This window comes from Pseudoxanthomonas winnipegensis, assembly GCF_030322905.1.
In the GTDB taxonomy this organism is placed as follows: Bacteria; Pseudomonadota; Gammaproteobacteria; order Xanthomonadales; family Xanthomonadaceae; genus Pseudoxanthomonas_A; species Pseudoxanthomonas_A winnipegensis.
Genome location: NZ_CP095475.1, coordinates 970786 through 1026477, shown reverse-complemented (window position 1 = coordinate 1026477; position 55692 = coordinate 970786). Strand labels below are relative to the sequence as shown.

General features: G+C 65.2%; 55 protein-coding genes, 1 tRNA gene and 3 pseudogenes (2 of these 59 cut by a window edge). 37 read left to right on the top strand and 22 right to left on the bottom strand.

From position 1 onward, the window contains the following. The 8 genes from MWN52_RS04405 to MWN52_RS04370 all read left to right on the top strand — a co-directional run. Positions 1-77 carry the end of a helicase-related protein gene (locus MWN52_RS04405; protein WP_286576782.1) on the top strand. The gene continues 2197 nt to the left of window position 1, outside the view, so the window shows 77 of its 2274 coding nt (coding positions 2198-2274); the start codon falls outside the window, past its left edge; its stop codon occupies positions 75-77. A gap of 197 nt (positions 78-274) precedes the next feature. After that, positions 275-844, top strand: coding sequence for a PFGI-1 class ICE element type IV pilus protein PilL2 (gene pilL2 / locus MWN52_RS04400; protein WP_286576781.1), 570 nt, complete (start codon positions 275-277; stop codon positions 842-844). After that, complete coding sequence (locus tag MWN52_RS04395; RefSeq protein ID WP_062842680.1) at positions 841-1488, top strand: hypothetical protein; 648 nt, start codon at positions 841-843, stop codon at positions 1486-1488. Before pilL2 ends, MWN52_RS04395 begins: the two co-directional genes overlap by 4 nt. Positions 1489-1497: 9 nt before the next feature. After that, complete coding sequence (locus tag MWN52_RS04390; RefSeq protein WP_124189390.1) at positions 1498-2217, top strand: TIGR03759 family integrating conjugative element protein; 720 nt, start codon at positions 1498-1500, stop codon at positions 2215-2217. Next, positions 2202-2822 (top strand): lysozyme family protein, encoded by a 621-nt coding sequence (locus MWN52_RS04385; protein ID WP_286576778.1) that lies wholly within the window; start codon positions 2202-2204, stop codon positions 2820-2822. The genes MWN52_RS04390 and MWN52_RS04385 overlap by 16 nt, the downstream gene beginning before the upstream one ends. Continuing rightward, a complete protein-coding gene (locus MWN52_RS04380) occupies positions 2819-3352 on the top strand; it encodes an integrating conjugative element protein (protein ID WP_286576777.1) in 534 nt (177 codons plus the stop codon). Before MWN52_RS04385 ends, MWN52_RS04380 begins: the two co-directional genes overlap by 4 nt. 8 nt (positions 3353-3360) lie before the next feature. Next, entirely contained in the window at positions 3361-5517 is a 2157-nt protein-coding gene (gene traD, locus MWN52_RS04375; RefSeq protein ID WP_286576775.1) for a type IV conjugative transfer system coupling protein TraD, read from the top strand. Further along, complete coding sequence (locus MWN52_RS04370; RefSeq protein WP_286576773.1) at positions 5514-6263, top strand: TIGR03747 family integrating conjugative element membrane protein; 750 nt, start codon at positions 5514-5516, stop codon at positions 6261-6263. Before traD ends, MWN52_RS04370 begins: the two co-directional genes overlap by 4 nt. Positions 6264-6320: 57 nt before the next feature. Here MWN52_RS04370 and MWN52_RS04365 read toward each other — a convergent pair whose 3' ends face one another. Then, positions 6321-7190: an ImmA/IrrE family metallo-endopeptidase gene (locus tag MWN52_RS04365; protein ID WP_017462927.1), complete on the bottom strand. Its 870-nt coding sequence runs from the start codon at positions 7188-7190 to the stop codon at positions 6321-6323. A gap of 2 nt (positions 7191-7192) precedes the next feature. Beyond that, on the bottom strand, positions 7193-7585 hold the full coding sequence (locus MWN52_RS04360) for a helix-turn-helix domain-containing protein (RefSeq protein ID WP_047350994.1): 393 nt from the start codon (positions 7583-7585) through the stop codon (positions 7193-7195). 288 nt (positions 7586-7873) lie between these two features. Between MWN52_RS04360 and MWN52_RS04355 the strand changes: the two genes are divergently transcribed. The 6 genes and pseudogenes from MWN52_RS04355 to MWN52_RS04330 form a co-directional block, all read left to right on the top strand. After that, on the top strand, positions 7874-8098 hold the full coding sequence (locus MWN52_RS04355; RefSeq protein WP_047350993.1) for a DUF2188 domain-containing protein: 225 nt from the start codon (positions 7874-7876) through the stop codon (positions 8096-8098). Positions 8099-8104: 6 nt separating this feature from the next. Continuing rightward, positions 8105-9106, top strand: coding sequence for a CBASS cGAMP-activated phospholipase (locus MWN52_RS04350; protein ID WP_286576770.1), 1002 nt, complete (start codon positions 8105-8107; stop codon positions 9104-9106). Continuing rightward, positions 9100-10242, top strand: a complete 1143-nt coding sequence (locus tag MWN52_RS04345) for a CBASS cGAMP synthase (RefSeq protein WP_286576769.1) — start codon at positions 9100-9102, stop codon at positions 10240-10242. The genes MWN52_RS04350 and MWN52_RS04345 overlap by 7 nt, the downstream gene beginning before the upstream one ends. Beyond that, positions 10239-11870, top strand: coding sequence for a ThiF family adenylyltransferase (locus MWN52_RS04340; protein ID WP_121351192.1), 1632 nt, complete (start codon positions 10239-10241; stop codon positions 11868-11870). The genes MWN52_RS04345 and MWN52_RS04340 overlap by 4 nt, the downstream gene beginning before the upstream one ends. After that, complete coding sequence (locus MWN52_RS04335; protein WP_121351191.1) at positions 11858-12334, top strand: Mov34/MPN/PAD-1 family protein; 477 nt, start codon at positions 11858-11860, stop codon at positions 12332-12334. The genes MWN52_RS04340 and MWN52_RS04335 overlap by 13 nt, the downstream gene beginning before the upstream one ends. A gap of 29 nt (positions 12335-12363) precedes the next feature. Further along, positions 12364-12537: pseudogene (locus MWN52_RS04330) on the top strand (IncC plasmid conjugative DNA transfer DtrJ family protein); the annotation flags it as partial. 33 nt (positions 12538-12570) lie between these two features. On the opposite strand, the gene MWN52_RS04325 reads toward MWN52_RS04330, so the two are convergent. The 4 genes from MWN52_RS04325 to tnpA form a co-directional block, all read right to left on the bottom strand. Beyond that, a complete protein-coding gene (locus tag MWN52_RS04325; RefSeq protein ID WP_286576768.1) occupies positions 12571-13143 on the bottom strand; it encodes a plasmid pRiA4b ORF-3 family protein in 573 nt (190 codons plus the stop codon). Positions 13144-13192: 49 nt separating this feature from the next. Continuing rightward, positions 13193-14665: an IS66 family transposase gene (gene tnpC, locus MWN52_RS04320; RefSeq protein WP_425608106.1), complete on the bottom strand. Its 1473-nt coding sequence runs from the start codon at positions 14663-14665 to the stop codon at positions 13193-13195. Between the two features lie 211 nt (positions 14666-14876). Continuing rightward, positions 14877-15224, bottom strand: a complete 348-nt coding sequence (tnpB, locus tag MWN52_RS04315) for an IS66 family insertion sequence element accessory protein TnpB (RefSeq protein ID WP_250195936.1) — start codon at positions 15222-15224, stop codon at positions 14877-14879. Further along, positions 15221-15628, bottom strand: a complete 408-nt coding sequence (gene tnpA / locus MWN52_RS04310) for an IS66-like element accessory protein TnpA (protein WP_286576766.1) — start codon at positions 15626-15628, stop codon at positions 15221-15223. The genes tnpB and tnpA overlap by 4 nt, the downstream gene beginning before the upstream one ends. 110 nt (positions 15629-15738) lie before the next feature. Between tnpA and MWN52_RS04305 the strand changes: the two are divergent. Next, positions 15739-15816: pseudogene (locus tag MWN52_RS04305) on the top strand (TIGR03747 family integrating conjugative element membrane protein); the annotation flags it as partial. On the opposite strand, the gene MWN52_RS04300 reads toward MWN52_RS04305, so the two are convergent. The 6 genes from MWN52_RS04300 to MWN52_RS04275 form a co-directional block, all read right to left on the bottom strand. Next, positions 15813-17231: a UvrD-helicase domain-containing protein gene (locus tag MWN52_RS04300; protein WP_121351190.1), complete on the bottom strand. Its 1419-nt coding sequence runs from the start codon at positions 17229-17231 to the stop codon at positions 15813-15815. The pseudogene MWN52_RS04305 and the gene MWN52_RS04300 overlap by 4 nt on opposite strands. Beyond that, positions 17218-18951, bottom strand: coding sequence for an ATP-dependent nuclease (locus MWN52_RS04295; protein ID WP_121351189.1), 1734 nt, complete (start codon positions 18949-18951; stop codon positions 17218-17220). The genes MWN52_RS04300 and MWN52_RS04295 overlap by 14 nt, the downstream gene beginning before the upstream one ends. A gap of 204 nt (positions 18952-19155) precedes the next feature. Continuing rightward, positions 19156-21228: an AIPR family protein gene (locus MWN52_RS04290; RefSeq protein ID WP_121351187.1), complete on the bottom strand. Its 2073-nt coding sequence runs from the start codon at positions 21226-21228 to the stop codon at positions 19156-19158. Beyond that, positions 21228-22193, bottom strand: coding sequence for a PD-(D/E)XK motif protein (locus MWN52_RS04285; RefSeq protein ID WP_009401100.1), 966 nt, complete (start codon positions 22191-22193; stop codon positions 21228-21230). Before MWN52_RS04285 ends, MWN52_RS04290 begins: the two co-directional genes overlap by 1 nt. Continuing rightward, entirely contained in the window at positions 22186-24846 is a 2661-nt protein-coding gene (locus tag MWN52_RS04280) for a Z1 domain-containing protein (protein WP_286576763.1), read from the bottom strand. The genes MWN52_RS04285 and MWN52_RS04280 overlap by 8 nt, the downstream gene beginning before the upstream one ends. Continuing rightward, positions 24843-26321: an ATP-binding protein gene (locus MWN52_RS04275; RefSeq protein ID WP_286576761.1), complete on the bottom strand. Its 1479-nt coding sequence runs from the start codon at positions 26319-26321 to the stop codon at positions 24843-24845. Before MWN52_RS04275 ends, MWN52_RS04280 begins: the two co-directional genes overlap by 4 nt. Positions 26322-26456: 135 nt before the next feature. Here MWN52_RS04275 and MWN52_RS04270 point away from each other — a divergent pair, with 135 nt between their 5' ends. Further along, positions 26457-26915 (top strand): very short patch repair endonuclease, encoded by a 459-nt coding sequence (locus MWN52_RS04270; RefSeq protein WP_052484395.1) that lies wholly within the window; start codon positions 26457-26459, stop codon positions 26913-26915. Here the strand turns inward: MWN52_RS04270 and MWN52_RS04265 are convergent. Beyond that, entirely contained in the window at positions 26912-28531 is a 1620-nt protein-coding gene (locus MWN52_RS04265) for a DNA cytosine methyltransferase (protein WP_286576760.1), read from the bottom strand. The genes MWN52_RS04270 and MWN52_RS04265 overlap by 4 nt on opposite strands. A 61-nt stretch (positions 28532-28592) precedes the next feature. Beyond that, a complete protein-coding gene (gene mads1 / locus MWN52_RS04260) occupies positions 28593-28793 on the bottom strand; it encodes a methylation-associated defense system helix-turn-helix domain-containing protein MAD1 (protein WP_009397209.1) in 201 nt (66 codons plus the stop codon). Between the two features lie 224 nt (positions 28794-29017). On the opposite strand from mads1, the gene MWN52_RS04255 reads away from it, so the two are divergent. The 16 genes from MWN52_RS04255 to MWN52_RS04180 all read left to right on the top strand — a co-directional run bounded on the left by MWN52_RS04255 (position 29018) and on the right by MWN52_RS04180 (position 43064). Continuing rightward, a complete protein-coding gene (locus MWN52_RS04255) occupies positions 29018-29383 on the top strand; it encodes an integrative conjugative element protein, RAQPRD family (protein ID WP_286576758.1) in 366 nt (121 codons plus the stop codon). Continuing rightward, positions 29380-29619 carry a TIGR03758 family integrating conjugative element protein gene (locus tag MWN52_RS04250; RefSeq protein ID WP_003140997.1) on the top strand — a complete coding sequence of 80 codons (240 nt, stop codon included), beginning with the start codon at positions 29380-29382 and terminating at the stop codon, positions 29617-29619. The genes MWN52_RS04255 and MWN52_RS04250 overlap by 4 nt, the downstream gene beginning before the upstream one ends. A 22-nt stretch (positions 29620-29641) precedes the next feature. Then, positions 29642-30010: a TIGR03745 family integrating conjugative element membrane protein gene (locus MWN52_RS04245; protein ID WP_003294215.1), complete on the top strand. Its 369-nt coding sequence runs from the start codon at positions 29642-29644 to the stop codon at positions 30008-30010. 12 nt (positions 30011-30022) lie between these two features. Further along, positions 30023-30433 (top strand): TIGR03750 family conjugal transfer protein, encoded by a 411-nt coding sequence (locus MWN52_RS04240; protein ID WP_003294216.1) that lies wholly within the window; start codon positions 30023-30025, stop codon positions 30431-30433. Continuing rightward, the gene (locus MWN52_RS04235) at positions 30430-31122 is read left to right on the top strand and encodes a PFL_4703 family integrating conjugative element protein (RefSeq protein ID WP_286576756.1); all 693 of its coding nucleotides are present in this window, start codon (positions 30430-30432) and stop codon (positions 31120-31122) included. The genes MWN52_RS04240 and MWN52_RS04235 overlap by 4 nt, the downstream gene beginning before the upstream one ends. Next, complete coding sequence (locus MWN52_RS04230; protein WP_124082421.1) at positions 31119-32033, top strand: TIGR03749 family integrating conjugative element protein; 915 nt, start codon at positions 31119-31121, stop codon at positions 32031-32033. Before MWN52_RS04235 ends, MWN52_RS04230 begins: the two co-directional genes overlap by 4 nt. Further along, positions 32023-33456: a TIGR03752 family integrating conjugative element protein gene (locus MWN52_RS04225; RefSeq protein ID WP_025298038.1), complete on the top strand. Its 1434-nt coding sequence runs from the start codon at positions 32023-32025 to the stop codon at positions 33454-33456. The genes MWN52_RS04230 and MWN52_RS04225 overlap by 11 nt, the downstream gene beginning before the upstream one ends. Continuing rightward, positions 33437-33871 carry a TIGR03751 family conjugal transfer lipoprotein gene (locus MWN52_RS04220; RefSeq protein ID WP_286576753.1) on the top strand — a complete coding sequence of 145 codons (435 nt, stop codon included), beginning with the start codon at positions 33437-33439 and terminating at the stop codon, positions 33869-33871. The genes MWN52_RS04225 and MWN52_RS04220 overlap by 20 nt, the downstream gene beginning before the upstream one ends. Then, positions 33871-36759: a conjugative transfer ATPase gene (locus tag MWN52_RS04215; RefSeq protein ID WP_286576752.1), complete on the top strand. Its 2889-nt coding sequence runs from the start codon at positions 33871-33873 to the stop codon at positions 36757-36759. Before MWN52_RS04220 ends, MWN52_RS04215 begins: the two co-directional genes overlap by 1 nt. A gap of 13 nt (positions 36760-36772) precedes the next feature. Beyond that, the gene (locus MWN52_RS04210; protein ID WP_286576751.1) at positions 36773-37516 is read left to right on the top strand and encodes a DsbA family protein; all 744 of its coding nucleotides are present in this window, start codon (positions 36773-36775) and stop codon (positions 37514-37516) included. A gap of 195 nt (positions 37517-37711) precedes the next feature. After that, complete coding sequence (gene radC / locus MWN52_RS04205) at positions 37712-38206, top strand: RadC family protein (RefSeq protein ID WP_003292123.1); 495 nt, start codon at positions 37712-37714, stop codon at positions 38204-38206. A 152-nt stretch (positions 38207-38358) separates the two neighbouring features. Beyond that, positions 38359-38808, top strand: a complete 450-nt coding sequence (locus MWN52_RS04200; RefSeq protein ID WP_286576750.1) for a TIGR03757 family integrating conjugative element protein — start codon at positions 38359-38361, stop codon at positions 38806-38808. Continuing rightward, positions 38805-39749, top strand: coding sequence for a TIGR03756 family integrating conjugative element protein (locus tag MWN52_RS04195; protein WP_286576748.1), 945 nt, complete (start codon positions 38805-38807; stop codon positions 39747-39749). The genes MWN52_RS04200 and MWN52_RS04195 overlap by 4 nt, the downstream gene beginning before the upstream one ends. Positions 39750-39759: 10 nt before the next feature. Beyond that, a complete protein-coding gene (locus tag MWN52_RS04190; protein ID WP_286576747.1) occupies positions 39760-41166 on the top strand; it encodes an integrating conjugative element protein in 1407 nt (468 codons plus the stop codon). Next, positions 41163-41516 (top strand): hypothetical protein, encoded by a 354-nt coding sequence (locus MWN52_RS04185; protein ID WP_011237257.1) that lies wholly within the window; start codon positions 41163-41165, stop codon positions 41514-41516. The genes MWN52_RS04190 and MWN52_RS04185 overlap by 4 nt, the downstream gene beginning before the upstream one ends. A gap of 15 nt (positions 41517-41531) precedes the next feature. Next, positions 41532-43064, top strand: coding sequence for a conjugal transfer protein TraG N-terminal domain-containing protein (locus tag MWN52_RS04180; protein ID WP_286576746.1), 1533 nt, complete (start codon positions 41532-41534; stop codon positions 43062-43064). 28 nt (positions 43065-43092) lie between these two features. Here MWN52_RS04180 and MWN52_RS04175 read toward each other — a convergent pair whose 3' ends face one another. Further along, on the bottom strand, positions 43093-43455 hold the full coding sequence (locus MWN52_RS04175; protein ID WP_010792111.1) for a DUF3742 family protein: 363 nt from the start codon (positions 43453-43455) through the stop codon (positions 43093-43095). Between the two features lie 172 nt (positions 43456-43627). Here MWN52_RS04175 and MWN52_RS04170 point away from each other — a divergent pair, with 172 nt between their 5' ends. The 3 genes from MWN52_RS04170 to mobH all read left to right on the top strand — a co-directional run bounded on the left by MWN52_RS04170 (position 43628) and on the right by mobH (position 47410). Next, positions 43628-44443 carry a type IV toxin-antitoxin system AbiEi family antitoxin domain-containing protein gene (locus MWN52_RS04170; RefSeq protein WP_425608079.1) on the top strand — a complete coding sequence of 272 codons (816 nt, stop codon included), beginning with the start codon at positions 43628-43630 and terminating at the stop codon, positions 44441-44443. Continuing rightward, entirely contained in the window at positions 44436-45356 is a 921-nt protein-coding gene (locus MWN52_RS04165; RefSeq protein ID WP_013721904.1) for a nucleotidyl transferase AbiEii/AbiGii toxin family protein, read from the top strand. Before MWN52_RS04170 ends, MWN52_RS04165 begins: the two co-directional genes overlap by 8 nt. A 203-nt stretch (positions 45357-45559) precedes the next feature. Then, positions 45560-47410 (top strand): MobH family relaxase, encoded by a 1851-nt coding sequence (gene mobH, locus MWN52_RS04160; protein WP_054022056.1) that lies wholly within the window; start codon positions 45560-45562, stop codon positions 47408-47410. Between the two features lie 26 nt (positions 47411-47436). Here the strand turns inward: mobH and MWN52_RS04155 are convergent, their stop codons facing one another. Then, complete coding sequence (locus MWN52_RS04155; protein WP_003282197.1) at positions 47437-47736, bottom strand: helix-turn-helix domain-containing protein; 300 nt, start codon at positions 47734-47736, stop codon at positions 47437-47439. Between the two features lie 106 nt (positions 47737-47842). On the opposite strand from MWN52_RS04155, the gene MWN52_RS04150 reads away from it, so the two are divergent. Beyond that, a complete protein-coding gene (locus MWN52_RS04150) occupies positions 47843-48469 on the top strand; it encodes a substrate-binding domain-containing protein (RefSeq protein WP_025991876.1) in 627 nt (208 codons plus the stop codon). Positions 48470-48494: 25 nt separating this feature from the next. Here MWN52_RS04150 and MWN52_RS19595 read toward each other — a convergent pair. The 3 genes and pseudogenes from MWN52_RS19595 to MWN52_RS04135 all read right to left on the bottom strand — a co-directional run. Continuing rightward, a pseudogene (locus MWN52_RS19595) lies at positions 48495-48647 on the bottom strand (Tn3 family transposase); the annotation flags it as partial. Positions 48648-48650: 3 nt separating this feature from the next. Further along, on the bottom strand, positions 48651-49730 hold the full coding sequence (lspA, locus tag MWN52_RS04140; RefSeq protein ID WP_013721907.1) for a signal peptidase II: 1080 nt from the start codon (positions 49728-49730) through the stop codon (positions 48651-48653). Then, on the bottom strand, positions 49727-52048 hold the full coding sequence (locus MWN52_RS04135; RefSeq protein ID WP_224787484.1) for a heavy metal translocating P-type ATPase: 2322 nt from the start codon (positions 52046-52048) through the stop codon (positions 49727-49729). Before MWN52_RS04135 ends, lspA begins: the two co-directional genes overlap by 4 nt. Before the next feature lie 162 nt (positions 52049-52210). Here MWN52_RS04135 and cadR point away from each other — a divergent pair, with 162 nt between their 5' ends. Continuing rightward, the gene (cadR, locus tag MWN52_RS04130; RefSeq protein WP_013721909.1) at positions 52211-52654 is read left to right on the top strand and encodes a Cd(II)/Pb(II)-responsive transcriptional regulator; all 444 of its coding nucleotides are present in this window, start codon (positions 52211-52213) and stop codon (positions 52652-52654) included. A gap of 35 nt (positions 52655-52689) precedes the next feature. On the opposite strand, the gene MWN52_RS04125 is transcribed toward cadR, so the two are convergent. The 3 genes from MWN52_RS04125 to MWN52_RS04115 all read right to left on the bottom strand — a co-directional run. Continuing rightward, the gene (locus tag MWN52_RS04125; protein ID WP_023085019.1) at positions 52690-54543 is read right to left on the bottom strand and encodes a tyrosine-type recombinase/integrase; all 1854 of its coding nucleotides are present in this window, start codon (positions 54541-54543) and stop codon (positions 52690-52692) included. A gap of 238 nt (positions 54544-54781) precedes the next feature. After that, positions 54782-54855, bottom strand: a tRNA-Gly gene (locus MWN52_RS04120). Positions 54856-54964: 109 nt separating this feature from the next. After that, positions 54965-55692, bottom strand: partial view of an autotransporter domain-containing protein gene (locus MWN52_RS04115; RefSeq protein ID WP_286577677.1) — the 3' end only. It continues 1069 nt past the right edge of the window; only the last 728 of its 1797 coding nucleotides appear in the window; its start codon lies beyond the right edge, outside the window; the stop codon is at positions 54965-54967.

The window sequence follows — 55692 nt, the reverse complement described above, 5'->3', positions numbered from 1 at the left end:
AGTCGGGCCTGGATGTTCTGAACCAGGATGGCGATTCCGTCGAGGTCGCCCTGGCCCGGCAGCTTGTCACGGCCTGATCCATGTACCCATGCCGGTGGCCCCTCGGGGTCGCCGGCTTCTTTCCACGGCCCTTCGGGGCCGTTTTTCTTGGGCGTATGACGGTCCATGGCGCCGCCCGCCATGTATTCGGGCGGGCGTCAGTGCGTTTTGTTTGCTGCCCGCAGGCCAAGCGGCGGCGATGGTGAGCGCTCCGTGTTCCAGGGAAGCGCCCTCCATGCAACCATCCATCCGCGCTGTTCACCGCCTGGCCCTCGCCGCTGGCTTGCTGGCCGGCAGCCTGTTGGCCGCCGGCTGCGCCACGACCGCCACGCCGTCTGTGCCAGCGGTGCCGGCCGCATCGCCAACCGCCGTCGCGCCGGAGCCAGGCTTCGTTCCGGTGGCCCGCTACGGCCGCTACACCCTGGTCGAGCTGGTGCCGGAACCTGCGCAGCGTGATCTCTTGCAGCAGGCGGTGGAGGTCTCGATTCCGCCCATGCTCGATGCCAGCGTGGGCGATGCCATGCGCCATGTGCTCCTGCGCTCGGGCTACCGGCTCTGCGATGCGCCCGAGGCCGCCGCGCTCTACGCGCTGCCGCTGCCTGCCGCACACCTGCGCCTGGGCCCGCTGATGCTGCGCGATGCCTTGCTGACCCTTGCCGGCCCGGCCTGGGAGCTGTCGGTCGATGACTTGAGGCGCCAGGTCTGCTTCAGCCGGCACGGTGCTCCCACCTTCCTTTCCGCTGACCCGCCCGGCACCGCCACGCCCGTGCCGGACGCCGACCGGCCCGAGGAGATGCAGCCATGACCTTTCCCCAAGCGCCATCCGAGCGCCATTCCCGCACGCGCTGGCTCAAGATCGCCGCGGCCTTCTGGCTACTGCTCATCAGTGCCGTGGCACTCATCAACAGCGTCGGCCTGTCGCGGCTCGCCGAACAGACCCAGAGCAGCGCACAGGATGCGCAGGTCAACGCGCTGGGCCTGCGCGTGGCCGATCTCGAACAACAGGCCGATGCGGACAAGCGCCGGCCGGCGCCGATCAGCCAGGCCGAATTCGCCAACGCGCGGCAGGCGCTGGACGAACGGATGACGCGTCTCGAAGAGGCCGATGAGGCGAAGGCTCTGGCCATCGACCTGCAGACGCTGCAGGCGCGCGTGAACGCAATCGAAACCCGCCTGGAGAAGGCCCGGCAGGTGGCATCCGCCGCTCGCCCGCGCGCTCCGGTTGCGACGAAGCCCAAGGTACCGGAGCCGCCGTTCCGGGTGCTCGGCGTGGAGCTGCGGGGAGGCGAGCGCTTTCTGTCGATCACCTCCACCGCCGCGGCCTCGCTCGCGGGCGCCCGGCTGCTGCGCGAAGGCGATGCCGAGGGCGGCTGGCAACTGCAGTCCATCGAGGCGCAGGCGGGTGTGTTCCAGGTGAACGGCCAGACGCAGCGCGTCGCGGTGCCGTAGGAGGTCGCGATGATCCTGCGGTCGTTGCTCGCTGCCGTCGTCCTGTTCGCCGCTTCCGGCGCATCCGCCCAGCCGGCCCCGGTGACGAACTCCCGCATGGTGCCCGCCCAGGTGCAGCCGGGCGCTGACGCCGCGCTCGACGAGAAGCAGGCACGGGAATGGGGGCTTCAGCCCGAGGAGTGGGCACGTTACCGACAACTGATGCAGGGGCCGCTCGGGGTCTATTCGCCCCAGCTCGATCCGCTCACGGCGCTGGGCATCGAGGCCCGCAGCGAGGAGGAGCGCAGGCGCTACGCGGAGTTGCAGGTGCAGGCCGAGGCCCGGCGCGTCGGCAAGACGCTGGCCTACCAGCGGGCCTACGACGCGGCGTGGCAGCGCCTGTTTCCCGGCCAGCCACGCGTGAGCCTGCCCGGCGCCAAGGCGCAGGGTGCCGGCAACACCGGCTCCGGGCGCCTGGCGGTCTTCGTCAAGGCCGACTGCGCACCGTGCGCGCAGCGCGTGCAGCAGTTGCAGGCGGCCGGCACGGCGTTCGACCTCTACATGGTCGGCAGCCGTCAGGACGACGCGCGCATCCGGCAGTGGGCCACCCAGGCGGGCATCGACCCGGCCAGGGTGCGCGCCCGCACCATCACGCTCAACCACGATGCAGGGCGCTGGCTGTCGCTCGGCCTGCCCGGCGATCTGCCGGCCGTGGTGCGCGAGGTGAACGGCCAATGGCAGCGGCAATAGGTGCTCCGGGCCGGGAGCGTCGGCCATCCCGCGTCGCCATCCGCTGCGCCAGCGCCGCGCTGCTGCTCGCCACCGGCGGCTGGACGTTGGCCGCCCTGGCGCGGGAAGTGCCGCCGCCGGCCTATCAAATGGCGGCGCATCGTGCAGACGTGCCGGCGGCGGTGCTGTACGCGGTGGCCTTGCAGGAGAGCGGCGCCATGCTGCGCGGGCGCCTGATCCCCTGGCCGTGGACGCTCAACGTCGCCGGCACGCCACAGCGCTATGCCACCCGCGCCGAGGCCTGCGCGGGGCTGCGCCGGGCACTCGCCCGCACGCCGGCCAATCGCATCGACGCCGGCCTCGGCCAGGTCAATCTCGGCTACCACACGCATCGCTACACGCAGCCCTGCGAGCTGCTGGACCCGTACCGCAACCTCGCCATCGCTGCGGAAATCCTGCGCGAACAGCACACGCCGGGCGAGGACTGGCTGCTTGCCATCGGCCGTTACCACCGGCCCGCCGGCGGGGCACCCGCGGCGCGCTACCGGCGCAGTGTGCATCGGCACCTGACCCGCGTGCTCGACCCCAGCGTTCCCGTTCCAACCCTCCAGGCCACCACGCCATGAACCACATCGTCCTCATCGCCGCCATCGGGCTGCTGTCCACGACCACCGTCTTCGCCCAGACCGCCTCCGCGCCGTTGATCGTCGTCGAAGACCGCGGCGGCACCTCCGCGCTGCCGTACTACCAGTCGCTGAATCCTCAGCCGGACCAGGCCACGCCGCCGGCCCCGATGCCAGCCCCGCGCGTGGGCAACGCGGCCGACGCCGAAGCCGCCATGCTGCCGGTGCGCTCGACGCATCTGTCGCCGGGCGACGTGCAGCGCCGCGTCATACGGGCGCCGGGCCTGACGGCGCTGTTCCTGATCGGCGACGACGAGCGGTCGCGCGCCTGGCTGCGGCAGCGGCAGGCGGCGCTGCGAGAACTGCAGGCCGTGGGCCTGGTGGTCAACGTGGAGTCGATGGCCGCGCTGACGGCGCTGCGCAGGCTGGCTCCCGGCCTCACCCTCTCGCCGGCCTCCGGCGACGACCTGGCCCAGCGCCTGGGCCTGCGCCACTACCCGGTGCTCATCACGTCCACCGGCGTCGAGCAGTAGGTGCGTAAATGGCCCAACCGCACGCGGTCGAGGTGCTGCTGCGGCCAGCGGTGGAGTTCTATACCGTGGCGGTTTGCACCGGCGCCGCGATTCTGTGCCTGGTGGCACCGTGGTCGCTCGCGCTGAACCCGCTGCTCGGCCTGGGCTCGGCGCTGGCCTTCCTGACCTTCGGCACGATTCGCCTGCGCGATGCCTGGGCGATCCTGCGCTATCGCCGCAACATCCGCCGCCTGCCGCGCTACGTGATGACCAGCCGCGACGTGCCGGTGAGTCAGCAACGGCTGTTTGTCGGCCGCGGCTTTCGCTGGGAGCAGCGACACACGCACCGGCTGATGCAGACCTACCGGCCGGAGTTCCGCCGCTACGTCGAGCCGACGGCGATCTACCGGGCCGCCCGGCGGCTGGAGGAGCGGCTTGAGTTCGCGCCGTTTCCCGTCTCGACGCTGGCGCGCGCGCTGGCCTGGGACAGCCCGCTCAACCCGGCGCGACCGCTGCCGCCGGTCGGCGGACTGCCACGCCTGCATGGCATCGAGCCGCACGAGGTCGACGTCACCCTGCCACTGGGCGAGCGCGTCGGCCACACCCTGGTGCTGGGCACCACGCGCGTGGGCAAGACGCGGCTGGCCGAGCTGTTCATCACCCAGGACATCCGCCGCAAGGTCCGCGGCGAGCACGAGGTGGTGATCGTCTTCGACCCCAAGGGCGATGCCGACCTGTTGAAGCGCATGTACGTGGAGGCCAAGCGCGCCGGGCGCGAAGGCGAGTTCTACGTGTTCCATCTGGGCTGGCCGGACATCTCGGCGCGCTACAACGCCGTCGGCCGGTTCGGGCGGATCTCCGAGGTGGCCACGCGAATCGCCGGGCAGCTCTCGGGCGAAGGCAACAGCGCCGCGTTCCGCGAATTCGCCTGGCGCTTCGTCAACATCATCGCCCGCGCCCTGGTCGAGCTGGGGCAGCGGCCGGACTACCTGCTGATCCAGCGCCACGTCATCAACATCGACGCGCTGTTCATCGAGTACGCCCAGCACTACTTCGCCAAGAACGAGCCGAAGGCCTGGGAGGTCATCGTCCAGCTCGAAGCGAAGCTGAACGAGAAGAACATCCCGCGCAACATGATCGGGCGCGAAAAGCGCGTGGTGGCCCTCGAACAGTACCTGTCCCAGGTGCGCATCTATGACCCGGTGCTCGACGGCCTGCGCAGCGCCGTGCGCTACGACCGGACGTACTTCGACAAGATCGTCGCGTCGCTGCTGCCGCTGCTGGAGAAGCTCACCACCGGCAAGATCGCGCAACTGCTCGCACCGAACTATTCCGACCTGTCCGACCCGCGGCCGATCTTCGACTGGATGCAGGTCATCCGCAAACGTGCGGTCGTCTACGTGGGGCTGGATGCGCTGTCCGACGCCGAAGTCGCGGCGGCGGTGGGCAACTCGATGTTCAGCGATCTGGTCTCGGTCGCCGGCCACATCTACAAGTTCGGCATCGACGACGGGCTGCCCGGCGCCGCGGTGGGCGCCAAGATTCCGATCAACGTCCACGCCGACGAATTCAATGAACTCATGGGCGACGAGTTCATCCCGATGGTCAACAAGGGCGGTGGTGCCGGCGTGCAGGTGACGGCCTACACGCAGACCTTGAGCGACATCGAGGCGCGCATCGGCAACCGTGCCAAGGCCGGCCAGGTGGTCGGCAACTTCAACAACCTGTTCATGCTGCGCGTGCGCGAAACCGCCACCGCCGAACTGCTGACGCGACAACTGCCCAAGGTCGAGGTGTATGCCACGGCACTGATGAGCGGCGCCACCGACAGCTCCGACCCGCACGGCAATACCGCCTTCACGTCCAACACCCAGGACCGCATCAGCAGCAACAGTGTGCCGTTGATCGAGCCGGCGCATGTGGTGGCGCTGCCCAAGGGGCAGTGCTTCGCGCTGACCGAGGGCGGCAACCTCTGGAAAGTCCGCATGCCGCTGCCGGCGCCCGATCCCGACGAAGCCATGCCGAAGGATCTGCAGGAGCTGGCCGGCTACATGCGACAGCACTACGTCGAGGCAGGAAACTGGTGGGAGAACCAAGGCATCCCCGGCCTGCAGGACAAGGCGCTGCCCGACGACCTGCTGGACGACTTCAAGCAGATGGCCGCCGCCGAAGAGGCCGAAGCATGAGCGATCCGGCCGTCGCGGCCCAGCGCCAGCAGCAACGACAGCAGGGGCTGATCGCCGGCCTGGTCACGCTGCCGTTCCGCTTCTTCGGCGTGCTGTGCGGCGCGCTGCTGCTGTGCATCCTGATCGAGTGCGTCGGCATGCACTTCTTCTGGCCCGAGCAGGGCTGGCGCCACGCACAGGGCATGCTGCACTACGAGCTGGACCAGCTCTCCACGCATTTCACGCGCAGCGCGCTGGTTCAGGAGCCGGGGCGCACCGCGCACCGGATGGTCGAGCAGGGCTACGACTGGCTGTTCGTGAAGAGCGGCCTGCTGGACTGGATACGCGACGCCTCGACGCAGGCCAGCGCCGGCAGCCATCGCCCGACCAAGGATTTCCGCTACTGCATCGGCTTGGTCTACGTGAACGTGGAGAGCTACCTGATCGCGGCGGCCTACACGACGCTGGTCTTCCTCGTGCGGCTGCTGGTGCTGTGCCTGACCCTGCCGCTGTTCCTGATGGCCGCCTTCGTCGGGCTGGTGGACGGCCTGGTGCGCCGGGACATCCGCCGCTTCGGCGCGGGACGCGAATCGGGGTTCATCTATCACCGCGCCAGGGCCAGCCTGATCCCGCTGGCCGTACTGCCGTGGGTGACTTACCTGGCACTGCCGGTCAGCGTGAACCCGCTGCTGATCCTGCTGCCCAGCGCCGCACTGCTCGGCGTGGCGGTGTGCATTGCGGCGGCGACATTCAAGAAGTACCTGTAAGAACGCGCGAATGGCGTATAGGAGTAACCTCCTTGCGGTCGTGGCCGTGATCGCTTTTCAGCGGCGCCTGCTTCGCCCCGGCCATGGCAGTTCTCCCGTCAGTTCAGCCAAGCCTCCATCGTCTTCGACACGTGCGCCGAAGCGGTTCACCTCAACTTCCGGCAAATCGTCGCTGTCGAACCATAGCAAGGAGATGGTGGTATCGGTGCGCTGGTAATGTCTTGAAAGTTCCCAGAGGTCAAGGCCCTTTTCCCAGTTGTCGAACCAGACGTCCTGTGAAACTTCCCCCGTATCAGTGGAGCTATTCCCTGAAGAGCGGATTCGGTGAGCCACGGAGCCTGCTGGAATGACCGACCTGGGAGGTATCCAGGCCCCAGCTTGCCGCAAGGCCGTTGAGCGTGCGGCATACCGCACCGCACCGCGCTCCATGGTGACGAATGCGCACGGCATGTCACTAAGACTGGCAAACCTTGACGCCGCTGCTGGGAATGATGTGCCGAACAAGTCGGCCATGTGTTGGATGAGATCCAGGGAGGGCTCTTCCTTGGGAACAGCGGAGAGCCATTGCTGATAGGGCATCAGCAGTTCAGCGGCAAACGTGTCGCAGGCGATCTCGTTCGGATGTCGCTTTGCATAGGACCATGACGGCACCTCGTCGTGACTTGATTCCAAGCCGAGCACGATATGAGCTATTTCGTGGCAGACAGTGAAGCGCTGGCGCTCTTCTGTTTCCAGCGAATTCACCGTGATGATGTGCTTCCCGTTCGGCTTGGTAACGGTATAGCCGGACTCCCCATCGCCAAGTTCATCCTTCTTGACCTTGGCGTTAGCCGCGGTCACATACGGGGACAGGTCTTCTCGGATGTTCGAAACATCGACTCTCGCGACAAACGCGCGCGCTCTCTGCCTGACATCCGCCTCGTCCATGTTCAGTCGTCCTCGTCGTCGTCGTCGAAGGCCTTCTTGATTCGGGCGATGAGCGTCGCGGGATCAGGCCTTGCATTTCCCCGATGCCTGACTCCAGCCGCGGCCGAAAAAACATCGATGCTGATCGAGGGATCTTGTAGCACGAATTCAACAAGGCTTGGATCAGCATCTGCGTGGTCAACCAGCCACATCACGAGTGCGGAATCTCTTTCCCCCGGCTTGAGAACCTTCAATAGCTTCTCAACCAAGTCTTGGGATGGGTTTGTCTTCTCGCCTGTTTCGAGACGGTGGACATAAGCATGATCAACTGACGATAGCTGGCCGATCTCACGCAGTGAAAGGGTTCTGCGTTCGCGTAGCGTCTTGAGGGCGACGCCTAGGCCTGTTTGCGGCATGAGTTCTGATCCTTGCGGTTGCGGGAAGAAGGGCCAAGCCCTCTGTTGCCCCTCCACATCCGGTTGATGTTCAAAGGCGCACACCGCACGCCCAGTTGCACCGGCGCACGCGCTCTGATACATTGTTGTCCAGCCAGACAACAGATGTAGGTTTTACGCCTGCTTCAGGTTGGATTGGCTCGGCCCTCCTGTTGTCTGCGTGAGCAACGAATTGTGCTACAGCGGGCGGCCGTTGACAACCTAGCCGAGCGGCTGGGACTTCGATAGTTCCACTGTAGGAGAGTCATCATGGCAGGCAAGAATCAGCATGTTGTTCCTCATCAGGACGGTTGGGCCGTGAAGGGAGCCGGCAATCAGCGGGCGACCTCCGTGCACGACACGCAGCAACAGGCCATTGACGCAGCGAGGGGTATCGCACGCAACCAGCAGTCCGAACTCGTCATCCATCGTCCGGATGGCCGTATCCGTGAAAAGGACAGCCACGGCAACGACTCCTTCCCGCCGAAGGGCTGAAGTGCCATGACGGGCATCCCTACCTACCATGTGCTCGCCCTGTCAGGGGGCGGTTATCGCGGCCTGTACACCGCCACGGTTCTCGCCGAACTCGAAACCGTGCTGGGCCGTCCGATCGCTTCGCACTTTGATCTGATTTGCGGCACATCGGCAGGAGGGATGCTGGCTTTGGGGCTGGCTGCGGAAATTCCGGCCTACGAACTCAAGGCACTGTTTGAAGAACAGGGCAGCCGCATCTTTGGCTGCCGCAGCCTGCCGCGGCGGCTTCTGGGATTCTGGCTGACTGCAAAGCATGACTCAGCGGGATTGAAAGAGGTACTGACCGAGCGCTTCCAAGGGACCACGATAGGCGACCTGAAGCATCGTGTTCTTGTGCCGGCAGTCAACTACTCGACGGGACGCGGGCAGTTCTTCAAGACACCGCACCATCCGTCCTTTGAGCTGGATCACCGCATGAAGGTCGTTGATGTGGCGTTGGCGACAGCCGCCGCGCCCGTCTACTTTCCTCTGGCGCGCAACGACCGCGGTGTCTTCGCGGACGGGGGGCTGGTGGGCAATGCCCCGGGCCTCTTCGGGTTGCACGAAGTCAAGACGTTCCTGGCGCCGAAACAGGATGCGCTGGTTCGGGTCCTCGCCATCGGCACGATGACCATCGGTGCGACCGTTCGCGGCGGCGCCAGCCTCGACCGCGGATTCGGCAAGTGGCGTGGGGGACTCTTCGACCTCGTGATCTCCGCCCAGGAGTCGTCGGTGGACTACATGCTGCGGCAGGCGCTGGGCAACAACTACTTCCAGATCGACGACAAGGCGACACCGGATCAAAGCAAGGACGTGAAGGCGCTGGATCGGGTTTCCATTGGCGCCACGAACACGCTCAAGGATCGCGGCAACCACGCGGCGCAGCGTGCGCTCGGCGATCCTCATTTCCAACCGTTTCGAGCGCACCAGGCCGGCGCTCCCATCTTCTATCACGGCCCCAACAAGAATGTTCCGGAGGCCGCATGCTGAACTTGAGCCCGCTCTTCTTCACCACCCTTGATGACGAATCGTGCATGCACGACGAGTTGGATCTGACGCCTGAACAGCGCGCCTGGATCGCCAGCGCACGCACTGACGTCAGGGACTGCTTGCGCACAGGCATCCCCCGCGTGCTTAGGACAAGCGGATACACGGAAGACGTGCCGCAGCCGCGCTTCTTCACGCAAGGGTCGTGGGCATACAAGACGCTGAACTCCCCGGCACAACGCCCTCAGCAGGCGGATGTCGATGATGGCTGCTATCTGCCAATGAGCTTCGTCTCGCAGACGAGGCGTCCCAGCACTGCCGCGACGGTGTTCTTTGCAGCTGCGGAAGAAGCATTGAAGCCGCTGGTCGAGGAGAAGCGGTGGAAGCTTGTCACCGACAAGCCGACGTGCATCCGCATCGTCATTGCTGCGTACGCCCACATTGACATCCCGCTGTACGCGATCCCCGATCAAGAATTTGTCAATTTGGCAGAGGCCTCGATGAGGCGCTATGGGTTTGACTCTCTGATGGACGCTGTGATCAAAGCGGAGCGGGACGCTTGGACGGCATTGCCTCGCGAGAAGGTGCTCCTCGCCCATCGGGAATGCAACTGGATGCCCTCCGACCCCAGGCCCGTGAAGGAATGGTTCCTTGGCGAAGTGGAAGCCAAGGGGGAGCAGTTCCGGCGTGTGGTTCGTTACCTGAAAGCCTTCCGCGATTGGAGGTGGTCCAGCGGAGGACCTGCCTCGATCCTGTTGATGGCCGCCGCGGCCCCACTCTTTGAGAAACGCGATAGGCGCGACGACCTCGCTCTGCTGGAGGTCGTCGCGGCACTGCCAGCCCGGTTGCGTGGGGGAGTGAACAACCCCGTGGAAGAGTCCGAATCGCTCACGGAGCGACTTGGCCAAGCGGGTGTCGAAGATGCGGCCAAAGCATTCGAAGAGTTTGAGAAAGTGCTTCGCGGAGCAACCGGCGCCGGCAGTCCTTCACAGGCCTGCATCTGGATGCGAGGCGAGTTCGGCCCGCGTTTTCCGGACGAGCCAGATCGGGTCAAGGTGGTGTCCGTTGCCGCCACCATTGCCGCGGCTCCCGCCACTGCTGGTCCTGGCGAACTTATCGGACGAACGAAAGCGGGATGAGCAGCGCCGCAGCGGTCGCAGACGTGATCGAGGCCTTCAAGCAGCGAGGCTTCGAGTTTGTTGGCAAGACGGATGACGGCTGGTTCAGGCTGCACGGGCGGTTGACCCCGCCCCAAGCAGACAAGGGTTGTTCGTGCGAAGTCCAGCTCGACCCCACGTTCTTCGACTTGCCTCGCATCCGGCTGCTGGAAGTCCCTCCTGAGCTGCCCGCAGCGGTTCCTCATCTTGGGGCAGATGGCGGGCTTTGCTATCTCGCCAAGGGCGCCGTCGTTCTGGACATCTACGATCCTGTCGGACAGTCGCTGGCGTGCCTGCAACGCGCGGCCGTCGTGTTCGGGCAGATCATGCAGGGGGAGATGATCGAAGACCTCGCGGAAGAGTTCTTCGCCTATTGGCAGGGCTGGCATTGTTTCGTGGACATGCAAGGCGAGGATCTAGGGCGGCAGAACTGCATCGTCGCGCAGGCCAATGGGTGCCCTTTGTGGTTCATTACCGACAACGAAGATCGAACTACTGAGAAGCTGAAGTCGCTCGGCTACCAAGTCACCGATAGAACGGTGCTGACTTACCGGGTCAAGACTGGTGCTCAACCCCGTCCTCTGAGTAGGAATTGGCCTCCTGAAACAGTCGGGGATATCCTGGCGTGGCAAAGCTCTCTTGACCCCCGGTGCCGGCGCAAGATTCACGAGCGTATCAAGGAGGGGGAGAGGAAGAAGGCCAACGGAGTTCTGATCGTCATCGAGTCTCCGCTGATGACCTATGGCTTTGCGGTTCTCTACGACCGCCAAAGTCCTGTCCAAAAGAGCAAGCTCGTAGATCGCAGGGATTCGAGCTATGGGTTGAAGGTGATGCCCATCTCGGTGGTCAGAATTGACGATCGGTATCTTGCCCAGCGGAACATGCCGAATTCAAAGACGCTTGCAGGGAAGAACATCGCCGTCGTTGGGTGCGGCACGATTGGCGGCTATCTGTCGGATATGCTCGTCAAGGCTGGGGCGGGGACATGTGGCGGAAAACTCACGTTGGTGGATTTCGACTGCCTTCTCCCGCAAAACATCGGGCGTCATCGCCTGGGATTTCCCGACCTGTTGTCTAACAAAGCCGAGGCTATGGCGAAGGAACTCAAGCGCTTGACGCCAGGCGCCGAGATTCGTGCGCTGCCCGTGGATGTCAGGCAGGCCCAACTGGGAGAGCTGGACCTGCTCATAGATGCCACCGGGGAAGAATCCCTCGGGCATTGGCTGTGCGGCCACTATCCGCCTCCGACGCCCATGCTTTCGGTCTGGATCGAGGGGCCGGGAACGGCTGTCCGCACGCTTCTGAGGACGAACGCGTCTGGTGCGTGCTATCGATGTCTTTGGCACAGCAACAGGAGAGGCGAGCTCCGTTCTACCATTGATCCTCTTCCTGCCATTCTGGCGGGGCATGGATGCGAGGGCTTGTACGTGCCATTCCCCGCTTCGGTGTCGGTGCACGCTGCCAGCCTGGGCGCTGAGATGACCCTTGATTGGGTCAACGGCGTCTATACCCCCGCGTTACGAACCAGGTTGATCGACCGCGCCCAGCAGCTTGCTACGCCCGATTGCGATCCGCTGCGGGATCGGGAATGCCCCTTATGCAGTTCGTGAGTTCTTGGGCGGCCGACGACAACAGAACGCTGCTGCATTTTTCGAAGTCCACGCTGGAGACCTTCCGCCAGCATGTTCAGGCCAGTGATTCTGACTGCGAAGCTGGCGGGCTGCTGCTCGGTTCGGTCCATGGAACTCACATGCTCATTGAGCAGGCAACGGTTCCTACGGCATGGGACAAACGGTTTCGCTACCTGTTCGAGAGAATGCCATTCGGCCACGAAGCCATTGCACTGGCTCAATGGACGGCGAGCCACGGAACTATCCGATATTTGGGCGAATGGCACACCCATCCGGAAGACAACCCCAACCCGTCTGGCCTCGATAGATCGGAATGGAACCGTCTGTCGGCCAAGCGTCGGGATAAGCGACCAACGCTCGCTGTCATTGTTGGCCGACATGCCCTGTATATTGAGTTGGTGCCAAGCTCAGGCCAAGGATCAGTATTCTCCCCTGTGGAATAGCGGCACACAAACCGATGTCGTCGCAGCGTGCCACCTTCGTCGGGCTGGTGGACGGCCTGGTGCGCCGGGACATCCGCCGCTTCGGCGCGGGACGCGAGTCGGGGTTCATCTATCACCGCGCCAGGGCCAGCTTGATCCCGCTGGCCGTGCTGCCGTGGGTGACTTACCTGGCACTGCCGGTCAGCGTGAACCCGCTGCTGATCCGTAATAGTCCGACGCGCACCGTCGTTGACTGTTCACTCGCTGGCGTTTAGCCGAGCGTTGACCTCGTCGATGTCGAAGGCGCTTGGATCGAAGGAGGCGCCGATCCACTTCTTGAGATCGGCGTGCTCCGGGTGATCGGGGTCGGCCAGCGCTTCGAGGAATTCCTCATACCCCCCGGCGCCGCCGACATCCTGTGGTGGGCAGGCGTTCTCGCCGGCAATGCACCGGGCGAACTTCAGCGGCGTGTCCAGCTTGACGATCTGCTCGACTTTGCCGCTGTGCCACCAGCTGTCGCCGAAGTCGTAGAGGTACTTGAAGCTCTTGCGGCGGCCGAGCGCCTGGCTCAGGAGCACGTCTTCTTCGGGCTGCAGGTCGTCGGGGAACTCCCGTCCCGGCTCGGTCGCGCCGTAATGGTCCGCACCGAAGATGAACTCGTGGACGTGTCCGCCATCCCATCCGGTACCCCACAGCAGCGCCACGTGCAGACGGGACAGGTCTATGTCCAGACGCACCAACAAGCGGCGCCAGACCTTCGGGCGAACGTCCTCGAGTTCGACGTACAGCTGCCACGCATGCAGCTCGCTGGCATTGGAATTCGTGCCCATGCCGCCACTGTAGCGGCTGGTGCCGCCGGGGTGTCGCTGCGCTCCGGCGTCAGGCCGCCTGGGCCATGAGGGGTTGCTGCCAGGCCGTCTGGAGCTGCGGCGCCACGGCCCACGGCAGCAATTCGTCGATGCGGTTGATCGGGTGCCCGCCGATGCGCTCCAGCACGTGGGTCAGGTAGCACTGCGGATCGACGCCGTTGAGCTTGGCTGAGCCGATCAGCGTGTAGATCACCGCCGCGCTGTGGCCGCCGACATCGGATCCCAGGTGGAGGTAGTTCTTCCTGCCCAGCGCCACACAGCGCAGCGCCCGCTCGGCCGCATTGTTGTGCGCCTCGATGCGACCGTCGTCGACGAACTGCGTCAGCGCCGTCCAGTTGCTCAGCGCGTAACCCAGGGCCAGCGCCATCGGCGACTTGGCCGACACTTGGGTCAGCGTGTGGGTCATCCAGCCGTGCAGCTCCTTGAGCAGTGGCGCCGTACTCGCCTTCCTCACCCGCCGTCGCTCGTCGGGCAGCCTCCCCTGGATCCGAGCCTCGATCTTGAACAACTCGGAGATGCGCTGCAGCCCATGGTGCGCCAGCGTGCCGGCCACCTGGCGTTGCCGCACGTGGATGTCCCAGAGCTTGCGGCGTGCGTGGCTCCAGCATCCGGCCTCGATGATGCGACCGGGCTGACGATCTGCACGGTACAGCGCGTTGTAGCCGGCGAAGGCGTCGGCCTGCAGCACGCCGCTGAAGTGCTTCAGGTGAGCGGCCGGGTGCTCACCCTTGCGATCCACGGAGTACTGGAACCACACGGCCGGGTTGGCTTGCTGGCCGCTGTTGCGGTCGTCGCGGACATAGACCCACAGCCGGCCGGTGTGCACCTTGCCGCCCTTGCCACCCAGGGCTCGGATCGGCGTGTCGTCGCCGTGGACCTTGTCGGCCTGCAGCACGTAGCGGCCGATCGCCTGAGCCAGCGGGGTCAGCAGGTGTGCGGCTTGGCCCACCCAGTCGGTCAGGGTGGAGCGATGCAGGTCCAGGCCGGCGCGGGCGTAGATCTGGCTCTGGCGGTACAGCGGGGTGTGGTCGCAGTACTTGCTGACCAGCACCTGGGCCAGCAAACTGGCGCCGGCCAGGATGCGGTCGATCGGCCGGCTCGGGGCGCTGGCCTGGGCGATCGTCTTGCAGCCGCCGCACGCCAGCTTGGGACGCACGTGGCGCACGACATGGAAGCTGCCGGGCTCGTAGTCGAGCACCTCGCTGATGTCCTGGCCGATCTCGCGCAGAGCCAGTCCGCAGGCGGCGCAGCCGCAGCCGGCGTTGTGCCCCGCCGGCCAGTGCACGACGGTTCGCCGCGGCAGGTGTGCCGGCAGTTCGCGCAGGTTCGGCCGCGGCCGGAAGGAGCGCTTGCGGCGCTGTTCATCCAGTGAGGCGACCTTGCCGGTGCCAGCCGGTTCGGGCGGCTCGGCAGGCACCACCTGGCCACCGACCAGTTCGAGCTGCGGGTGCTCCAGGCGTTCGCTGGAGCGGCCGTACTTCATGCGCCGCAGGTAGGTGACCTCGACCTTGAGCTTGTCGATGGCGAGTCGCGCAACCCTGAGTTCATCCTGGAGTTGCAGCACCCGCGTGCCGAGTTCGGCGTTGCGCTGCAGGGCTTCGTCCAAGGTCATGGAGCATGACTGTGCCCAGGCGCAGACCACCGTACAACGGGGCATGCACTGTCAACGTGATGGCACCGCGCCTCGACCGAACTCAGGCCGCCGCGCGTGGCTGCCAGGTGCGCTCGGGGCGGCGCCAGTCGATGCCCTCCAACAGCATCGAGAGCTGGGCCACGCTGAGCATCACGCTGCCGCTGTCGGCCTGCGGCCAGATGAAGCGGCCGCGTTCGAGCCGCTTGGTCAGCAGGCACATGCCGTCGCCGTCGCTCCACAGTAGCTTGATGAGGTCGCCCCGCCGTCCGCGGAACGCGAACACGTGGCCGGCATAGGGGTCTTCGGCCAGTACCGTGTGCACCTTGGCGGCCAGTGAGTCGATACCGCAGCGCATGTCGGTGACGCCGGCGGCCAGCCAGACACGGGTTCCGGCACGCGGGCCGATCATGGCGTCTGGCGCAGCGCGCGCAGCACGCTGCACAGACTGGCCTCGTCGACTGGGCCGCGCAGGCGCAGTTGCACGCCAGCTACTTCCAACTCGATCACGCCGCCGCGCGGCGAGGGCCTGGCCGGCGCGGTCGGCAGCACCGGCATGGTCGCCGAGGGCATCGCGAGCGCTGCGTCCGCTGGCGCGACTTCCACCGGCAGCAGCACGGTCGCAGCCGTTCGGGGTGAAGCGGCTCGCAGATGCTCCCGGCGCCACTTGAACAGCATGTTGGCGTTGACGCCGTTGTCCAGCGCGATGGCCGATACCGACGCGCCGGGCTGCAGGCTCTGGCGGACCAACTCTTCCTTGAACCCGCGCTCGTGCTGCCGCCGCTGGCGCCTGGACGCGTCTTGCTCACTCTTCATGGTGTGCACCATCTCCACCAAGCGCACACCTCCAAGCGGGTGGCGCTTGGGTTCAGATGCTTGGCATCTGTGGGCGATCAGGCAAGGGTGGGGGTGGTCGGACTATTACGCTGATCCTGCTGCCCAGCGCCGTGCTGCTCGGCGTCGCCGTGTGCATCGCGGCGGCGACGTTCAAGAAGTATCTCTAACCGATCACTGGACTGGCGCTACACACTACGAGCTTCATCGACCCCCGGGTCATGGCGACGTAGAGGTTCTGCGCACTCATGCCCTCGATATTTAGCAGCACCGCGACTTCGGCTTCCAGCCCCTTGAGCAACAGCGTGCTGCCGACGGCGCGCTTTGGTAGCGGGCGCCCCAACAGCCGGTTTTCTTCCCGCACGCGCCGGGCCGCTTCTGTCAGAGGGACTGCCCCCGACGAGGCTTCTCGGAGCGCCTTGAGCACCCCGTAGAGGATGGCCGGCCGATGCACACGCACGTTCGGCAGTGCCCGCAGCTCCGATAACAGCGCGGCGGCCGCAGCGAGAGAGGGCGCGCGCCCGAACGCCAGTGCGCGGCTTTCTGCCTCGTTCGGAGGATTCCTTGCAGTTCCCTTTGCCAACGACTCCAGGCGCCGCGTCAACTCCGCCACGCCCACATTGGTCATGACGCTCTGCGCCAGCGCCAGTAACTGCGCGAGGGCATTCGGTGCCCCCGCATCAAAGTTGCTGGCGAAGGCGATGAGGTCTTGCAGATCGACGGCCTCGACCGTCGAAGCGCCCGGCGTCTGGCTAGCAAAGTTCTGCTGTGCTGCTCGGTTGCGGCTATCGGCGATGATGAGCACGCGCCCGTCAGCGGTTGGCGATGCCGTCCTCGCAGCGGCTAGGCGCTGGGCATGGTCGTTGGGTGGTACGGCCTGCATCCAGATCACATGCTCCGGTGGCCCACTACGCAGATCCACCGACTGCCCCGCAGCCAACAACCGGCGGGCCTCCAGCAACCATTGTCCCAGCGCTTCCGCGCCGGCGTTGCGCCATCGCCAGGGCGTTGCCAGGTCCCCGACGACAGGAAAATGCGCGCACACGTGCTGGTTCCAGTCGGCCAGCGCATTGCCCCGGAATCCGAAGATCGCCTGCATGGGGTCGCCCAGCACGCAGGTCGGCAAGATCAACGAGAGGAAATAGACGATGTAGTGCTGAGGCACCGAACAATCCTGGTACTCATCCACGATCAGATGCGCATATGAGGCTTTCAGCACCTCACTGACGTGCCCGGCTTGCAGGAGCTTCCAGGCGGCGTCGCGGATTGCCGGGTAGTCCCGCGCAGGTGCAGCCAGCCGCAGAATCTCCGGATCGTGGGCGCTGCGGCCGGGAAAGGTCGAGATGAGCCGGATGGCCCAACCATCGATGGTGCTCAATCGATAGGCGCTGGCTGGCACACCGGCGCGGTCCAGCCGGCCACGCAGGGCCGCGACCCCGGCATTCGTGTGTGTCAGCACGAGGATGGGCCTGTTGCCCCGATGCCCGGCAAGCGCGTGGGCAATCAACTGTGTCTTGCCGCAGCCGGCCGGTGCGGTGACGGTTCCGCGTTCGATTGCACGAAGGTCGATTTCAACGTGGTCCATCAGTGGCCCACCCGAATACCTGGTCCATCAGAGCACGGAAGCCCTGATCGCAAAGATGCAGGTCCGGTGCAACGATGGTCCTCGCCACGTCCTCCATCCACGAGATGGACTTGAACCAGCCCGCCTTTCGGATGCGCGCCGCCTGACCAAGAATGGCCCTGCGTTCGACCGGCAGGAGGCCGGTGTTCTGGATCTCATCCCAGATCTGCTGGAAGGTGAGCGTGTTGTTCGAGACAGTGCGCAGGTGTTCGACGATCAGGTCACCATGCAATTCGTTGGCGTAGCCGATCAGCCTCTGGCAGGCAGCCGGCGTGAGACTTCCGAACAGCTCGTCCTCCAGCGCCCGGCCCGCGCGGTAGGCGACGACGGTGCCACCGTTCTCGACAAAAGCCTGCTCGACCGCAGATGTGGGCTTCTTGTCGTCGTCGCGCAGCACCATCACCCGGTAGCCCAGAGACTGAAACGCTGCGGCCCGGGCATACGGTCGATCCGGCTCCCCGCCACCGCAGTCGACGAGGGCCACGCCTAATGCAGCCAGTGACGCATTCCCCTGGTCAAGCCTGTACAAGTCCAGGCCGCGCAGCAGGCCTATCTCGCTGGCTCCCTCGCACACGACCACGGAGCCAGCCAGGAAGGCCTCGGGGTAGAGGCGGATCGTGCTCTGGATGTCATTGTCGGCGCCGACCAGGCGAGCCTCGTGGCCGAGGGGGCCGCGGCGCAGCACGAAGAGTTGGCCGCCCGACAGTTCTCTCAGCGCCACGGGTGAGTGGGTAGTGAGGAACACCTGCAGCGGAGCAGCGGCCTCCTTGGCACCGAGGGAGCCCAGGAACCGCGCGATGCGGTGCGGCTCCAGCCCGTACTCCAGTTCATCCGAGAGCACGATCGACGCCTGACCGGCCGCCTTGCGCTGTAGTCCGGCGACGAGCAGACGCGTGGAACCGACGCCCAGGCTGCGAAGCGGGATGCCGCTTTCGTTGTGCAGGGAGATGGTGCCGCCACCGAACGACACCGAATGCGAATCCAGCAGCGCCTTGGCCTTGGCGCCGATGTTGACGCCCAGCTCCTGAGCAGTGGTGGTGACGATCCCCAGCGCTTCTCCCAACTGTTGTTCGGCCTGGTCTCCGAAGGCACTGCGCGCATCCCTTGCGGCCTTGACCAGAGCGGCTGAAGCGTCGGCTCGCTCCTCCGAGATGCGGTTCAGTACGGAGCCGCGCTGCCATCCCAGGTTGAAGTCCGCCAGTGCGCCGATGCGGGTGGGCGCCAGGGCGACGCGATCCTTCCATGCGAGCGTCTTGACGATGCCTTGCTGTGCGGCGCGGTCGGAGACAAGGGTCCACGAGGGCTCCAGGTCACTGGCGACCGTCAGGTTCAGGCAGAGCACAACCTCCGCGCCGGCAGAGGGTTCGTCTTCGACGACGCCAGTGTTGGCGTGGTATCCGCGCAGGAACGCACCGAAGCTCTCCAGCGTCCTCATGCTGTCATCGAGGTCGCCGAGCGTCAGCGTGATGCTGATTGGGGTCGTGATGTCCAGGCCGAAGAAGTCAGCATCCGAGAACTGGACATTGCGCCTAGCCCCCAGGCATAGATCGATCGCGTCCAGTACCGTGGACTTGCCGCTGTCGCCCGGGCCGATCAGGCAGTTGATGCCAGGCGTCGGGCACCAGGCCAGCAACTGGATGCCGCGGAAGTTGGCGATCTCGATCTTTCTGATTCGTGCCATGGGCTGCCTCTCTGGTGGCTGTGCGGCCGTGGCCACGAGGTTTTTGCGTCGAAGTGCCGGGCGAGGTCGATCATTTCCGCCGCCTGAGTGTCTCGCCGAAATTTTTTCTGCTCAGTGAAATCGATCGAAGGCACTAAGTGGATGAACTGATCATCCGCGTACCCGATAGCGTCACGCAGGATTGGGGGCTCTTCAATCCTTCGGTCAGGGATCACTCACAACCACGCCTTCCAGCTGCCCCTTGTCGAGAATATCCAGCAACACCACACTCTGCTTTTCTGTCGGGAGCTTGGAGGGAATCTGCATGGCAACTCTAAGCACGCCGTCTTCCTTCGGTGTGAGCAGATCCTTCTCAAGCAGCGACTGATGGATGCGAGCCCATTCCGCAGCGGGAACGGCCAGCACTTTTCGTTGCGCCTCGATGCCGTTGTCGATCCTCTGCGTCTGCTTCGCTGTCTTCACGATCGCCGCCTGATCATCCTGCGGAACAAGTCGATCGTAGAACTGGGGCGGGAGGAGATTGGCGATCGCTTCGCTACGAGCCTGTATCCTCGTCCAGCACGCCTCCTTCTTGCACCACTCGGAAATATTGGAAATGCCTTGTGGTGGTCTGATGATGTCGTCATTCACGACCCCCGACACGACAGCGATGGCACTCTCAAGAGCCGGATCGACCTTCTGTGCATTCCAGATGCCCAGAAAGTCGATGCACTCCTTCCTGCGTTTTGTGATGTCACCGAGTACCGCCAGCGTGTAGGCCACGATGTTTGCTCGGTACCCGCCGTTGTACCAGGGCTGTGCAGAAACGATGCGCTCCGTGGCGCGGAAGATCAGCCCGCGCGCGACAGCCCTCTTGAAATAGAACTCATTGAACGCGTCGGATGATTTCTCCCACTCGCTGCCGATTCGGGCGGCGTAGCGCGCAAAGTTCTTCTGGGAGCCAAGATTCACCCACCTGGGGTGGTCATCCCAGACATTCTCGAACTTCGCAAGATCCGTCTTCGTGAACATCTGTGGCTTGGGATGCTCCGCCTTGAAGCGACGCTGTTCCGCAGGTGTGAGCTTCGACTGTGCATCGGCATACTGGCCGCGTGCGCGCTCATAGAACCACCGCGTCTCGCGCGGGGCGCCCTTCTGCGCCGGCGCCCAGATCCGCCGGGAAAACCCTTCCATCCGCACATGGAACGGGTGGTTCGAGAAGAAGTCTGCGGCATTCACCCGATTCTGGGTGTTCGCGTACTCCGATATCCTTGGAACGACCGTTTCGCTCTGTTGGCTGTCGATGACGGACAGCTTCAGCTGGACGAATATCTGGGAAAGATCGGCCTTGTCCCGCTTCCGTGTATGGAACAGCGATGCCGTGGTCTGGCCCCCATTGACGATCTGGAGATCGACAACCCTGGTGATCGCGAGACCGGAATCCGTCATCCCTGTCTCGACACTCTGTGCAGTTGCCGTGATCCCGTTGTTGTAGGCAAAAAACATCCCAGGTTCGTTCAGGATCGTCGCCCTTATTCCCTGGTTCACATTACCGCGTGCCTGCAGGAACGTACGGACGTTCTGCTCAAGCAATCGCGCTCCGAATCTCTCGTACAGGGTCGCCAGCACCTCGGCAGGCATGACCATCAGATAGGATTGATAGGCATCGGTCCCCAGGTGTGCGGGAAGGCAGGCGATGCCCTTGCCGAACATCTGCTCGAAGTCGAGGTCGAGTGGCTCCTTGTGGCTGCGGGAGCTTCGCTGACGATGAAGTCGTGAGATGTCCCAGATGTGGTGAGCAGCCGGAACACCTGCCACTTCCGCATCGGGAAGAGCCTGGAATTTGTCGCTGAGCGTGCGCTCGGAGAAGAGAATCAAGTTGACCTGCCGAATGGCATCCTTGCGATCGGCAATCTGCCTTGCAAGGCCGTACTCGGGCGATGTGACCTCCAGCTCGTCGGCCAGGCCCTTGTTGGCACTGGCCTCGAAGAAGTTGGCAACACGCTTGAATGCCGCGGCCACTTCCGTTCTGGTGAGGGATGCCAGCTCGTTTCGGGAGTCGAAGTCCGCGATGAAGAGATCCAGGACTCCTTCGTCATTGAACCAGTAGCCGTCCACGCGCATGCCACGCTGCGCCCGGAAATGGCAGAGTTCGAAACCTTCCGTGAAGCCTGTCTCGACTAGGTCGTTCGCGATGGCCTCCATGAATTCGGAGAGCTGGAAGCTGCCATTGGCTTCGGCGCCCGCCAACAGTTCCTGTCGGAAGTCGTGGAAGAACTCTTCGTCGGTCTGCTCCATCAATCCTCCCCGAAGATGGCTGCTTCGTCACACTCGTAGGGAGCAATCGTTTCCAGCCTGATGTCGTAGGCCACGTTGGCAATCCCTGTCGGCAGTTGCGACCGCATGAGACGCGGAAAACCGTCACCGACACGATAGCTGCGCACGTCGCTGACGACAAAGCGAGGCTCATCGTAGTCAGGGAGCGGGGCATAGCCGTGCGCAACCAGCTTCCTGTCAAAGGCCTCGACGGCATCCGCCTCGCCGAGACGCGCCTGGACTGCAGCGACGATCTCGTTGAGCGATCGGGCTCCTGCCGCGTCGGCCAAGCTGCTCAGCCGGTACACGCGCAGGAACAGCGCATCGTTCAGGGATTCAAGCTGGTCTTCTGACGAAATGCGGATGCTGCTCCGCTCTGCCCCCGAGAGCGATTTGACCTCGACGGCTGTGTTGCCGAATATGAAATCCTGATGTGATCGTTCCGGACCGAGCCAGGCTTCGACGGCGGCACTGCTCGACATCTGCCGATCGATCAGTTCCGTCAGGAAGACGATTTCGGCGAAGAGACCGCGCACTTCCTCGATGGACAGGTGCTGACTCCGGCCTGACAGGAAGGTCTTCCAACGGCGGATGTGTGCCAGAGAGACCGCGAGAGAACTCGCCGAGTCGGTGGCGTGCTCCAGCGAGGATGCAAGGGTGCGGCACAGTCCTTCGAAGAGATCGCGGTCGACCTGCCTTTCAAGGGCGAGGACCAAGTGCTGCTGCCCCTGATCTCCGGCACGAAGATCGACATCGATGCCGTTCACCGTGACCGCGTTCTTCCGGTACTGGGCTGCGTGGTCGCCCTGAAGCTCCACGATGAACAGGCAGGCGCCTCCGGCATCGCGTCCCCAGAAACAGGGCACGGCCGTTCCCACCGCAACCTGGCGGACATTGAAGTCCGCTCCCGGAACGGCGATGTCATCCCACGGAGAGGACTCAGGCATCGTAGTCATCCTCCTCATCAGGATCGTCGGCGTAACCCTGCATCTGCTGGAGCCAGACCTTGTTCACGACGACATTGATGGTCGTCGAATAGTCCCCGTAGGGAAAACTGACGCCGAAGGCGGCGATCGGTCCCGTCACGGCCTCGCCCTTGGGCTCCAGGCTGTGAATCATGAGGAGTGGCTTGTTCCGGACCATGCGGTAATGCGTGTCGGATACCGCTCCTGAGCCATCTTCGCCGCCAGCAAGCGTCCTGGCCTCATTGCGTTGTGCGTCGCTGAGCCCAAGCTTCTCGTCGCCACGCGAGGCAACCCTGTCCTTGTTCAGGCGCCACGAAGTGCCGTTCGGCTGATCCTTCCCGACGACGCGCACCTGATTCCTCAGGGTGAACGGGTTTTCACCGCCTGAGCCACCCGAAGGGGAAATCAGCAGAACATCGGCCAGCGGGCGCTTCGTCGCAATCCGTTCGAGATAGCTCACCACGTCCGACTTCTGTCCGGCAAAGGTCGAATGGCATTCGAACCGGGCGAGGAAGTCGTCGATCACCTCGACAGGCACGTCCCTGAAGATGACGCCCTTTTCGGTGGACTCCTCCGGTCGCCCGCCGAATCCACTTCGCCAGTGATCGCCGATCAGCGCAAGGTTCCTGGCATTCACGTCAGGGTCGGTGGAGACAATGTAGCTCTCCCGCAATCGCCCACTGAAACTCTGCTCGACCGTGACCTCCTGGCCGGATCGCATCTTGTTCGCCGCCGTGATCAGCAGGCTGTCCGGATGCGAGCGGACGTACAGGCCAAAATCCTTCGGGCTGAGGCGATCGCGCCGCATGCGCTTGACCTGCTGTACAAGCTCTTCGGCGGCATCGGCGATGTGGGAGTACCAGTTGATCGAATCGCGCGAGAGATGGACGCGGCAGAGGTCCTCGAAGCCCGGCCGGTAACCGAACCACCGGCCCATCTGCATGAGGGTGTCGTACATCTTCGTGTTGCGGTACATGTAGCTGACGGTCAACCCCTCGATGGTCAGGCCTCGGGAGAGGCTCAGACCACCGACCGCGACCGCAGTCAACCCGACTCCTTCCTTCGCGTAGCGGGCGTAGTCGAGCACCTCGTCACTCTTGCTGTTGATGACATAGAGGTGGAGGTGCTCGAAGACGCCGCTGAGGGCAGCCTTCACTTCCGCCCAGGTAAACCCAGCATCGGCATACTCGGCATCGAAGGCGTGCTTCAGGCCCTGCATGTACGCGTTTCTTGAGGAAACCCCCTCCGGCATCGCGTAGTTGGCGAGAACCGCTTCCCTGATCTTCTTCTCCCTGAGACTCAGGAAGTCACGCACGGCCTTCTGAACGGGCACGAAGCGCGACACGTTGACCATCATTGAGCAATGCTTGCCGGTCTGCCCACGCAGGTTCCGGATGGCGCGGGCGACGATGAACTCGTCGAGTGCGCGATAGAGGCTGGGGGGCAACTCGTGGACGGGATCGTCACGCTTGTGGGCGTACGGGATGAGATCCTCGCAATCGTCGATCGGCCTCACGATCGATTGACTGGTCGCCTCGTCGAGGAACACCTTCTCGGCACCGAAGTACGTCGTTGGCGCGTCCAGGCAATAGATGAAGTCGCGCGGGAACAGCTCCTCACGCACATCATCGCCATAGGCGTCGGGGTTGATGAAGATGTTGGCGAACGGTGTCGCCGTGTAGCCGACATAGCACGATTTCGCGAACAGCCCGAGAATGCGCCGGATCATCGCATTGGTTCGGGTCGGATCCAGATCCTCCTTGTTCGTGTTGATCGACGCGTTGTCGGCCTCGTCGTCAATCAGCAGCATCGGCACGTCGGAAATCCGGCCATCGCCCTCGGCGTTCAGCTCCTTCAGCCACTTGTGAAGAGCCGTGAGCGTCGTGACGTTCTTCTTGATGACCAGAATGATCGGCTTACTGAAGTCGTTGATCTTCCAGCCGCTCTTTTCCGCCGTGTTCTTGTTGAAGTCCTCGTTGATGTTGGTGAGCGTGGCCGGATGCGGATAACCCGGCGCGAGACCGACACCGATGTTGCGACGATCCTCGGGATCGCTGGACCGGCCGATGAAGGCCTCATCGATGCGCTGCTGCGTTTGCTTGCGCAGATTGTTGTGAATGCCGGCGACGACGATGATGAACTTGTAGCCGGCGTCGGCGGCGCGTGCTATCAGGCCGGTGTAGTTGGCCGTCTTGCCCGACTGCACATGACCGATGACAAGTCCGCGACGGTTCCAGGTTGTGCCCTCGCTCAACGGGTCCTGCAGGTGGCCGAGAATGCGGGTCGTCACATCGCTCAGCGACTGGACCATCTGCGGTGGCCAACCTTCCTTGAGAAGAAAGTTTCCATAGGATTCCGCATAGGTCCAGGCGACATCCTCACGCTTGTGGACCCACTGATCATCATGCTTCGCAGTGACATCCACCAGCGAAACACCGGCGCCCATGCGCGTGTCGACCGAAATCATCGCCTCGGTGACGATATTGCGGAGATCACCCGTATAGCCGAAGATTGCGGCGATCTGTCGCGCCTTTTCCTCCACCTGCTCGCGCGTCGGCGTCTCGGCCATGTTGGCAAGGCCCGAGATGAGCGCGTTGGCAATGTTTCGTTCTTCCGTGATGACTGTGAGGCTCATGCAAAGGTCTCGCTGATGAATTTTTCCGCCAGTTCGATCTGGCCATCGAAAAGGTGCGTCGAGCGCACGATCTGCAGAAAGGCATTCGGATCGCCCGGCCCGTCGCCGTAGAGCACCTTCCTGAGACTCTTCAGGCGCTCCAGAGTCTGGCTTTCATCCACCGCCCTCTGGTTGATCTCGCGCGGATGGGTCGAGTAATCGGAATAGATCATCTCCACCGGCAGGGAGGCCGCAATCGAATCCAGCAGGACACGAAGCAGATCCGCATCTTCGGACGAAAGTCTTGTGCCCAGGGATGCGATGAGCGGGTGCTGCTCGTTGATTGCGAAACGGATGCCGCCGAGATCGGCGTAGCGCTCCCAGAACGGGGCCTGGCTCTCCTGAAAGAGCTTCTGCCCGCGCCCCCTATGCACCGTCACGCTGCGGGCAGTGATCCTGTTGATGATCTGACGCAGCCGCTCCCGCACCCCATGCGGCGGGCGGGCACGCGATTTCTTGATGTCGATGGTCCAGGCTTCGTCCAGACTGTTGGGAAAGTCGATCTGTACCCGCGCCAACTTGGTGGCCTCACCCTTCGGCACGAGTCTGAACCAGTCGCCCCAGGCCATCAGGCGGCCGTTTCGATAGACGTAGCCCCCCTGATTGGAGATGAAGTCACTGCGATCCTGGTAGTAGTCGTACTCGGACGCGGACAGACGACTGTGGTGCGGAAGCACGTAAGGCTGCAGGCGCACCTCGGCCTCGCCGATGCGGACGATCTCCTCCGGAAGCACCTGGGTGGCAGGATTCTTCCTGCAGAAGGGATCGAATGCCGTAATCGGACGACCATTGACGGTGAGAGAAATCCTGGCATGTCCCCTGATCTCACCCGAGAGAAACCGGTGGAAGACAAGTGACAGATGTCTGCCCACCGCCTCAAGCTTCTCATTGACGATCTCGTCTCGACGATCCCCGGCCTCGTCCTCCATCAATCGGTCGAGCTCTCGCCAGATAACGGCCGTGCCCCGGGCGCCGAGCCGTTCGACATAAGGCAACCCATGGATGTCCGCATCGTCCAGGATGGAAAGGATCCAGTCGTCGGCAGCATCGATGCGATCCAGATTCCATTCGGCTCCGCAGACAGTTCCATCGCGTGTGCTCACAACGGTCAGCGAGCGGCATTGGGAAAACGATGCTGTCTTCAGGCCAAGGCCGAAGCGCCCAAGATCCTGCGGCGACCGATGCTGCCTGGGGTTGCCGGTCCCATGACGCATCGCATCGAGCAGCTCGTCTTCTGTCATCCCCCTGCCGTTGTCGAGGATGACCATCACAGGATGCTCACCGGACACATCGCAAATGATGTCGATGGTGTCAGCGCCAGCGGAAATGCTGTTGTCGATCAGATCGGCAATCGCAGTTTCGAGCGAGTACCCAAGGTCCCGCATCGATTCGGAAAGGCAGGCCGCGCTCGGCGGATGACTGCGATCACGAGCCATCGGCTTCCTCTTGCGTCTTCTCGTGAGTCAAGCGCATGGTAAGCTCCGAATTGCTGCTTCGGGTGTCGTCTTCATCCGTTCGCATTGCCAAGCGGAAGCGCGGAGCTGCCATTTCTGCAGACATTCGGGCGGAAGATGCTCAAGACCATGCGCGTTCCTACCACTCCGCAGCGCAGCCGCATGATGTCGAGCATTCGCGGAAAGAACACCCGGCCGGAACGGATACTTCGCTCCCTTCTTTTCGCCAGGGGTTTTCGATATCGACTTCATGTGCGGGGGCTGCCCGGCTCCCCCGACCTTGTGTTCCCGAAGCGCAAAGCAGTGGTGTTCGTCCATGGCTGCTTCTGGCACCGACATGAAGGCTGCCGTTACACAACCACTCCCAGGACCAATGAAGATTTCTGGCGGCAGAAATTCCAGGGAAATGTCGCTCGCGACAGGCGCCATGCGGAGATGCTCCATGCTCTCGGCTGGCGCGTGGCGGTCGTCTGGGAGTGCGCCTTGAAGCACTCGGTCGAGGAGACTGCGCAAGCGGTTGAGGAGTGGCTGCATGGCGATGAGGATGTCCTGGTGATTGGTCAGAGCATTGACTAGCCCGCTTCGGCAAGCACCGGAAGCTGTTCTGGCAGGTTTCGCGGCACGCTTCCCGCCGGCCTCTTCTGTACGGCATCACCAGCCTGCCTCCGCCTCCTCCTGCTCATCTCGTTCAGAAGGCTACGAACGATCTTGGCCAGTTTGTGGGCAAGCAACGGAGGCACCGCATTGCCGACCTGGGTGTACTGCTCCGTGCGGTTGCCCGCGAAGACGTAGTTGTCGGGAAACGTCTGGAGCCGTGCTGCTTCCCTGACCGTGAGACTTCTGCATTGGGAGGGGTCGTAGTGGATGTAGTAGTGCCCGTCCTTGGCAATGTGAGCCACCACCGTGGTGGACGGTTCGTTCCTGCACTGCACGCGGAACCGATCCTTGAACGGGATCGCTTCGGATTCCCGATCGACATGCACATTGATGTGATCGGGAAGCAGCTTGGGAGGGAACACATCCAGCCGTGGGCAATATCCCCATAAATGAGCGAAGCTGGCCGAGAAGAGATAGCGAGCAAGATCGGATGCCATGTGCGCGCGCGCTTCATGCTGACAGACACCACCCAGGCTTCGGTCGTGAAGCCATTGCTGAAGCTCGGTCAGCTTCTTCGGCCTTCTGTAGCCTCGTGAAATGAAGGCGCCACCGGTCGTGGTGCTGGTTGCCGCAGCGCCAAAGGCACGCATTGTCCCGATCATGACGGACTCGTTTTCTGTCCTCCATCCCTTGACGTAAGAGGGGGCAGCCTGAACAGCCTTGCGCCATGCCTCCACTGAATCGCCACGCGACAGCTTGCTGCGGATTCGGGGAAGATCGTCAATGGCCTGTTTGACCGTGACAGGCCTTGCTACTGGTGCCAGCAACTGGTGTTGAGGCATGTCCAGCCCCTTTCTCACTCCGAGCAGAATCACGCGATGCCTACTTTGCGGGATCCCATGGCGCTCAGAACGGATCAGGTAGTCGGTGGGTTCCAGCGAACTGCCGTCGCCCTCCTTGGTGAAGGATCGGATCTCATATTCGAGCCTCTCGGTCGGCATCGAAAGATCCGCAATGATCTTCTCGAACATCGGGTCGCCGGAGTGCTTCGAGGAAAGCAGACCCTTGACATTCTCCATCACGAAGATGGTGGGCTTGTGCACCTGGATGATTCTCAGGTACTCCCTGTAGAGGAAGTGCTTTTCATCCTTGTGAAAGTCCTTGTCGTTGGCGCGTCTGGAGCGCCCCGCCAGCGAATACGCCTGGCAGGGCGGGCCGCCGATCAGCACCCAGGTTTCCTGCCCCTTCAGTGCAGCACGAATTTCCCTGTCGATACTGGCTTCGTCGGACTTGCCAAGCTCCAGGCACCTCGCCTCGGTGGCAGCATGCTCGAAGGCGCTGGCCACGGCAGGGATCCTGCGGAAAGTGGCCTCATCGATCTCGCCCCGTATGTAGCTGTAGTAGTGCTTGACGTCCTTGGTGCCACGCAAACGCCTGAACACTGCCCTGAGCGTCAGCGTGCGATGTGCGACAGCATCCTTTTCAATGGAAAGGGCAATCTCGAAGAATGGCTGCCGCTTGTGGCCCTGCAGGGAAGCAAATCCTTCCCCGAGCCCTCCTGGGCCAGCAAAAAGGTCAATTATGGGAACTGGCACGCCAGCAATCCTCCACTGAGTTCTTTCCCGAATGTGATTCGGTTGCCGATTGGGTGCACGCTCACTCTGCCTCCGGCTTCTTCTTGCTGATGCTTTCGGCGATCCACCGATCCAGCTCCGAGCGGCGAAAGCGCCAGGTTCCCCCAAGCTTGAACGCCGGAATCTCGCCTTTCTGGGCAAGGCGATAGACCGTCCGCTTCCCGGCTTTGAGATAGGCCGCGACCTCCTCCAGCGTGAGGATCTCGCTCTCGACTTCGGTCATCCGGAAACCATCCGATCTGGCCTTTCGTAGATTTTGATTGCCAAGTTTAGCCAATTCTACCAAGCCGCGGTAGGCGCTGGCCAACTCCGCAATGCGGGGAGCATTGCACGGTTGATCGCCAGCTCGACCTGGGAATCCGGTCATACCGTAGTTCCCATTCCCTACGGCGCAAAGCGAGAGCACGCCACAGCATCTGGCCATCCGCATCAACGGGGAATGGCACGATGGGACAGACCAACCGCCGCACATCAGCATGGCCTGCGCTTGCCATGGTGTTGGCTGTGTCGTTCTCGGCGCTGCAGCCTGCCGTCGCCGCCGACGGCGTCGCCATGGAGCGTGAGCAGCTCGCCGTGCTCGCCCGCCAGCTCGACCTGATCGACCGCCTCGCCGAGCACGCCGCCGGTACCGCTCCGCAGGAACGCGCCCGCTACCACTTCGACTACGCCCGATTGCGTGCCGACCTGAAGCGCGTTCGCGCCGGCCTGCAGGACTACCTCGTGCCCCAGCGCGCCCAGCTGCGCGATCCCGTCCCGCTGGCCGGCGATTACGTCCGCCGCGACCGCGCCGACGACGAGGAGCCGTCGCCATGACGCCCTCTGCCGATCAGGTCGCCGCCTTCCAGGCCAACGGCGGCTTTGCGCCTTCGGCCGTCTCTGCCGTGGTGCTCGCTTTCGTGTTCGCCGTGTTGCTGCTGTGGGGCGTGTGGGCCATGCGCACCGCCTACGTCGGCTGGGCCGAGCACCGCATCACTGAACGTCAGTTCCTCGCCGTCGTCGTGCGCTTCGTGGCGATGTACCTGGTGCTGACCTTCTTTCTCCTCTCCTGACCGTCACGAAGGGCCATACGCCATGAACACTCCAACGACATCCCATCGCATTCCGTCCCGCATCGCCGCTCCGCTGCTGCCGCTGGCGCTCGCGGGCCTGCCGCTGTCGGCCTTCGCGCAGGGCCTGCCGACCATGGAAGACCCATCGCGCGGCCAGGGCAGCGGCATCCTGCAGACCTTGCAGAACTACGGCTACGACATCGTGCTGCTGATCGCGCTGCTCGTGGTCGCCTCAATGTTCGTCGGCGTCTGCTATCACGCCTACACGCGCTACTCGGAGATCCACACCGGCCGCGCCACCTGGGGACAGTTCGGCCTGACGGTCGCCGTGGGCGCGATCCTCCTGGTGGTCGGCATCTGGCTGCTCACCAAGGCCACCGGCGTGCTGTGAGGGCGGCAAGCGATGGCCGTCCCTTCGGAGACCCCGCAAGACACGCTGGTGACCTTCCTGCCGCATCGGCTGAACCGCCAGCCGGTGGTCGTGCGCGGGCTGACCGCCGACGAGTTGTGGATCTGCACCGGCCTGTCGGCCGCCGCCGGGTTCGCGCTCGGCCTGCCGCTGGCCTGGCTCACGCACAGCATCGCCGTGGTGCCCACGCTGATCGTCGCCGGTATCGCGCTGGGCGTCTTCGTCGGTGGCGGCTTCCTGCGCGCGCAGAAGCGCGGCCGGCCCGACACCTGGCTCTACCGGCAGCTCCAGTGGCGGCTGGCATTGCGGCACCCGGCGCTGGCAGCGCTCCTGGGCGGCCAGCGCCTCATCACCCGCTCGGGCTACTGGACTACCCGGCGCAATGCCGATCGAGGTACGCCATGAGCCGTTTCAAGAACGAGGTTGCGCACCTGCAGGCGCACGTGAAGACGTTGCGTCTGGGGGCCGGCGCGTTGTTCGTGGTGGCGCTGCTGCTCGGCTTCGGTTGGTGGAGTGCGCCGAAGAGTCTGACCATCCATGTGCCGCCGGACTTGCGCTCGGGCAGCACGCGCAAGTGGTGGGACGTGCCGCCCGAGAGCGTGTATGCCTTCTCCTTCTACATCTGGCAGCAGGTACAGCGCTGGCCCACGAACGGCGAAGAAGACTACCCGCGCAACCTGCGCGCGCTGTCGGCCTACCTGACGCCGAGCTGCCGGGCCTTCCTGCAACAGGACTACGAGTACCGACGCGCCAGTGGCGAGCTGCGTCAGCGCGTGCGCGGCATCTACGAGATTCCCGGCCGCGGCTACGGCGACGATCCGGCCACGCGCGTCAAGATGGTTTCCGACCGCGATTGGATCGTCACGCTCGACGTGAGCGCGGACGAATACTACGGCTCCGAGCAGGTCAAGCGTGCCCTGGTGCGCTACCCCATCAAGGTCGTCCGGCTGGACATCGACCCCGAGCGCAACCCCTTCGGCCTGGCGCTGGACTGCTACGCCAGTGCACCCCAGCGCATCGAAACGCCGCCGACGCCGACCCAGGCCGGCGCGCCCGCCAACGCCTCCGGCCACCTGCAGGGAGACTCTCCATGAAGCACGTTGCCTTGTCGGCCCTGGCCGGCGTCCTGCTGATCCTCGGTTTCGTGCCGGCCAGCCAGGCCGTGGAAATCCTGCGCTGGGAGCGCCTGCCCCTGCCGGTGCCGCTGGTGGTCGGCCAGGAGCGCGTGGTCTTCATCGACCGCAATGTGCGCGTCGGCGTGCCGGCCAGCGTCGGCGACCACCTGCGCGTGCAGAGTACGGGCGGCGCGATCTACCTGCGGGCGAGCGAGCCGATTCCGCCCACGCGGCTGCAACTGCAGGACGTGGAATCCGGCGCGCTGATCCTGCTCGACATCGCCGCCGAGCCGGCGAAGGACGGCCAGGCGCCGCTGGAGCCGGTGCGCATCGTGGAAGCGGAGGCCCCCGCGAAGCGCTACGGCGGCGATGCGGCAAGCGGCGCGGACGAGCAGGCCGATGCGCCTGCAGACAAATCCGTTCCCCGGCGCGAAACGCCGGTACCGGTCGTGCTGACGCGCCATGCCGCACAGAACCTGTACGCGCCACTGCGCACCGTCGAGCCGGTCGCCGGCATCGGGCGCGTAAACCTGCGCCGCGACCTCGCGCTGGACACCTTGCTGCCGACGCTGCCGGTGCACGCGCGGGCACTGGCCGCGTGGCGCCTGGAAGACCAGTGGGTGACGGCCGTGCGACTCACCAACACCGCCGCGCGCTGGCTCGACCTCGACCCGCGCGCCCTGCAGGGGAACTTCGTGGCGGCGACCTTCCAGCATCCGAACCTGGGGCCGGCCGGCACCCCGTCCGACACCACGGTGCTCTACCTGGTCACGCGCGGCCACGGCCTGGCCGAGTCGCTGCTGCGGGCGCTGAGCCCGATCGACGCCACCGTGAACCTGCCGCCGGCCGCCGCGGCCGGCTCGACCGGAGGTGCGCGCGATGAAGAGTAATCCGCTGCTCAAGTGGCTGCTGATCCCGATGGCGCTGCTGCTGGTGTTCGTCGGCATCAAGCTGTTCTCCGGCGCCCCGGGCGGCCAGACCGCCTCCAAGGGCGCGGCCAGTACGCTCACGCCCGACGAGATGAAAGCCCTGGGCATCGCAGGCGACACGCCACGCGATACCGTCGCCACGCTGGTGGCCCAGGTGAAGCAGTTGCGCACCGAGCTGCAGAGCGCGCTCGGCGACAACAAGCAGCACAAGGCCGAGAACGAGCGCCTGCGTGCGCGGGAAAGCGCGATCGACCAACGCATCCAGAGCGCGCTGGAAGGCGAGCGCAACCGCCTGGAGCAGGAGCGCACCCAGGTGGCCAGCGACAGGCAGCAGACCCAGGGGCTGCTGCAGGATCTGCAGCGGCAACTGGACGGCCTTGCCGGCAAGGGTGGCCCGTCCGACCTGCCCGTCGGGCTGGGGCTGGAAGAGGGTGACGGCAAGCGCTTCAACCGCGGCACCAGTGGCACGCAGTGGGTCGAGCCCGACGATGCCAAGGTCGACGCCAAGAACGGCAACAAGGAGCCGAGCTTTCCCCTGAGCTTCGGGCCGGCCCAGAAAAGCCTGTCGGCCGCAGTGGAATCCGTCGCCGACGTTGGCAGCCGCGCGGTGGGCGCATCCACGAAGGCGGTCTACACCGTGCCGTCGAACTCGACGCTCATGGGGTCGGTTGCCATGACGGCGCTGATCGGGCGCGTGCCCATCGATGGAACCGTCAACGACCCGTACCCGTTCAAGGTGCTGATCGGCCCGGACAACCTCACGGCCAACGGCATCGACATCCCCGACGTGGCCGGCGCCGTGGTCAGCGGCACGGCCTCGGGCGACTGGACGCTCTCGTGCGTGCGCGGGCAAATCCGCTCGGTCACGTTCGTGTTCCAGGACGGCACCATCCGCACGGTGCCGGAGGACAGTAGCAAGGGCGGCAGCAGCGGCGGCAACGCGGGTCACAACGGCGCCAGCATCCAAGGCGGCCTGGGCTGGATCAGCGACCCCTACGGCATTCCCTGCGTCAGCGGCGAGCGGCGCAGCAACGCCCAGCAGTACCTGGGCAGCCAGGCGCTCATCACCGCGGCCGGCGCCGGCGCGGCCTCGCTCATCAAGTCCGACAACGGCAGCGTGGCCGTGGTCGCCAACAGCAACGGCTCGCTGGGCACCGTCGGCATCAGCGGCAACGAAGCGATGGGCCGCATCCTCGCGGGCGGCGTGCGCGACATGGCCGATTGGGTCAACAAGCTCTACGGCCAGGCCTTCGCGGCGGTCTACGTGCAGCCCGGCGCCAGGGTGGCCGTGCATCTGGAGCAGCCGCTCGACATCGACTACGACGCCAAGGGGCGTCGGGTCCACCACCGCACCGGAGAAGCCCATGCCTCGGATCTGGATTGACGCGGCCGCCGTGCTGCTGGCGGCCACCCTGCTCGGCGGCTGCGCCACCAGCAAGGAGAAGCTGCTGCCGCACGGCGACAGCACCATGCTCGACATCTGGCATCAGGAGACCGGCGGCAGCGCGGGCGGCGGCCAGGCCGCCCGGCAACTGCTCGATGCGCGCCACGGCCTGCGCCGGCCGCTGGTCGAGGCCGATGTACAGGCGGCGCCCGGCGCGCAGGCGCGCTACACCCGAACCGCGCAGAACGAGATTTACCGCCAGTTCCACCGCCTGCCGAACCCCGACCTGGTGATGTACGTGTTCCCGCACCTGGCGGGCACCGACCCGGTGCCAGTGCCCGGCTACAGCACGGTGTTCCCGCTCTACCAGCGCGTGCAGTACGCGATGCCAGGTGAGCGCGTGGAGGACTACTGATGGCCTGGTCGCTGCCGTGGTCTCGCAAGCCCGACGCATCGCCTGTTGACACCGTGGATGCGGCCGATGATGCCTGGGCACGGCACGTAACGGCGCTGGCGGCACAGGGTGTCGCCGAGCCGGGCAGCGCGCTCGACCGGGGCCGGCGCAGGCCGGCCACCCAGGCCGACCACGATGCGCTCTATGGCGTCGCGCCGTCGTTCGCGGACTTGCTGCCCTGGGTCGAGTACCTGCCCGGCAGCAAGTGCATGTTGCTGGAAGATGGCCAGTCGGTGGCGGCCTTCTTCGAGCTGGCGCCGGTCGGCACCGAGGGCCGCGAGATGGCCTGGCTATGGAAGGCGCGCGATGCGCTGGAGAACGCCCTGCAGGACTCCTTCGACGAGTTGGACGACAACCCCTGGGTGGTGCAGCTCTACGCCCAGGACGAGGCCGACTGGGACAACTATCTGCGCTCCCTGGCGAACTATCTGCAGCCGCGTGCGCAGGGCAGCGCGTTCAGCGACTTCTACCTGCGCTTCTTCGCCCATCACCTGCGGGCCATCGCCAAGCCGGGGGGCCTGTTCGAGGACACCACGGTGACGCGCCTGCCGTGGCGCGGCCAGGTGCGGCGCGTGCGCATGGTGGTCTACCGCCGCACGTCCGCGGCCCCGACCTCGCGGCGCGGCCAGTCGCCCGAGCAGGCGCTGACCACGATCTGCGACCGCCTCGTCGGCGGGCTGGCCAATGCCGGCGTGAAAGCCCGGCGTCTCGGCGCGGCGGACATTCACGCCTGGCTGCTGCGCTGGTTCAACCCGAATCCGACCTTGCTCGGCGCCACCGCCGAAGACCGGGAACGCTTCTACGCGCTGACCCGCTACCCGGAAGAGCGGGAGGAGGGCGAGATCGAACTCGCCAGCGGCACCGACTTCGCACAACGGCTGTTCTTCGGCCAGCCCCGTTCGGACGTGCCCAACGGCCTGTGGTTCTTCGACAGCATGCCGCATCGGGTGATCGTGATGGATCGCCTGCGCACGCCACCCGTGACGGGCCATCTGACGGGCGAGACGCGCAAAGGCGGCGATGCCATGAACGCGCTGTTCGACCAGATGCCCGAGGACACGGTGATGTGCCTGACGCTGGTCGCCACGCCCCAGGACGTGCTGGAGGCGCACCTCAACCACCTCGCCAGGAAGGCCGTCGGCGAGACCCTGGCCTCGGAGCAGACCCGGCAGGACGTGCAGCAGGCGCGCGGCCTGATCGGCAGCGCGCACAAGCTCTACCGCAGCGCGCTGGCGTTCTACCTGCGCGGGCGCGATCTGGCCCAGCTTGATGCGCGCGGCCTGCAGCTCGTCAACGTGATGCTCAACGCCGGCCTGCAACCGGTACGCGAAGAGGACGAGGTGGCGCCGCTGAACAGCTATCTGCGCTGGCTGCCGTGCGTGTTCGATCCGGCTGCCGACAAGCGCCAGTGGTACACCCAGCTCATGTTCGCGCAACATACGGCGAACCTCGCGCCGGTCTGGGGCCGCAGCCAGGGAACGGGGCATCCGGGCATCACCTTCTTCAACCGCGGCGGCGGGCCGATCACCTTCGATCCGTTGAACCGCCTCGACCGGCAGATGAACGCGCATCTGTTCCTGTTCGGCCCCACGGGTTCGGGCAAGAGCGCGACGCTCAACAACATCCTGAACCAGGTGACGGCGATCTATCGGCCGCGCCTGTTCATCGTCGAGGCGGGCAACAGCTTCGGCCTGTTCGGCGACTTCGCGGCACGGCTGGGTCTCACCGTGCATCGGGTGAAGCTCGCGCCGGGCGCGGGCGTCAGTCTGGCTCCCTTCGCCGACGCCTGGCGCCTGGTCGATACACCGAGCCAGGTACAGACGCTGGACGCCGATGCGCTCGACGAAGACCAGACCGATGCCGGCATGGCCGTGGAAGGCGATGAGCAGCGTGACGTGCTCGGCGAGCTGGAGATCACTGCACGACTGATGATCACCGGCGGCGAGGACAAGGAAGAAGCGCGCATGACGCGCGCCGACCGCAGCCTGATCCGCCAGTGCATTCTCGATGCGGCCCAGCGTTGCGTGGCGGACAGACGCACGGTGCTCACGCGCGATGTGCGCGACGCGCTGCGCGAGCGCGCCCGCGACGCCACGCTGCCGGAGATGCGGCGCGCACGGCTGCTGGAGATGGCCGACGCCATGGACATGTTCTGCCAGGGCGTGGACGGCGAGATGTTCGACCGGTCCGGCACGCCGTGGCCCGAGGCGGACATCACCATCGTGGATTTGGCCACTTTTGCGCGCGAGGGCTACAACGCCCAACTCTCGATTGCCTACATCTCGCTCATCAACACGGTCAATAACATCGCCGAGCGCGACCAGTTCCTGGGCCGCCCGATCATCAACGTGACGGACGAAGGCCACATCATCACGAAGAACCCGCTGCTCGCGCCCTACGTGGTCAAGATCACCAAGATGTGGCGCAAGCTCGGCGCCTGGTTCTGGCTCGCCACGCAGAACCTGGACGACCTGCCGAAAGCGGCCGAGCCCATGCTCAACATGATCGAGTGGTGGATCTGCCTGTCGATGCCGCCCGATGAGGTCGAGAAGATCGCGCGCTTCCGCGAACTCAACGCGTCGCAGAAGGCGCTGATGCTCTCGGCCCGCAAGGAGGCCGGCAAGTTCAGCGAGGGCGTCATCCTGTCCAAGTCGATGGAGGTGCTGTTCCGCGCCGTGCCGCCCAGCCTCTACCTGGCGATGGCGATGACCGAGCCCGAGGAGAAGGCCGAACGCTTCCAGTTGATGCAGCAGCACGGCATCAGCGAGCTGGATGCCGCCTTCCGCGTGGCCGAGAAGATCGACCGTGCGCGGGGCATCGAACCTCTGACGCTGGACACGTTGGCCTGACGGGAGCAACACGATGCGCATGCCTTCATTCGCCCGCCGTCATTCCTGGATCGGTCTGCTGATCGTGGCGACGATTGCGGTGGCCTCGTGGATGCTGCTGCGCGCGCCGCATCCGGCAACCGAGCCCATGTCCCTGGCCGCCGCCGGGTCCGAAGCGTCGAAACCGGCCGGCCCGCCCTGGCTGTATGGCCGTGCCGATGCGCGCTTCACGGTGGTCGGGTACGCCGACCTGGAGTGTCCGTACTGCCGGGCCTACTTCCCCGCGCTCAAGCGCTGGATCGACGCCCATCCCGAGGTGAACTGGCAGTGGCACCACCTGCCGCTGTCCATGCACGAGCCGGCCGCGACCGCCGCGGCACGCCTGGCCGAGTGCGCGGGCGAGACGGGCGGACATGCCACGTTCTGGCAGGCCGTGGCGTGGCTCTACTCGAATACCCGTGGCGACGGCCAGGGCCTGCCGGAGGGCCTGCGCTATCCCGACCTCACACCAACCATGCAGGGTTGTCTCGACAGCGATCGCCCCGATGCGGTCATCCGTGCCCAGGCGGCGGAAGCGGCACAGCAGGGCATCGCGGCGACGCCGGCCTTGCAACTGCGCGACCGCGAGTCCGGCAAGACCCTCCTGCTGCACGGTCCCGTCGAAGGCGATGCCTTGCTGTCTGCCATCGATCTGCTCGCCGCCGGCAGCACGACCGCAGCCGAACCCACCCATTCCCCAGACATGCCCGCCGGCGTTGCCGGTGACATGCCCAGGTAGCCATCGATCTTCAAGGCTGCGGCGCGGCTCGTCCGCGTTGATCGAAACCCGTTCGCATCGCATCCCTTGACGCGAACAGCCACCGCACCTGCGGTGGTGGATGCCCGCTCGTCACCTGTTCCATCCACATCGTCCCCAGGAGGGTTTGCCCTCCAGGGGCAGGCGCCCTCCGATCTCATCCATTGGAGGTTCGCCATGTCTCTCGTCATCGCCGACTCCCGCCCGGAGTCGCTCACCCTGATCGCCGCCCAGCACGAAGACTGGATCATCCGGCAGGCCATCACCCTGCTGGAGAACCGCGTGTTCAAGGCCGGTCCAGCGCTGGGCAGTCCCGCCGCCGTGCGCGACTACCTGCGCCTGAAACTGGTCGCGGAGCCGAACGAAATCTTCGCCGTCGTGTTTCTCGACAACCAGCACCAGGTGCTCGCCTTTGAGCCGCTGTTCAAGGGCACGGTCGACCAGACTTCGGTGTATCCGAGGGTGGTGGTCCAGCGTGCGCTGGCGCTCAACGCTTCGGCGCTGATCCTGGCGCATCAGCACCCCTCGGGGAACACCGAGCCCTCGGCCGCTGATCGTGCGATCACCGAGCGGCTGAAGAGCGCCCTGGCCACCGTCGATGTCCGGGTGCTGGATCACTTCATCGTCGGCAAGGGCAGCCCGTACTCGTTCGCCGAAGCCGGCTTGTTGTAGCGCACTCGCTTCATCACCACGGGAGCCCTTGGCTCCCGTTTCTTTTCGCCGGTCCGCAGGAAATCGGGACTGACCGGTTTCGGTTTCTTTGTCGTTTCCCGATCTGCGTTGCGCTCGACTACGAGCCTGCATCGACTCCGCGGAGGCGCGACATGCCGGCTCATTCCCTCAACCTTCCTGCCGCCTCGCGGCGCCCCCTGGCCGCCCGGCTGGCCGCTGGACTGTGCGCCGCGCTGCTCGGTCCCATCGCGGCGGCCGCCGATGTGCTCGTCGTCACCGACAGCCGTCATCCGGTGCAGGCCCCGGCCGGCGTGCGGGTCATCGAGCTGGACCAGGCCACGCGCATCGAGGTCGAACTCGCCGCGCACCTGCCGGCCGACCCGCAACAGGCCGCAGCCGTGGTGCGGCAGCGGTTGCATGACGGCGGCGAGGCGCTGCAGCGCCGCATCGGCCATGCCTATCAAGGTGTCGCGGATGCCTGGGGACTGGGCATCGCCAAGATTCCCGCCGTGGTGGTCGATCGACGCTACGTGGTCTACGGCGAGCCCGACGTGCCCCGCGCCGTCGCGCGCATCAACGCCTACCGGAGCACGCAGCCATGAGCCTCCTGCTGGCACGCCGGCGCATGCGCGCCACCGCCGCCTCGCTGCTGCTGAGCGCGGCCACGTCGACGTTCGCCCTGGACACCGCCACCATCGTCTCGTCGGCGCTGTCCCCCGACTGCCTCGAATACCGCGCGGTCGGAATCTGCTACTGGCTGTACTGCACGCCCTTCGGCTGCTCGGTTCGCACCTCCGTCAAGGTGCGCCACTACGTCCCCGATGCGGTGGTGTCGAGCTACTCGAACACCGGAGAAAACCCGTGGCAGGAAGTCAGGGCGATGAGCATGCCCAACCCGAGCGCCAAGGCTGGCGGTGACGGCACGACCAATCACGACAACGAGAACAACCTCGCCAAGTTCAAGAACGCCGATGTCATCGGCCATCCGGCCGGGCTGGTGTTCAGCCAGTTCGCCAGCGCCTCCGGCTACACCTGCGAAGGCGCGGGCACGGCCTTCATGCCGTATCTGCTGAGCACGCTCGACACGATCGCCTGGCGCTACAACATCCCGGAAGCGTTCTACCCCGAAGCGCTCATCCCCGGCCGGCGCGAAATCGGTACGCGCACCGGCCTGAACCTCTGGGGCAACGTGTATCCCCGCGGTGGCTTCCTGCACCAGACCGACGACCACAAGAGCGGCGCCGTGGTCGCGCAGCGCGCGGGCGACATCGTGACGCGCCGCAACCAGATTCACGTGTACCAGCCTCTGCTGGCCAACGCCCGCGACGGCTACTGGCCGGCCGGCGCGCTGATGGAGACCGACGCATCGACGGGCAAGTGGCAGGAGCTGACGCCCACGCTCTCGAACAGTTGCGTGGTCTTCCCGCACAGCCGCACCCGCGTGCAGGCCCCGCAAGGCGACTACGCCTGGGCCTTGTGGCGGCCGTACTCCTGCTGCCGGCGCCGTGGCCAGGTCTTCCTCGGCAGCGTCGATTTCATGTAAGGAACCCACGATGAACGCCTCCCTCCCTGACTTCCTGCGCCGCGCGAAGGCGCACCTGCGGGCCACGCTGCTCGTGGCGGCCATCACGCTGGCCGTCGGCGCCGCCTGGGCGCAGACCCGCATCGACCCCAATGGCGTGAACGCCAGCGGCAGCGTGATCGGCGACGACGTGCTCTACAGCATCGGCGGCGGCCGGGCCGTTTCGATGGGTGGTGCCGGCAACATGCAGAGCATTGGCGTGGGGATCGGTTGGAACAGCAACCTGATCTGCGGCGACATGAGCATCACCACGACGCTGCAGAACCAGCTCAACGGCATTACCAACGGCTTCCAGACGATCATGAGCAACGTGATCCAGAATGCCACCAGCGCCGTGGCCTCGCTGCCGGCCCTGATCATCCAGCGCGCCGACCCGGGGCTCTACAACCTGCTGACCAACGGCATCCTCCAGGCGCGCCTGGACTTCGACCGCTCGAAGATGACCTGCCGGGCCATCGCCAATCGGATGGCGGACATGGCCGGCGGCCAAGCCGGCTGGGACCAGCTCGCCGAGGGGATGGCGCTGCGGGATGCGGTCAGCAGCACCGACGCCGTCTCCGCCGTCGAGCAGGCCGAGTCCAACAAAGGGAACAACGGCGTGCCCTGGGTCGGCGGCGGCAACGCGGGCGGCTCCGGCCAGAGTTCGATCAAGGTGGTCGGCGACGTGACGCGAGCGGGCTACAACCTGCTCAACGGGCGCAGCGCCACCGATACCTCGTCGATCGCGCGCAACGCCTGCGGCAACCGCCTGACCTGCCAGACCTGGTCGTCGCCTGGCGCGGCCGCGGCCTTTGCGAACCGCGTGCTGGGCGAACGCGAGCAACGCACCTGCGAAAACTGCACGAAGACCCAGACCACGCCTGGCGTCGGGCTCACGCCAGTGATCCAGGAAGAGTACGAGACCAAGCTGCAGGTCCTGCAGGAGCTGGTGACGGGCGCCCGGCCGACGACGCCGACCAATCTCGACGCGGCCGGCAGCAGCTCGCTGCCGATCACCCGCGGCGTGATCGAGGCCCTGCGGGACGAACCCGACCAGGACGTGCTAGGCAAGCGCCTGGCGTCGGAGGCGGCGCTGTCCAGCGTGCTGGAGAAGGCCCTGCTGCTGCAGCGCACGTTGCTCACCGGCAAGAAGGAGCCGAACGTCGCCGCCAACGAACTGGCCGTGCGGGCGGTCGACCAGGAGAACAGCGCGCTGGAGCAGGAGATCAACAACCTCAAGACTGAGCTGGAGCTGCGCCGCACGCTGGCCGGCAACTCGGCGATGGCGATCATCCAGCGCCACAGCACCCGCGCCGCCGGCTCGCGCGGCATCTTCGAGGGCGACACCACGCGCGACCGTCTGCGGGAAGTCCAGAAGCCGCGGAGCGGTACGCCATGAGCCGGCTGGCTTGGCTGCGGCTGCCATGGCTGTTCAACCGCCGCGTCGGCGTGGCGCTGTTGTGGACCTTGCTGGTGGTGGCCGCCGCGGTCGCGGTGAACATCGCCGGCATCCACGTGGTCGGCGGCGTCGAGGGCTGGCAGCACTGGCTGCAGGCGCACGCCGGCCACTTCTTCGTGTGGCGGCTGTGCCTCTACGGAGCGACGGCTTACGGCTGGTGGTGGATGCGTCGGCGTCTGTTGCGGCGGGAGCCGTCCCGCGAGACGCATCAGCGCCTGCTGCGCACGGAGATCGCGGCCGTGATCGCCGTGGTCGCGCTGGAAGCCAGCCAATTGTTGCAGCACGGCTGAGACCGGGAGGCAGGCATGACGCTCTACACCACGGACTACCTGGAGTATTACCTGACCCTGGTGGCTTGGGTGGTCAGCAACGGCATCTGGAACATCCTCGTAACCAGCGGCGTGTTCGCGCTGCCGTTCGTGGCCATCGTGATCCAGGAATGGCTCAAGGCCCGCAGCGAAGGTGCGGACGAGGGCAACAAGGGCGTGCTGTCGTCGATGCGCATCGAGAACCGGGTGTGGGTGGCGATCGTGGTCATCATGTTCGCCGGCATCCCGTTCATCCCGGTGGATCTCGCCACGATCAAGTTCGACACCACGCGCTCTGCGCAATGCCAGGTCAGCGTCCCGCTGCCCAACGACACGGGCTGGTCCAACGTCTACACGGCGCTCAACAACCAGAGCGCGCTGGTGCCGGTGTGGTGGTTCTTCATGCACGCCATCTCGAAGGCGGTCACCGGCGCCGCCGTGGCGGCGATTCCCTGTGGCACGGACCTGCGTCAGATTCGCATGGATGTGGATGCCACGCGCATCGACGATCCGGTGCTGGCACAGGAGGTCGCCGACTTCACGCACGACTGCTACGGGCCGTCGCGCGCCAAGCTGTTCATGAACCGGCCGACGCTTTCCGACGAGCAGATGAACGATGTCACCTGGATCGGGTCGAGCTACTTACTCGACACGCCCGGCTTCTATGACACCTATCGCGCCAAGACCCCACGCACGGCCTGGCCCTACGACGCGACCCGCGATGCGGGTCTGGCACAGATGGACAGCGGCGGCGGCTATCCATCCTGCCGGCAGTGGTGGGCCGATGGCGGCCAGGGACTGCGCAGCCGGCTGCTGGCACAGGTCGACCCGGACCTGCTGACTCGCATCGGGCGCTGGGTGGGCTTCCTGTCGCAGAGCGAGGTCAATGACTCGGTAATCCGCGCCGTGGTCTCGCCGAGGCAGCAGAAGATGAACCAGGGCGCCGTCTACACCGACTACGGCGGCCAGATCGACAAGACGCTGCCGAACATCGTCACGCGCGGCGCGAGCGACCTGGGTCTGACCGTCGGTTCGCTGGGCTTCTTTCCGGCGATGGACGTGGTGCGCCAGGCGCTGCCGATGGTGCTGACGATGCTCAAGATGGCGCTCGTCATCTGCATCCCGCTGGTGCTGCTGTTCGGCACCTACGAGCTGAAGACGGTGGTGACGGTGAGCTGCGTCCAGTTCGCGCTGTTCTTTGTGGACTTCTGGTTCCAGCTCGCACGCTGGATCGACAGCACGATCCTGGATGCGCTCTACGGCTGGGGGTTTGGCGCGGACAGGCCGCACACGAACTTCGATCCGTTGATCGGTTTGAACAACGCCTTTGGCGACATGTTGCTGAACTTCGTCATGGCGATGATGTTCATCGTGCTGCCGACGTTTTGGGTGATGGCACTGGCCTGGGCTGGTGTACGGGCAGGCAATATTCTTGGAGCGCTTACCGTCGCTACCGGCGACGCAAAGGCGGCTGGAGGTAGTGGCTCTCGCCTTGCGATGACGGCTGCGTCGAAAGGCGGCGCGAAGTAAGGCGCATCCTTTCGCACCGATGGGGCAGCTACGACTCGTCAGAGTCGCCCATGTCGTGGCGCCACTCGTTCTTGTCGTACAGACCATGGCCGGAGTGTCCTTCACGCCACTCTGGCTGGTTCTCATCATCCGCATCGGCGTTCCGCGCGAGCCATGCGGCGACCACCGCAAAGGCAAGCAGCAGGACGAGCCAGGATACGGTGTAGAGCAGCACGCCAAGTACGGCCAGCTTGACGATCCAGAGCACCGCCGTGATCGCGCCCGCAGGCACCCCGCGCGTCACCAGCCAGCCGGCTACACGCTGCTCGCGGCGCAGGTATCCACGCCAGGCACGGCCAGCCCCCCGGCCCAGCCGGTGGCTCCAGCGCCCGTTGTGCGTGTTGGTGGTCATGCTCATATGCCTCGGCTTCAGTGGTGCCTCACCTCGCGGAGCGGCCGGTCGTGGCCTGCCCTCCAGCATAGACCGCGATCAGGAGGGCGGGTTGCGGCCGGCAGAGCCGGGTTGGCTCGGGCCGCAGGTCGATTAGATTCTGCACGATAAATCAAACCTAATGCTACTTTCCATGCACGTTCTTGCAATGGCTCTAGGGGTCGATTGGATTTTGTGTTATTTTTATAACATGGATGGAAATTCTCGGCACCAGGTAATCAAGCGACTGCAGGCGGGACTCCCCCGCGGGGCGCCGTTCGACCTTGCCACCCTGAGCCAGTTCGGGGTGTCGCCCCAGCTCGCCGCCCACTATGCCGACGGCGGGTGGCTCGTGCGCCTGGCCCATGGCGTCTATGCCTTCCCGAACGATGAGTTCGGGGTCTACGGTGCGCTGAAGTTCCTTCAACAGCGCGTGCCCGGCCTGCACGTCGGCGGCAAGAGCGCCCTGGCCCTGCAGGGGGTGCGGCACAACCTGGGCAGCCGGGAGGCGCTGGTGCTGTGGGGCGACGGTCGCTTCGCGTTGCCGGCCTGGTTCACTTCGCGCTTTCCGGCCCGCTATGTCCACGCCCGCCTGTTCGACTGGCCGGACACGGCGCTGGCCGGCAAGACCCTGACCACGCCGCCTGGCCTGCCCGAGGATCTGCGGGTGGCAGCCCCCGAGCGTGCCGTTCTGGAGCTGCTGTACGAAGCCGGCGTCAAGCAGAGCCTCGAAGAGGCCCGCAACCTCTTCGATGGACTGCGTTCCCCCCGCAAGGACTTGCTCGGGCAACTGCTGTCTTGCTGCGCCAGCGTGAAGGCCGTGCGCCTGTTCCTCACCTGGGCGCGCGAGACCAGCCTCGTGGATGTCGATGCCCTGCTGGAGCAGTACCCGGTTCGCACCGGCAGCAACACGCGCTGGATGAGCCGGCTCGATGACGGCACCTTGCTGAGCCTGAGACCTCATGGATAAGACCTACGCGGACACCGTTCGCCTGCTGCTGGCCGTCGCGCCCGACGTGTTCGCCAACGACATCTTCGCCATGAAGGGCGGCACGGCCATCAACCTCTTCGTGCGGGACATGCCGCGCCTTTCGGTGGACATCGACGTGGTGTACCTCCCGTGGCAGACGCCGCGCGACGAAGCGCTGCAAGCCATCAACCAGGAGCTGGCCGCCATCGCCACGCGCGTTGCGCCACTGGGCGTGCAGACACGCCTGGTTCGCGCCAAGGACCTGGGAGACACCAAGCTGATCGTCGAGAACGACGCCAGCCAGGTGAAGATCGAGGTCAACGTCGTGTTCCGAGGCAGCGTGCTGCCCGTCGAGCGGCGGCCGCTGAGCGCAAAGACCAGCGATCTGTTCGGCGTCGAGTTCGAGCTGCCGGTTCTGGCACCGGACGAGCTGTACGCCAGCAAGCTGGTGGCCGCGCTGGATCGGCAGCACCCCCGCGACCTGTTCGACGTGTGGCAGCTCTACGAATCGGGCGACATCAGCGACGGCATGGTCGAGTGCTTCGTGATCTATCTGGCGGGCCACAACCGGCCGCCCCACGAAGTGCTGTTCGGCAACGACAAGGACATCGCCGGCGAGTACGAGCGGGCCTTTGTCGGCATGACCGAAGTGGGCTGCTCCCTGGAGACACTGCTCGACGCTCGCGCCAGGGTGCGGCGCGAGCTGCCACAGCGACTGAGCACCGCGCACAAGCAGTTTCTGAGCGGGCTGGCGCGCGCAGAACCGGACTGGTCGCTGGTGCAATGCCAGCACGCGGCGCAACTGCCGGCACTGCGCTGGAAGCTCGCCAATCTCGAAACCTTCCGCAAGCGCCGTCCCGACGACTTCGCAGCGCAATCCGCCGCCCTCGACACCGGCTTGGGCCAGAGCTGACGAACATCCCGCAGCTTCCGGCTTGCCGGGATTGCCCCATGCCGCATTCATCGTGGCACCCGCGCAGCAGCGGCCCTATACCCAAAAGCTTCCGACAAAGGCCAAAGGGCTGGGAAGGGGCAAAGGAAGGGCGCCAAGGGGAAAGGCCCTATCCTGAAAAGGCCAAAAGGCGCCCCCGAGCAGCCCGTCATCCGGGGTTCGCCATGCTCTCGCTGTTCCAGCGCAAAAGGGTGCCACCCACCGCCGGCACGCCGCCCACCTCCGCCATCGAAACTCCGAAAGGGTCGATGCGGCCGGAGTCGGCCGCATCGCTGCTGGCCACGCCGCGCCGGCAGAAACTGCTGGAACACATCTGGCAGCGCACATCGCTCTCGCGCCGGCAGTTCGCCACGCTCTACCTCGCCCCACTGGAGCGCTACGCCGAGCTGGTCCAGCAGTTCCCGGCCTCCGAGAACCACCACCATGCCTATCCGGGCGGCATGCTGGACCACGGCCTGGAGATCGTCGCCTATGCGCTGAAGCTGCGGCAGTCATACCTGCTGCCTGCGGGCGTCACGCCGGAGGCACAGGCGGCCCAGGCCGAGGCCTGGACCGCAGGCACGGCCTACGCGGCCCTGCTGCACGACATCGGCAAGATTGCGGTCGATCTGCACGTCGAGCATGCCGACGGCAGCGTCTGGCATCCCTGGCACGGCCCACTGCGAAAGCCCTACCGCTTCCGTTACCGAAAGGAGCGTGAGTACCGCCTGCACAGCGCCGCCACCGGGCTGCTCTACGCGCGCCTTCTCGATCGGGACATCTTCGACTGGCTCAGCGGCTATCCCGACCTCTGGGCCGCGCTGCTGTACGTGCTGGCCGGCCAGTACGAGCACTCCGGCACGCTCGGCGAGCTGGTCGTGCAGGCCGACCAGGCATCGGTCGCCCAGGAACTCGGCGGCGATCCCAGCAAGGCGCTGGCGGCGCCCAAGCATGCGCTGCAACGCAAATTGCTCGACGGCTTGCGCTACCTGCTCAAGGAAGCGTTCAAGTTGAACCAGGCCGGCCCGGCGGACGGTTGGCTGACCCAAGACGCCTTGTGGCTGGTGAGCAAGACTGTCTCCGACAAGCTGCGCGCACATCTGCTGTCACAGGGCATCGACGGCATCCCGGCCAGCAATACGGCGGTGTTCAACGTGCTGCAGGATCACGGCATCGTGCAACCGACGCCGGATGGCAAGGCGATCTGGAAGGCTACCGTCACCAGCGACGCCGGCTGGTCGCACGCCTTCACCTTCCTGAAGCTCTCGCCGGCGATGATCTGGGATGCCGCCGACCGGCCGGCGCCGTTCGCAGGCCGTGTGCAGGTCGAAGAGGAACAAGCGGAGCCGACGCCGCAGGCGCCGGCGGTGGCTGATGGGCCGCGCGTGGAAGGCACCGAAGCTGCACCCGCGAGCGCGGCGCCGATCGCATCCGCAGCCATGGACACCGGCGTCGCAGCGCTGCTCGACCTGCTGGGCGACACCGCTCCACCCACCGCGCCGGAGACCCCGAGTTCCCCTGTTGCCGAGCCCAAGCCGGCCCCTTCGACCATGCCCCCGCCGCAGATGAGCCTCGCGCCTTCCCAGGATCGCGCGGAGCCCTCTGGGGCGCACTTCATGGCCTGGCTGCGTCAGAGCGTCCAGACGCGCAAGCTCATCATCAACGACGCCAAGGCCCTGGTGCATACCGTCGCCGGTACGACCTATCTCGTCAGCCCCGGCGTGTTCCAGCGCTACGCGCAGGAGTACCTTCAAGTCGCCGCGCTGGCCAAGCAGGAGAAGCTGGAGGGGTGGCAGTGGGTGCAGAAGCGCTTCGAGAAGTTGGGACAGCACCGCAAGCAGCCGAGCGGGCTGAACATCTGGACCTGCGAAGTCACGGGGCCGCGCAAGTCGCGCCGGCTGCACGGCTACCTGCTCGTCAGCCCGGATGCGCTGTTCCAGGAGACGCCGCCAGACAACCCATACCTGCGGCTCCTCAACGAGGCCGCAAAGCGCGAAGATTCAGCCCTTGGGGCCAAGGACGACGATCAGGCGTAGGCATGCGACCGCTGTGCGGGCCGGCTTCAATCTGCGGATGGGGCCGACTCCGCCAGCTTGGCTTCGGTCAGAGTCATCAAGTGGGCGGAACTGCATTTCAGCGCACGGGCAATCTTGAGGATGAGAGGGAGCGTGGGGACATGCTCGCCGCGCTCGATCTTGCCCATGTGCGACCGTTCGATGCCGGCCATGTGGGCCAGCGTTTCCTGAGCGATGCCCTGGTTGGTTCTTTCTTCCCGCACGGCAGCCCCAAACGCGATGGCTGGTTCCGCTTCGTAGGTAGTGGTGCCGGTGGGGCGGCCCCTTTGGATCGAACGCTTTGGCATTGCCAAGAGCGTCGAACACGGTCACGATTTAAACCACGTTAAACTTAACTCATTCAACGACTTCGAGATCAGTTGCCACGACTTCACCGCCTGGGGGGAGCTGGACGTGGAATCGAGTGACATCACCGCCGAAATTCGCATGGCCGTCCTCGGCGAATGGGTGCCTCCCCAGCTCGCCGACGTGCTCGCCCTGCAGCGCGCCGAAGAGCCGGAGACTCATGCCGTCCTGGCCGGATGGACAGATCCCGGTCGAGGCGCGGAGCTGCCGGGCGACGGCTTCGACTTCGCCTTGTCTGCGGCTGCCCGGCAGTGGCCTGGCTGGATATGCGAGCCGCTGTGGCATGACACGCTGGCGGTCGCCGTGGCCAAGCGCTCCCACCTGCTGGCCTACCGTGAAGTGCCGTGCGAGGAAGTGCTCAAGCAGCCCTTGATCTGCTCGCAGTCCACGGCCGATGAACCATGGCGCGTGACCGTGCAGCGCGTGTTCGAAAACGCGCTGCAGGAGCGGGAGCAAACGGTGGAGACATTCGATGTGGCGATGACGCTGGTTGCTGCCGGGTACGGGATCGCCATTGCGCCTGCCGCGAGACTGGCGAGCTACCTACGCCGAGGCATCGCCGTACGGCCGCTGGCCGGCGCACCAATGATCGTGATGGCTTACCTGCTCCGCCGCAACGCTACCTTGTCGGACACCCAGGCAAGATTCGCCCGCCGCGCGCGCTTGGTGTCCTGACTGATGCGCTGGCCTTCCCATTGATGCGTAACGGCCGGAACTGCACGTCTTCGGCCCTCCGGCTCTGCCGCCATACGTAGTCGCCGATCAAATTGATGTGCTCCCAGCCCAGCGGCGACAGGTATTGCAGCAACCCGTCGTCGATCCCGTTGCCGGAGTCGCGCAGCGCCTGCGTCGCAGCTCATCCTGACAACAATCTACCCTTGTTACCCTTGTCTCGAATTTCAAGGAACCTAGCGATCAAACAGCCGACTCCGATGGAGATCGCAACATCGGCGAGGTTGAACGCGGGCCAGTGCATGCCCTGCCAGTGGAAGTCGAGGAAGTCCACAACCTGACCGCGCAGCAGGCGATCCACCACGTTGCCAAGTGCCCCGCCAAGAATGAGGCTGTAGCCGACGGCTTCGAAGCGCGGCAGCGTCTGCTTCAGTTGTCGGATGAGCCAGACCGCGACGAGCAGTCCTAACGTGATGAAGAAGTAACGTTGCCAGCCACTCGCTCCGGCCAAAAAGCTGAACGCGGCGCCCGGATTGAGCACATGCACGAGGTTGAAGAACGGCGTGATCTCGACCTGTTTGCCATAGACGAACGCCCGTTCGATCGAGAGCTTGGCTGCCTGATCAGCAGCAACCGCTGCCGCAGCCACCCCGTACCACGGCAAGGCCGGCGCGAGCAGCCCCTTTGCGCGCGCCGCAGTGGCGAACGAGATCAGCCACCGCGAGAGCACGGTGCAGCCCAAGCCCAGCCCCCAGCCTGCCAGCACGTCGCCCGGGAAGTGCATACCTGCCGCCATGCGTGACCAGCCAACCAGGGCGGCATACATCAACAGGCAACCGCGACCGCGCCAGGCCAGCAGCGGCCACAACGCAGCGGCCACCAGCGCCGCGTAGGTCGCGTGCCCGCTGGGCAGGCTGTAATGCAGCTCCACAGCGCCGATGACATGCACCGCTGCGCCCAGCACCGCATGCGGGCGCGGAAAGTCGAGCCACCACTTCAAGGCCGACGCCGCCGCCAAGGCCAGCAAGAACGCGACGCCGAAGTGCAACAAACGGCTCCGCACTAGCCGAACGCGGGCCGGATCGGAAGATGCCTTTGACCATGCCCATAGGCCCAGTACGGTTAGGGGCGCGGTCCAGTAGCTGCCGATTAGGCTGAAGAGCGACGCCAGCGGCCACAGCACTGCGGGCGTCCCAGCATTGATCGCTTGAAATAGCGCGAGATTCAGACCGGCCCAGTCATACAGCACGAATTTCCAACTCATCGGCGCAGCAGCCTCAAGCCATTGCCCACCACCAGCAGGCTAGCTCCCATGTCGGCGAACACCGCCATCCACATGGTCGCGTGGCCGGTGAAGGTGAGCACCAGGAACACGGCCTTGATGCCCAGCGCAAGCGCGATGTTCTGTGTGAGCACCTGTGCCGTGGTGCGGGACAGCCGCACGAAGGTCGGAATCTTGCGCAGGTCATCGTCCATCAGCGCCACGTCGGCCGTCTCGATGGCCGTGTCGGTGCCCGCCGCGCCCATCGCGAAGCCAATGTCGGCACGAGCCAACGCCGGAGCGTCGTTGATTCCATCACCGACCATGCCGACCCCGCCGGACTGGGCAAGCGCTTCGATCTCGCGCAGTTTGTCATCGGGGAGCAGGTTGCCTTGTGCGCGGTCGATCCCGGCCTGTGTGGCAATCGCCTTGGCGGTGTGTGGGTTGTCGCCGGTCAGCATCATGGTCTGGATGCCCAGCGCGTGCAGTTCGGCCACGGCGCTCCGGCTGCTGTCCTTGATGGTGTCGGCCACTGCCATGAGCGCCTGCACGCCCTCGGGCTCCACCAGCATCACCGCCGTCTTACCCTCGGCTTCCAGTGCGGTGATGCGTTGTTCCATTGCGGGGGAGCAATGTCCCAGCTCGTCGAGCATCCGATGGTTGCCGAGGTGATAGGCCACTCCGTCGATCACGCCGCGCACGCCTCGGCCGGGCAATGCGGCGAATTCCGCGACTTCGCGCAGCGCCACGCCGTCGGCAAGGGCGGCTTGCGCGATTGCCTTGGACACCGGATGGTCGGAGCGGCTGGCCAGGCTGGCCGCGAGACTACGGGCGTGCTGGGGCGAAGCGTTACCCAAGGCAACGAAGTCGGTCTGCGCGGGCTTGCCGTGGGTGATGGTGCCGGTCTTGTCCAAGGCCAGCCAGCGCAGCTTGCGGCCCTCTTCCAAATACACGCCGCCCTTGATGAGAATGCCGTGGCGTGCCGCTGCGGCCAACCCGCTGACGATGCTGACGGGTGTCGAAATCACCAGCGCGCACGGGCAGGCGATCACCAGCAAAACCAGCGCCCGATAGATCCAATCCAGCCATGCCGCTCCCACAAAGAGCGGCGGCACCAGTGCGACGACCACGGCCAAGGCGAATACGGCGGGCGTGTACCAGCGCGCGAACTGATCCACGAAGCGCTGGGTCGGCGCGCGGCTGCCTTGTGCGGCCTCCACCGCATGAATGATGCGGGCCAGCGTGGAGTTGTTCGCCAGCGCCGTGACACGGTACTCGAACGAGCCTGACTCGTTGAGGGAACCCGCAAAGACGGGATCGCCTAGGCCCTTGTCGACGGGCAGACTCTCCCCGGTGATCGGCGCTTGGTTCACGGTCGAGCGGCCTTCTACGACCTCCCCATCGAGGGCGATGCGTTCGCCAGGCCGCACTCGCACCCGGCTGCCGATCGCAACCTGCTTGGCATCCACCTCGCGCCATGAGCCATCAGGCTGTTGCACCGTGGCTCGCTCCGGGGCCAGATCGAGCAGCCCCGCGATGGCGTTGCGGGCGCGGTCCAGCGACTTGGCCTCGATGACCTCGGCCAAAGCGAACAACACCATCACCATCGCCGCCTCCGGCCAGTGCCCGATCAACATGGCCCCGGTGACGGCAATCGACATCAGGGCGTTCATGTTGAGGTTGCGGTTCTTGAGGGCAATCCATCCTTTCTTGTAGGTGGACAGGCCACCGGTGAGGATGGCGACCAGAGCCAGAACCATCACCGACCAATGATTGCCGCCTTGGAGCCAGTACACGGCCTCCGCCGCAACAGCGGCGACTAGCGAGATGCCGAGCGGCCACCAATGGGTCGTGGTCTGCCCCGGTGCTGATGACGCAGGCGTGCGGTTGGCTTCTTCGAGCACTTGGGCCTCGAAGCCGAGCGATTGCAGAGCACCCAGCACGTCAGGCAGCACGGCTGGGGCATGGCGCACGGTGAGCGTGCGTTGCATCAGGTTGAAGTCGAGATCGATCACACCGGCCAGCGTGGCGAGATTGCTGCGGATCAGCGCCTCCTCGGACGGACAATCCATCTTGGCGATGGCAAGGCGGGTGGTCTGCACCGCCGAGCGGTCGTCCTGTCGCACCGCCTGCATATCGACAGCCGCCAAGGCTTGTTCCACGGGGGCCAACGACGCCAGGGTGTGCCGCACGGTCAAGGTGCGCCGCATCAGGTTGAAATCGAGCTCCACCACGCCGGGCACGCCGCCCAGCTTGCCCCGGATCAGCGCTTCTTCCGTGGGGCAGTCCATGTTCTCGATGTGATAGACGGCAACCGCCACCCCGGTAGTGGCGCTGGTCTGTGTTTCTGATTTGAGAACGGGAGCATCAGCACAACCGTACCCGCTTGATCCGCAACTCATAGCAATTCCTCGGCGTCGTCATTCGTTCAAATGCATTAAAATCCCTATAGTGGCTATAGGGTCAAGCATTGGAGGACCAGCATGGAAATCAGGATCGGCGAACTGGCGCAGCGCACGGGATGCGAGGTCGTGACCATTCGTTACTACGAAAAGGAAGGGCTATTGCCTGAGCCGGCGCGAAGCAGCGGGAACTATCGGCTGTACGGCGAGGAGCAAGTCAAGCGCATGCAGTTCATTCGCCACTGCCGTTCGCTGGACATGTCGCTGGGCGAGATTCGGACCTTACTGAACCTGTGGGACAGCCCCACCCAGGATTGCGGAAAAGTGAATGCCCTGCTGGATGACCATATCCGGCAGGTGGAGGCGCGGGTCGAGGCGTTGTTGCAGCTAAGGCTGCATTTGACGGCCTTGCGTGAAAAGTGCGCCGGCGCACGACCCGTCGAGGCGTGCGGCATTCTTCAAGGGCTCGTGAATTGTTCTTGCCATACCGTCAGCACCCGAGACGAGGCCAGCGCTGGCGTTTAGCGTACGATTTTTCCCAAATTCTGTGGCTTCCCCTGCTAGGCGACCCCGACTCGCGGCGGGGTCCATTCGCTTTCCTTCACGGCCGTGCTCACTGCCATGGCGAGCTTGTCGAGATTGCTGGCAGTCACGCCCTCCAGTGCCGAACGCCCCCGCAGCATCGAGCGCGGTTGCAGCAGTGCATGGTAGATCTGCCAAGGGTCCGCATCCCTGGTCAGCTTCAGGACGGACTGGATCAGCTCGTGCTTGAGCGGGTCGAGGTGCCAGTCCGGCACGCGCTGGCCGCGGTTGCCTACGTTCAAAGCCAGCAAGTTGCCCGCCTTGATCTCGTAGCTGATCCACCTGCGGGATTTGCCTGCCATCTTGGCAAACGCAGCGACGGGAAGGTTGTGCGGCGCTTCGAAGACATCGAACAGCTCCATCCGCTCGCGCTGAATGTCCGAAGGCACCAGCGGCGCGGCCGATCGAGGGGGCGGAACCGCCGGCAGCCGATGTGCGGCGGCAGAAACCAACGGCATGGCGTCACCCGGCTTTGTCACGAGCAGGATTGGCGAAGCAGCAACCGGCGTAGAGGGGGCGTTTGCGGTTTGCTCACTCGGGAATGCGGGCACGCCTTCCAGATGCACGGTGAGGGGCATGCTGGCCGCCTCGACCTGGTTCTGCTCGAAGAGGTCGAGCCGATCGGCCCAGTCCTGCATCATGCGGCGACGCTGCTCCACGTACTCGGCATGGTTGTAGGTCGCGCTGACCTTGTTGGGATCGACGTGCGAGAGCTGTGCATCCACCCAGACTTTCGGGTAGCCGATCTCGTTGAGCGCAGTGGACATCGTGCCGCGGATGCCGTGTCCGGTCAGGCGTTCCTGATAGCCCATGCGCTTGAGGGCACCATTGAGGGTGTTCTCGCTGATGCGCTTCTTCAAGTCGCTGTCGTGCCGGAACAGGTGGCGCTGGGCCGGCTTGAACTCATCGAGCAGGTGCCGGACGATCTCCATGGCCTGAATCGACAGCGGCACGATGTAGGGCGGGATGTCCTTCGCCTGCTGCCGCTTCTTGCGCATATCCAACTGGAGTTGCTTCACGACGTCGGGCGGGATGATCCACAACCCACGGTCCAGATCGAATTGATCCGGCATCGCCTGTCGCAGCTCGCCGGTTCGCACGCCGGTCAGCAGCAATAGCCGCAGCCCGAGCTGGGTCTGCCGCCTGCCGCGATAGCTGCGCAGCCGCTGCAACAGCTTCGGCAGCTCGGCCATGCGCAGGAACGGGTTGTGGTTGACGGGTGGCAGCGGCAGCGCCACCACATCGAGATCGGAGGCGGGGTTCTGCTCCAGGCCCGGCACGATCACCAGCGCGTAGCGGAACAGTTGGTTGAACCACGTCCTGACTTTCTCGGCGACGGAGAGCGCCCTGCGCTTCTCGATCTTGGCGATCACCTCCAAGAGGTCGGGACGCTTGATCTCATAGATCGACCGCTTGCCCAGGGCGGGCAGCACATCTTTGTCGAAGATGCGCGGAAGTATCGAGAGGGTCGTCTGCCGGCCTTCCTTGAGGCTGAGCCCGCGATGCTTGAGCCACTTGCGATACACCGCCTCGAAGGTGTTTTCGTCGGCGAGCCGGACAGCGGTGCGCTTCTGCTTGCGGTGAACGCGAGGATTGGTGCCTTTGGCCAGCAGGGCGCGCGCTTCGTCGCGCAGGCTGCGGGCCTCGCGAAGCGTCACCTCCGGGTAGGTGCCGAGCGACATCCGCTTCTGCTTGCCCGCCCAGTAGTAGCGGAAGTGCCAAGTCCTGCCCCCTGCAGCCGTGACGGCCAGGGAGAGGCCATCCAAGTCAGGGAGGGTGTATGCCTTGCCAGTTGCCTTGGCCTGTCGAACGGCCAGGTCTGAGAGTGCCATGCTCTTGCTCCTGAACATGAGTCAGGAACCAGATGCTGGTCACGTCGACCTCGCCCCTCCATCAACAATCCGGAATCAGCCGCGCCCGCAAAAATGGACTTGTTTGTGGACTTAAAAGTCCCGGCTGTAGATGGATCGCAGTGGACCGCGGCAGAACGTCAAAGAGAGGAAAAGTCCTTGTGTGGCAACGACTTGCAGACTCTCTTGGACTTCTGTGGAAGTCCGCAGAATGATGCAGTGGAGCGGGTGAAGGGAATCGAACCCTCGTCAGTAGCTTGGGAAGCTACAGCTCTACCATTGAGCTACACCCGCGTCGGGTGGGCAGTCTATGCGCTGGCCGGCGGCCGGCGCAACGCCGTCGAGCGATGCACCGCCCGGCGCGGGGCCGGGCGGTGCGGTCCGGCAGGCCGGACCGGATGGATCAGAAGCTGCCGCCCAGGCTGACGAACACGCCCGAGTCGTTGGCGCTGCTCTGGCCGATGGTGCTGCGCGCGCCGAAGTCGGCGTTCAGGCCGGCGACGTGGCCGCGGGCGCCGACCACGACCACGCCGTAGTCCTGGTCGAAGTCCACGCCCGGCACCGCGTAGCGCATCGCGCCGGGGATGGACTGCAGCGAGGCCCAGGCCTGGGCCGGGCTGTCCTCGAACTCGCGGTTGTAGGTGGCTTGCACGTACGGCGTCCAGGTCGGCGAGATGTCGAAGCTGGCGCGCCAGCCGGCGCTGCCGATCAGCGAGTCGAACTTCTGGTTGGGGAAGGACAGCGCCGTGGAGGACAGGTTGTTCTCGTCGTAGCCGTCGACCTTGATCGTCTGCGAGACCAGGCCCAGCACCGGGCCGGTATGCCAGGGGCCGCCCTGATTGAAGTCGAAGCCGGCGTTGATCGCCGCGGTGAAGTTGCTGCCGTCCGGCGAGCCTTCCTGCTTGCGCGTGGCCGTGCCCAGCTGGATCTGGCGGGTCACATCGAAGCTCAGCCAGGTGTAGCTCAGCTGGGCGTTGACCCAGGCGCCGCGCCCGGCCCACTGCGCGAACACTCCGGCGGTGGTGTCTTCCTGGTCGAACTTGCCGCTGGAGTGGCCGAAGTCCTGCTGGCCCTTGCCGTAGCCGGCGAAGGCGCCCAGGGTCCAGCCGTTCTGCGCCCAATCGACGCCGA

Coding starts and splice junctions, on each gene's coding strand:
- MWN52_RS04230 (WP_124082421.1), top strand. CDS start 31,119: ATGAAGCACGTTGCCTTGTCGGCCCTGGCCGGCGTCCTGCTGATCCTC.
- MWN52_RS04180 (WP_286576746.1), top strand. CDS start 41,532: ATGACGCTCTACACCACGGACTACCTGGAGTATTACCTGACCCTGGTG.
- pilL2 (WP_286576781.1), top strand. CDS start 275: ATGCAACCATCCATCCGCGCTGTTCACCGCCTGGCCCTCGCCGCTGGC.
- MWN52_RS04175 (WP_010792111.1), bottom strand. CDS start 43,455: ATGACCACCAACACGCACAACGGGCGCTGGAGCCACCGGCTGGGCCGG.
- MWN52_RS04195 (WP_286576748.1), top strand. CDS start 38,805: ATGAGCCTCCTGCTGGCACGCCGGCGCATGCGCGCCACCGCCGCCTCG.
- MWN52_RS04290 (WP_121351187.1), bottom strand. CDS start 21,228: ATGGAGCAGACCGACGAAGAGTTCTTCCACGACTTCCGACAGGAACTG.
- MWN52_RS04285 (WP_009401100.1), bottom strand. CDS start 22,193: ATGCCTGAGTCCTCTCCGTGGGATGACATCGCCGTTCCGGGAGCGGAC.
- tnpA (WP_286576766.1), bottom strand. CDS start 15,628: ATGAAGAGTGAGCAAGACGCGTCCAGGCGCCAGCGGCGGCAGCACGAG.
- MWN52_RS04345 (WP_286576769.1), top strand. CDS start 9,100: ATGCTGAACTTGAGCCCGCTCTTCTTCACCACCCTTGATGACGAATCG.
- MWN52_RS04275 (WP_286576761.1), bottom strand. CDS start 26,321: ATGGCTCGTGATCGCAGTCATCCGCCGAGCGCGGCCTGCCTTTCCGAA.
- MWN52_RS04390 (WP_124189390.1), top strand. CDS start 1,498: ATGATCCTGCGGTCGTTGCTCGCTGCCGTCGTCCTGTTCGCCGCTTCC.
- MWN52_RS04225 (WP_025298038.1), top strand. CDS start 32,023: ATGAAGAGTAATCCGCTGCTCAAGTGGCTGCTGATCCCGATGGCGCTG.
- MWN52_RS04360 (WP_047350994.1), bottom strand. CDS start 7,585: ATGCCGCAAACAGGCCTAGGCGTCGCCCTCAAGACGCTACGCGAACGC.
- MWN52_RS04215 (WP_286576752.1), top strand. CDS start 33,871: ATGGCCTGGTCGCTGCCGTGGTCTCGCAAGCCCGACGCATCGCCTGTT.
- MWN52_RS04210 (WP_286576751.1), top strand. CDS start 36,773: ATGCGCATGCCTTCATTCGCCCGCCGTCATTCCTGGATCGGTCTGCTG.
- MWN52_RS04270 (WP_052484395.1), top strand. CDS start 26,457: ATGCTCAAGACCATGCGCGTTCCTACCACTCCGCAGCGCAGCCGCATG.
- MWN52_RS04190 (WP_286576747.1), top strand. CDS start 39,760: ATGAACGCCTCCCTCCCTGACTTCCTGCGCCGCGCGAAGGCGCACCTG.
- MWN52_RS04155 (WP_003282197.1), bottom strand. CDS start 47,736: ATGCCAAAGCGTTCGATCCAAAGGGGCCGCCCCACCGGCACCACTACC.
- radC (WP_003292123.1), top strand. CDS start 37,712: ATGTCTCTCGTCATCGCCGACTCCCGCCCGGAGTCGCTCACCCTGATC.
- MWN52_RS04370 (WP_286576773.1), top strand. CDS start 5,514: ATGAGCGATCCGGCCGTCGCGGCCCAGCGCCAGCAGCAACGACAGCAG.
- MWN52_RS04185 (WP_011237257.1), top strand. CDS start 41,163: ATGAGCCGGCTGGCTTGGCTGCGGCTGCCATGGCTGTTCAACCGCCGC.
- MWN52_RS04340 (WP_121351192.1), top strand. CDS start 10,239: ATGAGCAGCGCCGCAGCGGTCGCAGACGTGATCGAGGCCTTCAAGCAG.
- MWN52_RS04385 (WP_286576778.1), top strand. CDS start 2,202: ATGGCAGCGGCAATAGGTGCTCCGGGCCGGGAGCGTCGGCCATCCCGC.
- MWN52_RS04380 (WP_286576777.1), top strand. CDS start 2,819: ATGAACCACATCGTCCTCATCGCCGCCATCGGGCTGCTGTCCACGACC.
- mobH (WP_054022056.1), top strand. CDS start 45,560: ATGCTCTCGCTGTTCCAGCGCAAAAGGGTGCCACCCACCGCCGGCACG.
- MWN52_RS04300 (WP_121351190.1), bottom strand. CDS start 17,231: ATGGACCACGTTGAAATCGACCTTCGTGCAATCGAACGCGGAACCGTC.
- mads1 (WP_009397209.1), bottom strand. CDS start 28,793: ATGACCGAAGTCGAGAGCGAGATCCTCACGCTGGAGGAGGTCGCGGCC.
- MWN52_RS04365 (WP_017462927.1), bottom strand. CDS start 7,190: ATGGACGAGGCGGATGTCAGGCAGAGAGCGCGCGCGTTTGTCGCGAGA.
- MWN52_RS04170 (WP_425608079.1), top strand. CDS start 43,628: ATGCACGTTCTTGCAATGGCTCTAGGGGTCGATTGGATTTTGTGTTAT.
- MWN52_RS04235 (WP_286576756.1), top strand. CDS start 30,430: ATGAGCCGTTTCAAGAACGAGGTTGCGCACCTGCAGGCGCACGTGAAG.
- MWN52_RS04335 (WP_121351191.1), top strand. CDS start 11,858: ATGCAGTTCGTGAGTTCTTGGGCGGCCGACGACAACAGAACGCTGCTG.
- MWN52_RS04125 (WP_023085019.1), bottom strand. CDS start 54,543: ATGGCACTCTCAGACCTGGCCGTTCGACAGGCCAAGGCAACTGGCAAG.
- tnpC (WP_425608106.1), bottom strand. CDS start 14,665: ATGAAGTACGGCCGCTCCAGCGAACGCCTGGAGCACCCGCAGCTCGAA.
- MWN52_RS04200 (WP_286576750.1), top strand. CDS start 38,359: ATGCCGGCTCATTCCCTCAACCTTCCTGCCGCCTCGCGGCGCCCCCTG.
- MWN52_RS04355 (WP_047350993.1), top strand. CDS start 7,874: ATGGCAGGCAAGAATCAGCATGTTGTTCCTCATCAGGACGGTTGGGCC.
- lspA (WP_013721907.1), bottom strand. CDS start 49,730: ATGAGTTGGAAATTCGTGCTGTATGACTGGGCCGGTCTGAATCTCGCG.
- MWN52_RS04395 (WP_062842680.1), top strand. CDS start 841: ATGACCTTTCCCCAAGCGCCATCCGAGCGCCATTCCCGCACGCGCTGG.
- MWN52_RS04295 (WP_121351189.1), bottom strand. CDS start 18,951: ATGGCACGAATCAGAAAGATCGAGATCGCCAACTTCCGCGGCATCCAG.
- cadR (WP_013721909.1), top strand. CDS start 52,211: ATGGAAATCAGGATCGGCGAACTGGCGCAGCGCACGGGATGCGAGGTC.
- MWN52_RS04240 (WP_003294216.1), top strand. CDS start 30,023: ATGGCCGTCCCTTCGGAGACCCCGCAAGACACGCTGGTGACCTTCCTG.
- MWN52_RS04325 (WP_286576768.1), bottom strand. CDS start 13,143: ATGGGCACGAATTCCAATGCCAGCGAGCTGCATGCGTGGCAGCTGTAC.
- tnpB (WP_250195936.1), bottom strand. CDS start 15,224: ATGATCGGCCCGCGTGCCGGAACCCGTGTCTGGCTGGCCGCCGGCGTC.
- MWN52_RS04220 (WP_286576753.1), top strand. CDS start 33,437: ATGCCTCGGATCTGGATTGACGCGGCCGCCGTGCTGCTGGCGGCCACC.
- MWN52_RS04280 (WP_286576763.1), bottom strand. CDS start 24,846: ATGAGCCTCACAGTCATCACGGAAGAACGAAACATTGCCAACGCGCTC.
- MWN52_RS04245 (WP_003294215.1), top strand. CDS start 29,642: ATGAACACTCCAACGACATCCCATCGCATTCCGTCCCGCATCGCCGCT.
- MWN52_RS04255 (WP_286576758.1), top strand. CDS start 29,018: ATGGGACAGACCAACCGCCGCACATCAGCATGGCCTGCGCTTGCCATG.
- MWN52_RS04165 (WP_013721904.1), top strand. CDS start 44,436: ATGGATAAGACCTACGCGGACACCGTTCGCCTGCTGCTGGCCGTCGCG.
- traD (WP_286576775.1), top strand. CDS start 3,361: ATGGCCCAACCGCACGCGGTCGAGGTGCTGCTGCGGCCAGCGGTGGAG.
- MWN52_RS04250 (WP_003140997.1), top strand. CDS start 29,380: ATGACGCCCTCTGCCGATCAGGTCGCCGCCTTCCAGGCCAACGGCGGC.
- MWN52_RS04350 (WP_286576770.1), top strand. CDS start 8,105: ATGACGGGCATCCCTACCTACCATGTGCTCGCCCTGTCAGGGGGCGGT.